This window comes from Vibrio sp. SCP2 (assembly GCF_059295395.1).
In genome coordinates this window covers 1-49,677 of sequence record NZ_JCAFVV010000017.1, presented here as the reverse complement: position 1 = coordinate 49,677, position 49,677 = coordinate 1, and the positions used below count along the sequence as shown (strand labels likewise).

Here is a 49,677-nt window from a genome sequence, read left to right as displayed (position 1 = left end):
AGTTGGAGTGTCGTACTCAACGTGAGAAGTTGCGATTGTGATACCGCGCTCACGCTCTTCTGGAGCGTTATCGATAGATGCGAAGTCTTTCGCTTCACCGCCGTACACTTTAGCTAGAGTAGTACAGATTGCAGCAGTTAGAGTTGTTTTACCGTGGTCAACGTGGCCGATAGTACCAACGTTAACGTGCGGTTTAGTACGTTCAAATTTTTCTTTAGACACGATCGTGTTCCTTCCTAGTTATGATTCGCCACGATCCGAATTGATCGAGACGCGCCAGAATTTGCTATTTTATGCGCCAACGCATGTCAGCGCAATATTTGGACGCATTGATCTTTAAAAAAAGCTAGACTTTTTTTCAGTTCAAGGCGTTTATACGTAACCACGGTCCGCCATGATTTTATCTGCAAAGTTTTTCGGTACTTCAGCGTACTCGTTAAACTCCATAGAGTAAGACGCACGGCCCTGAGTTGCAGAGCGAAGATCAGTTGCGTAACCAAACATCTCAGATAGTGGTACTTGAGCGCGGATGATCTTAATACCAGCCACACCATCGTCCATACCTTCGATCATACCGCGACGGCGGTTAAGGTCACCAACAACATCACCCATCCAATCTTCAGGAGTGGTTACTTCAACATTCATCATTGGCTCAAGAAGAACAGGCTGTGCTTCTAATGAACCCTTCTTGAATGCCATCGAGCCAGCGATCTTAAACGCCATCTCGTTAGAGTCAACATCGTGGTAAGAACCATCAAACAGAGTGGCTTTAATATCTAGTACAGGATAACCCGCTAGAACACCGCTGTTCATTTGCTCTTCGATACCTTTCGCTACCGAGCTGATGTATTCCTTAGGAACAACACCACCCACAATTTCGTCAACAAAGACAAAACCTTCGCCAGGTTCAGATGGCTCCAGTTTGATCCATACGTGACCATACTGACCACGACCACCAGATTGACGTACAAATTTACCTTCCACTTCCGCGTTGCCACGGATTGTTTCACGGTACGCAACCTGAGGTTTACCAACATTACAGTCAACGCTGAATTCACGTTTCATACGATCAACGATGATATCTAGGTGAAGCTCACCCATACCAGAGATCAGTGTCTGACCTGTTTCGTCGTCCGTTTCTACGCGGAATGATGGGTCTTCTGCCGCTAGTTTACCTAGAGCAATACCCATCTTCTCTTGATCGGCAACAGAGCGAGGCTCTACCGCGATCTGAATTACCGGATCAGGGAACTCCATGCGTTCCAGAATCACTTTGTGGTTCTGGTCACATAGCGTATCGCCTGTTGTCACGTCTTTAAGGCCGATTGCTGCTGCAATATCGCCCGCGCGAACTTCTTTAATTTCGTCACGCTTGTTTGAGTGCATCTGTACGATACGACCAAAGCGTTCTTTCTTCTGCTTCACAGAGTTGTAGACTGCGTCACCAGAGTTCACCACACCAGAGTAAACACGCATAAAGGTCAGCGTACCTACGAATGGGTCAGTTGCGATCTTGAATGCTAATGCTGAGAACGGTTCGTTGTCGTCTGCATGACGTTCAACTTCTTTCTCGTTGTCATCCACACCTTTAATCGCTGGAACGTCGATTGGCGATGGCAAGAATTCAACCACTGCATCGAGTACCGCTTGAACACCTTTGTTCTTGAACGCACTACCACAAGTGGCCAGTACGATTTCGTTATTTAGTGTGCGTGTACGCAGTGCTTGCTTGATTTCAGCTTCCGTTAGTTCGCCTTCTTCAAGATACTTGTCCATTAGCTCTTCGCTAGCTTCTGCCGCTGACTCAACTAGGTTGTTGTGCCACTCTTCAGCAAGCTCTTGCATGTCTGCTGGAATCTCTTCGTAAGTGAAGGTTGTACCTTGGTCAGCTTCACTCCAGTTGATCATTTTCATCTTGATTAGGTCAATAACACCCTTGAAGTCATCTTCCGCACCAACGTTAAGTTGGATAGGAACAGGGTTCGCACCAAGACGGTTTTTGATTTGATCAACAACGCGTAGGAAGTCAGCACCTGCACGGTCCATTTTGTTAACAAATACCATACGAGGAACGTGGTACTTGTCAGCTTGACGCCATACAGTTTCAGATTGAGGTTCAACACCCGATGAACCACAGAACACAACAACGGCACCATCAAGTACGCGCAGTGAACGCTCTACTTCGATCGTGAAATCAACGTGTCCAGGAGTATCGATAATGTTGATGCGGTGGTCTTGGAATTGTGCATCCATACCACGCCAGAAAGTTGTGGTTGCCGCAGAGGTGATTGTGATACCACGCTCTTGCTCTTGCTCCATCCAGTCCATGGTAGCAGCGCCATCGTGAACTTCACCGATTTTATGAGAAAGACCAGTATAGAACAGAATACGTTCACTTGTGGTTGTTTTACCTGCGTCTACGTGAGCGACGATACCAATATTACGGTAGCGCTCAATAGGTGTTTTACGAGCCACGATTGAATCCTCTTGAATTAGGGACTATTGCTATTTCTAGGCAGTTTTTATCCATAATAGACCAATTTTCACAGGCCCTAGATATAGCAATAGTTCCTAGGCTTGCGCATAGGAACTAGAGTAGCGCCGCGAGGGTTCCCGCGGCACTGAAAGGTATTACCAACGGTAATGTGCGAACGCTTTGTTTGCGTCAGCCATGCGGTGAACGTCTTCACGTTTCTTAACCGCAGTACCTTTGTTCTCAGACGCGTCTAGCATTTCAGCAGCTAGGCGTTGAGCCATAGATTTTTCACCACGCTTGCGCGCAGCTTCAACCAACCAACGCATAGCAAGTGCGTTACGGCGAACCGGACGTACTTCTACAGGTACTTGGTAAGTTGAACCACCTACACGGCGAGATTTAACCTCTACCGCTGGGCGAACATTTTCAAGAGCTTCTTCAAATACAGCTAAGTGATCTTTACCAGATTTCTCAGCCATTGCATCTAGTGCAGTGTAAACAATTTTCTCTGCAGTAGATTTCTTACCGTCAACCATTAGGATGTTAACGAATTTTGCCAGCAGTTCAGATTTGAACTTTGGATCTGGAAGGATCTTACGCTGACCGATGACGCGACGACGTGGCATGGATTTTCTCCGTTGTCTTCTTCAGGTTATCCAAAACTTTTCAGTTTCTTCAAAAATTAAAAATAATTTAGTGTTTGGCCTTACTTAACGGATACCATTAAGATTTTGGACGCTTAACACCGTACTTAGAACGACCTTGCTTACGGTCGTTAACGCCAGCACAGTCTAGTGCGCCGCGAACTGTGTGGTAACGTACACCCGGAAGGTCTTTTACACGACCGCCACGGATTAGAACAACTGAGTGCTCTTGAAGGTTGTGACCTTCACCACCGATGTACGAAGTCACTTCGAAGCCGTTCGTTAGACGAACACGACATACTTTACGAAGTGCTGAGTTAGGTTTTTTAGGTGTAGTAGTGTAAACACGAGTACATACACCACGTTTTTGTGGACACGCTTCTAGTGCAGGCACGTTGCTTTTAACAACTTGCTTTGCACGAGGCTTACGTACCAACTGGTTAATAGTTGCCATTAACTAGCTCCTGATTTACTTGAAAGTAAGCTTTGTGAAAAATCTATCCCTAACTGCCAGTGGCACTTAGGGACGCAAAATTCTATTCAGAGGTGAGAGGTGTGTCAAGAAATATACGGATCTTTTTTGCTCAATTTTGGCGAAATAAGTGTAAAAGGAAAACGACACGGGATAGTGGGGAAATGAAACTATTCCCACGTAACAGAATTGGGCTGCTCAGCGGTCAGTTCAACAAAGCCTTCAAAGTCCACTCGCTCAAGCGAAGGGCTGATTCGATTGGCGATACCACGTGCCTCAATATCTGCCTCTAGCACAGATGTATTGAGTCCTTTCACACGAGGGAAAGCAGCGTGCTGCGGGTTTGCGGCATAGACGGCTTGCTCCACCAGCAGTACTTTGTCTGTTTCAGTAGCCACTCGGCTCACATCTTCTAGTGCTTGAACCGTTTTAACGATATGTAACATAGAACACCTAAAAGGTAAGGACTTTATCTGCTTGATGAAGTTGAGCACTCAACGCTAATGGATCAAGTGGCTGAGCCGCAATGACTAAGTCAGCTTGCGCTAGCCCTCTTTCTAATAGCGAGGTCTCACATACATAGACTTGCTCGATGTCGTAAAGGTCAAAGAGCTTCAGCATTGGTGAGTAGTCTTTACTAAGAATCTCCGCGGTTTGCTGGCCAAGCAGCAGTTGATATACCCCATCGCCCATAAATACGACACTAATGTCTTCACAGTACGCTGAAGCAGCAAGCAGTGCATCAACCCCTTCACGTCCTGCTGACGAGCTATGGGGTGCACTACGGAATAGATAAGTTAGCTGACTCAAAACTGTACCACTCGATCTTGAACTAACATCGCCTCAGCCAAACTGCCAAGCCCTGCTTGATGAAACCCTTCTGCTAAGTTGCTTTGCGCCAAACCATGCTGGCTAGCTTCATCTTGACTCACCACACCTCGACGCAGGGCTGCCGCAACACAAGTTTCCAAACGTACATTGTGCTCTGTAGATAAGGTTTGCCATGCCGTGACTAAGTCAAACTCATCATTGGCCGGCACCGTAAGCGCACTGCCATTGGTGACACCATCTTGATAGAAAAACACGCTAACCAATGAATGCCCTTTCGCAATCAGCGCCTTCGCGAACTGATACGCGCTTCTCGCGGACTGACTGCCGTAGACGGGACCATTCACCACCAAGGTGTAAGTCAAACCACTCACTTTTCGTCATCCTCAGTTTTACGCTGACGAATATAGAGGTAAACGGTGTGCTTAGAGATATTAAGACGATCAGCGACACGGTTAATTGCATCTTTAATGTCAAAGATACCTTTGTCGTATAGCTCCATCACAATCTGACGATTCTTAGTATTGTTCGAGACCGATTTGTCAGCATTGATTTCTTCAATGGTGCGTTCAACGGTTTGGTCAACGAGTTCTTCAACATCGCTAGCGAAGTTAACCGATGATGCCGCTTGTTTTGCTTCTTCGGTCGGCATAAATGACTGCAATACTTGCGAGAAAGGTGCGTCAAGATTGACGTTCACACACAACAGACCAATAACTCGATTCTCACCATTACGGATGGCTACCGTAATAGATTTCATCAGTACCCCGCCCTTCGCGCGAGTAAAGTACGAACGAGAGAAGTTTCTTTCCGAGCCTTCGATGTCACGTAGCATTTTCAATGCTAAGTCTGTGATCGGAGAACCGACCTGACGACCCGTGTTTTCACCATTGGCAATTTTAATCGCCGACGTATTAAGATCTTCAAGTGAGTGCAGAACGATTTCACAAAACGGGCCAATTAGGCTCGCAATGCCATCAACGACTGCTTCATAAGATCTCAGAATGATTTTGTCATGCTCACTAAATGGCATCACATTGACAGATTCCATTTCGAGCAACATATCCGTGTTTACTGTTTCTGTAGTTGTCACTTCTTTAAGCCTTAGCGCGAAAAATCAACAAATTGGTGTAAGTTTATCAGAAATTTTGATAAGCACACCTAGCTAACCCACTATCTAGTGATTTAGAACAAAAAATTGCTTTATTACATTGTGCAATTTCTCGCAATAAAAAAGGCCTGGCAAAAACCAGACCTTTTAAAATCAGTGATTAAGGCTTACTGAACCGCTTCTTCACCGTTATCGATTTTTAGCAGCTCAACTTCAAATACTAGTGTTGAGTTAGCTGGAATCGTTGGCGTATCTTGTTCACCGTACGCAAGCTCTGGTGGGATAACAAACTTGAACTTAGAACCCACAGGCATTAGTTGAACGCCTTCTGTCCAACCTGGGATAACGCGGTTTAGTGGGAAAGTCGCTGGTTCACCACGATCGTATGAGCTATCAAACTGAGTACCGTCGATCAACGTACCTTTGTAATGAACTTGAACTGTATCGGTATCTTTTGGTTGCTCACCTTCAGCAGGGGTCATTACTTGGTAAAGTAGACCAGTGTCAGTCTTCTTAACACCTTCTTGCTTTTCAAACTCAGCGCGGAAATCAGCACCTTCTTGCTTAGCCGCCGCTGCTTTTTCAGCCGCTTGCTTTTGCATAGTTTCAGCAACACGCTTGTCTAGTGCTTCTAGTGCCGCGCGAGTTTCTTCTTCGTTAAGCTCTGGGTTACCGGCAAATACGTGCTCGATACCTTTAAGAACAAGATCTTTGTTTAGCGTGATGCCAATTTCGTTTGGCTTGTCTAGGCTAGTGCTTAGGTAGTTAGCAAAAGAGACACCAATCGCGTATGCCGCTTTGTCATCTTCTGTTGCAAAAGAAACCGTCTTAGCTGTTTCTGCTTGCACTTGCTCTGCCGCTGGTGCTGTTTCTGCTTTTGGTTCTTCTTCTTTTTGACAGCCAACAGCGAGTGCAACAGTTGCAGCAAGCAGTGACACTTTAAAAATCGATTTCATTTAACTCTCCAATTGAGACTTTTGTCTTTGTGCACAAATCTTTAAGAAACACTGGTACACATTTGAATGTTGTACCAATATAACCAATATGCGTCTTAATTAAACGTAAACAAGCGGATATTTGGACTTAATGCGTATAATTTTTAACTCAATAATCATCACGATTGTCATTACAGCGTTAAATGGGTGTTTTTTCTCCGCTCAAGACAGCCAGCGATGGACTATCGAACCTAAAGGCACCACCAGCTTTGCATTAAGCCGCGATGCTCGTTTCGCCCTTCTTTACTCTAAAGAACACCAACTTGTTTTATGGGATCTGGATGAAAGCCAAGAGCTCGCTTCATTGGGCGCTCAAGATCCCCAATCCAGTACTGTTTCACGTATCCGAATTTCAGATAATGGCCGCTTTGCGGTTACCGCGACACAGATCAACTTCGCAGTCTGGGACCTGGCTTGGACACAAGCTGAAGGACTTTGGTCAATTTCCGACGGCTTAATCCGCGATGTTGATATTGCCAGTAATGGCGGTCAAGTGCTGCTTGGTCTATCCAATGGCAAAGCAATCTACGTCAACTTAGTCACCGGTCGCCGCTTAGAGTTCCTTGCCCACAATGAAAAAGTCAATTCGGTTGCCCTTTCTCCCAACGGGCGGTTTGCTCTCTCAGGCGGTAATGACTACAAAGCACACCTGTGGGATACCAATACCGGACAGATATTAAAAACCTTTGAACATGAACAGAGAGTGAACCGAGTCGCCCTGCATCGCGATGGTAAATATGCTTTCACGTCTGACGGAGGTAACCAAGCGATTGTCTGGGATCTCACCACTGGAGAAGAAATGTCTCGACTACGCAGCTTCTCTCGCCAACTGATTTTCTCAACTGCTCGCTTTTCAGATGATGGTCAATACCTTGTTACCGGAACTCCATCGAGCCGTATCATGGTCTGGGATACTCACACGGGTAAGCGAGTTGATGGATTTGAAGCTGAACCACTAAAAGATACTCGCCCTCCACGCGCAGTGGTGTATGATGCTGCCTTTGATAGCCAAAACCGAGTGATCTCGGGGACATCGGCTGGTATCGCCCAAGCTTGGGATGTGGATTATTAACAGCAAAGATCAGTGAGCCATGACAGAAAAGCGAGTTGAACAATTAGAAAGCCGCGTGAATGACCTAGAGTGTCAATTGGCTTTCCAAGAGCAGACCATTGAAGAGTTGAACGATGCGCTTAGTCAGCAGCAATTGTTGATCTCAAAAATGCAGGACCAAATGAAATACGTGGTGGGTAAAGTGAAAAACATGGACACCTCAAACGTGGAAAACCCTGCCAATGAGCCGCCACCACCTCATTACTAAGCTCTACAAACTAGCCAAACACATAGGCAATGACGGCTCCAGCAACCACTAAACAGCCACCAATTCGACGTAACTGATTGTCCGGCTGTTGACTGAGTTGCGCGACCATATTGCGCCAACCGTTGGGAGCGATCAGTGGGCCAAGTCCTTCAACAATAAGTACTAGGCCAAAGGCAAGCCATAAAGAGTTCGACATAGATTTCCTACCATAAAAAAATAAAGGCTCCATTAAGGAGCCTTTATACTATCAGAGTTTATTTACTTCGCTTCTGCGCCAGTCGCGTTATTCATGTACTGGAAGAAGTCACTCTTCGGATCCAATACTAGGATATCGCTCTTATCGCTGAATGATTTCTCGTAAGCTTTAAGAGAACGCATAAAGCTAAAGAATTCTGGGTCTTTGTTGTAAGCATCCGAGTAGATTTTCGCAGATTTCGCATCCGCTTCACCTCGTGTTACACGTGCAGTCTTGTCTGCTTCTGCTAGAACTGTTGCCACTTCTAGATCAGCTTGTGCACGAATAACTTCTGCCTTCTCACGACCTTGAGAACGGTGCTTACGCGCAACAGATTCACGCTCAGCTCTCATACGGCGGTAGATAGACTCACTGATTTCGTCAGGTAGGTTGATTTTCTTCATACGGAAATCAACGATCTCTACACCCAAGTCTTTCATTGCACTATCTGTAGTGCCGACAAGAACGTTCTCCATAATTTGGTCACGCTCACCGTCCACTTCTAGCGCTTCTAAAGCTGCTTCAGTTGTCACTTCTTCGCTGTCTGCACTGTCAGGAAGTACATCTTTGTTACGCGGGCCAGAAACAATCTGCTTGATCTCACGAGCACCAATTTCAGAACGTAGTACGTCGGTGACTTTACGTTCAAGTAGCGCTTCCGCTGTCAACGTATTACCACCACCAGTGGTTAGGTAGTAACGACCGAAGTCTGAAATACGCCACTTAACGTAAGTATCGATCAGCACGTCTTTTTTCTCAGACGTAACGAAACGGTCAGAACGGCTATCCATTGTTTGGATACGCGCATCTAGCGTTTTCACACGATCGAATAGCGGCATCTTAAAATGCAAGCCTGGCTCGTAGATTCTTGATACGCCGTTATCATCAAGAACACGACCAAATCGAATCACCAATCCACGCTCACCCTCTTGAATCACGAATACTGACATTAGCAGTAGAACAATGGTAACGACTAATACAGGGATCATTAACTTACGCATTCTTAATATCTCCCTTGACGTGAACCAGTTGAACGAGATTGCGAGTCTGAAGTTGTCTCATTTGTCTGAGTTTCTAGCTCAATTTGATCGTATGCAGAAGAAGACTTCGTGCTACGTTTGGTTTGAGTCTTACCTTCACCAGCTAACTTATCGATTGGTAAGTAAAGCAGGTTGCCACTTGATTCAGAATCAATCAGAACCTTAGAAGTGCTACTGTAGACTTCTTCCATCGTGTCTAGGTATAGACGATTACGAGTAACTTCAGGTGCTGCTTGGTATTCAGGAAGTAGCTTCTCAAACTGCGCTACTTGACCAAGTGCTTCATTCACTACGCGCTCAGAGTAACCCAGTGCCTCTTTCTTCAAACGCTCAGCTCGACCCGTCGCTTTTGGAAGAATATCGTTACGGTAAGCTTCCGCTTCACGCTCAAAACGCTCTTCATCCTCACGCGCTGCGATAGCATCATCGAATGCGTCTTTAACTTGCTCAGGTGGACGTGCAGACTGGAAGTTGACGTCAACAATGACGACACCCATATCGTAGCTGTCTACGATTTCATTTAACGTTTCCTGAGTGCTTTGACGAATTTGCTGACGACCCGTCGTCAGGATGCTATCCATCAGAGAGTCACCAATCACTGCACGAAGCGCAGAGTCGGTCGCTTGGCGTAAGCTGTCGTCTGCGTTGGTTACGCGGAATAGATATTTGTACGGGTCAGCAACACGGTACTGAACATCCATCGCAACCGTAACTACGTTTTCATCTTTAGTCAGCATTAGACCTGATGAACGCAGTGAGCGAATCGCCTGTACGTTAACCGGTGACACTTCATCAATGAAGCGCGGACGCCAGTTTAGACCAGGATCGACAACGCGATCGTATTTACCGAGACGTAGCACTACGCCACGCTCTGCTTCACCGATAGTGTAAAAGCCAGCGAAGAACCAAATTGCTATTGCGATTGCTGCGATAACACCAAAACCTAGTGCTCCGCCACCGCCAATAGACGATCCTTTACCGCCTTTACCACCACCAAACTTTCCACCCAGTTTCTGACTCAGTTTATTAAACACTTCGTCTAAGTCTGGCGGTCCTTGATCACGGCCACCTTTGTTACCACGATTGTTATTACCCCAAGGGTCATTATCGCGGCCATTGTTGCCGTTGTTATTACCAGGCTCATTCCACGCCATTAGAAAGCTCCATCATTTGATATGACGTTATACTGTAGCAGTCATTTAAGTAACTATAAAGTCACGTAAAACTGCCCCTTCTCTTTTTTCAAGTCTAGACCAATCCACTTGTTGCATGCGAACATTAATCAACAAGTTACCTTCCTGGTCATATTCTTCTCGTTGAATACATTTCATCTGGAAGAATGTACTACGAATTCGCCCTTGATGTTGTGGCGGGATTCGCAATTGATACTGAACCATTTGACTCGCGAGACGCTCCGTCAACGCATCAAACAACAGTTCAATACCTATGCCTTCCATAGCAGAAACCCAAACAGCGCGAGGAATTCCTTCCTCATCACGTTCTATACGAGGTTTCTGGTCTTCTAGATTATCAATCTTGTTCATGACAACCAGAGTCGGTACCTCATGGGCATCGATCTCTTCTAGCACTTCATGAACAGCTTGAATATTCTCACGAAAACGGTCGTCGCTGGCATCTACAACATGTAACAAAATGTCAGCTTCTTGAGTTTCTTGCAGTGTTGCTTTAAATGCAGCAACAAGATCGTGCGGAAGGTGACGAATAAACCCTACCGTATCGGCTAAGATTGCCGGGCCAACATCCGCTAGCTCTATTTTACGTAACGTGGGGTCTAGTGTGGCAAACAATTGGTCTGCGGCATAAACGCCCGCTTCTGTAATACGGTTAAATAGGGTCGACTTACCTGCGTTGGTATAACCCACTAAGGAAACAGTCGGGATTTCCGCTCGATTTCGAGCACGGCGACCTTGTTCACGCTGTTTAGCCACTTTCTCTAAACGGCGCAGTATCGCTTTAATACGATCACGCAATAGACGTCGGTCAGTTTCTAACTGAGTTTCACCTGGACCACGTAAACCGATACCACCTTTCTGTCTTTCAAGGTGCGTCCAGCCACGGATCAATCGGGTTGAGATATGGCGAAGCTGAGCAAGCTCAACCTGCAATTTACCTTCATGAGTTCGGGCGCGTTGAGCAAAGATATCGAGGATCAAACCAGTACGGTCAACCACACGGCACTTACACAACTGTTCGAGGTTACGTTCTTGGGCAGGAGAGAGGGCGTGATTAAAAATCACAATATCAGCGCCAGATAACTGCACAGCCTGCGCAATTTCTTGAGCCTTACCCTCTCCGACATAGTATTTAGGGTGCGGAGACTGGCGACTTCCAGTTACAACTTGTAACGCAGAAACGCCAGCTGAAGAGACCAACATCTCAAACTCGCTGAGATCTTCCCACTCCCCTTCTTGCGTGAAGTTGATATGAACAAGTACGGCTCGCTCACCGGCTTCATAACGGTCAAACAAGCAATCAACTCCTTACAAACAAATATGGTAATTCAGAGAATTAATCTTCTGATTTCTCTTGCTGACGATCACCTTGAGGACGATCACCGCTGTGGTGGCTCACTGGACGAGCAGGAACTACCGTAGAAATAGCGTGCTTGTACACCATTTGGTTAACAGTGTTTTTCAGCAAGATAACAAACTGATCAAATGATTCGATCTGACCTTGTAGTTTAATTCCGTTTACAAGGTAGATAGATACTGGAATACGTTCGCGACGTAATGCATTTAAGAATGGGTCTTGTAGAGATTGCCCCTTAGCCATTTTTATTTTCCTTATTTTGTAATTTTGTTTTAGTTATTTAGCTAGTGGTGCGCTGCATTAAAAGATGCGGCCTTTGCTCTGAGCTAAACGAATAAAATAACACCCTGTCGCTACTTGTTATGACGGCTTTGAAGCGAAATTTCAAGTAACAGATCCTTTACAGGGCACATTCACGCAAAAGCGATCACATTATACACAGCTAAAACCTTCAGATGCTATGGCATTTGAGACAGTTTCTAGCGCGTGTTCAATGTTTTCACTATCTAACCAAGTTAAATCATCCCAGCTGCGTAACCAGGTGATTTGTCGCTTGGCCAATTGACGGGTTGCACAGACGCCCTTAAAAATGGCTTCATCTAACGTGCAGTTCCCATCCAAATAGTCCCACATCTGCCTATAACCGACACAACGAATTGAAGGTAGATCTGGGTGAAGATCATCGCGAGCATATAGCACACGCATTTCATCTTCAAAACCCGCTTCGATCATCTTCTCGTAGCGCAGCTCAATTCGGCGATGGAGCTCTGCCCTTTCCTTGGGAGCTATTGCAAACTGTTTAACTCGATACGGCAGGCTTTCGCCCTTAGTTTGAGTTAACTCAGTAAGAGTTTTACCTGAAATTCGATGAACTTCCAATGCCCTAGACAATCTTTGTGGATCATTCGGGTGGATTCGCTCTGCTGAGACAGGATCAATCTCTTTTAACTGATCGTGTAATTTATCCCAACCTAAAGCTAAAGCTTCTTGCTCTATCTGTTGGCGAATTTCAGTATCTGCGGCTGGTAGTGGCGATAACCCTTCCAGTAACGCTTTGTAGTAAAGCATGGTGCCACCGACGAGGAGTGGGATCTTGCCTTGCTCTACAATTTTATTCATTTCATTCAGCGCATCACGACGAAAATCAGCAGCAGAATAGGCTTCACTAGGATCAAGAATGTCGATCAAGCGATGTGGCGCTTGGGCTTGTTCCTCGGCATCAGGTTTTGCCGTACCAATATCCATTCCTTTGTAGATCAGTGCCGAATCAACTGAAATGATCTCTACTGGAAATTTCTGGCGTAAACGAATCGCAAGATCCGTTTTTCCTGACGCTGTTGGCCCCATTAAAAATAGAGCTAAAGGTAATTCTGTGTTGTTCATAATTCTAACGCTGCAATCGTTGCAGAAAAATCTACTGGCTTGACAAAGGTTTGGTCACTAAGTGGAAGTCTTCCTTGCCACAATTGCTCTACATCAGCAATGATCTGGATGGCTTCCGACAAAGTGTAGTCACTTTTTACCTGAGTAATATGATCACTAAGCCATTTTGCTAACTGGGTATGTGACAACGGCTGTGAAGCGGCTTGACACGAGACCGCGTAAGATAGCAGATCTGGCACCAGTTGTTGCAAGTTTTGTTGCCTCAAAGGTTGGGGCACGCCCATAACCATCAGCGCCTTATTACCGCGTGCTTTTAGCTCAATGCCGAATGTATCGAGCGTTGGCTGAAGCGCTTGTGCAACTTCCAGCAAAGCGTCATCTAACTTAACCGACAAAGGAACCAATAACGGTTGGCTTTTTAAATTGCCTTCGCGCGTCGACAATTGACCATTAACCCTCAGCCACTCTGCTTTAGCAAGGTTAACTAAACGCGTTCCTTGCTTATCTGCCATCACAAGATATCGACCTTGTACGACATGGATTGCTTTTCCTAACGATTCGACAACCTGAGTGTCAACTTGTTCATTTGAAATTATTTTTGCCGTTGGGATTTGCGCTTTTTCCGCTTCTGCGATCTCCGGAGTTTGGAGTAATTCCTGATAGGCTTTCACTTCCTGCTTACTCGGTGCAGGTTCGCTATAGCGCTCAGTGACTCTTGGCTTGTTTAGCGGGCGAGATTCTTGCCATTCATTTCTTGGCTGCGCTTCACGCACACTCTCTCGACTCTCGGCATAATCGGCTTTACCAGGATAAGAGGGCACTGACTCAATTGCGCGATATTCTTGTTGAGACGTACGACTTTCCACTTCACGAGGTGCAGAAATGGGCTCTGGCTCATCCGTTGGAATTGATGGCTGTTCTACATGGAATGCAGACGCAGTTTGCTCTGGCTTATCAATATGGGCACTTTGAGCCAAGGCATCACTCAGCGCTTGGTAGATGAAGTCATGCACAAGACGCGCTTGATGGAAGCGAACTTCATGCTTGGCAGGATGCACATTGACATCGACTTGATGTGGATCGAGTTCGATAAAGAGCACATATGTCGCAAACTGATCGGGGCGAAGGCTAGTCTCATAGCTTTGGCGAATCGCGTGATTGATCAGTTTGTCACGCATCATGCGACCATTAACGTAACAGTATTGCAGATCGCTTTGCTGACGAGCGCCCTCTGGCGTGGTGATCCAACCATGCAGTTTGAGCCCTTGATGCTCTAGCTCTATTTTAAGCATATTACGCACAAAGGCGTTGCCACACACAGCTGCAATCCGCTTTTCTGCCTGTGCCTCAGTTTTCGCCGCGCGATACTGTTTAATGAGTTTACCGTTGTGTCTAAGATTGATCGTAACGTCGAAGCGGCTCAGCGCAATCCGTTTCAATAACTCATCTATATGGGTAAATTCGGTTTTTTCTGTACGTAGAAACTTGCGCCTCGCTGGCGTATTGAAGAACAGATCAAGCACTTCAACCGTGGTACCAATAGGATGGGCAGCAGGCTGAAGCTTAACCAGCATCTCACGACCTTCACTGTACGCTGACCATGCTTGCTCTTGCGTCGCGGGTCTTGAGGTCATGGTTAAACGAGCAACAGAACTGATACTCGCTAAGGCTTCACCACGAAAGCCTAAGCTAATGATCGCTTCCAGATCGTCAAGGGTGTGAATCTTCGACGTGGCATGTCGACTTAACGCCAGACCTAACTCATCTTTGACGATCCCTTTGCCATTGTCGCGCACACGGATCAGCTTGGCGCCGCCCTTCTCGATATCAATATCAATGCGTGTTGCGCCAGAGTCTAAGCTATTTTCCACCAACTCTTTGACTACAGAAGCGGGTCTTTCTACCACTTCACCCGCCGCGATTTGGTTGGCAAGGCGCGCAGGAAGGATCTTAATCGTCACGTCTGGCACTCACTTTAGTTGTGGGGAATGATCAACACCTGACCAACCGCCAACTGATCAGAACGTAAGTTATTAGCTTTGCGAATGTTGTTCACACTGACCTGATACTTGCTGGCAATTTTGCCCAAGAACTCACCACGCTTCACTGTGTGCTTACGCAGTGGTTGATCTTTCATACTCACAGTAATCTTTAACTTTTGCCCAAGTTTTAGTGTATCGGACTTGAGCTTATTTTCTTTCTTAATAGCAGCAACCGAAACTTTGTACTTCTCTGCGATCTTTCCTAGATACTCGCCACGCTGTACTACGTGAGTCAGAGTCTTAGTTTCAACTGGATTTTTAATTTGTGGCACCGAGATAGACTTACTTGAGCCCGGAATCGTCAGGATCTGACCAATGGCTAAACTGGTACTCTTGAGCTTATTGGTCTGCATAATCGCTTTTGTCGATGTGCCATACTTGCTGGCTATCAACGACAGCGACTCACCGCGTGCCACTTTGTGCTTGATGGTTTTACCGCGATTAGCAAACAGAGTGCCTTCCGGAGGGTTTGCCTCAAAATACTGGACAATTGCCTTAGCAAGCGAGCGCGCCAGTTTGTCTTGGTGACTACGCTGGAACAACAACCTTTCTTCAGTCGGGTTAGTAATAAAGCCTGTCTCAACGAGTACAGAAGGAATATCTGGTGACTTCAATACTGCCAAGCTTGCGTTAACCGGATCTTTCTTGTGCAGCTTGATACCCGCTCGTGTCATTTCTCGCAGGATCTTCGTTGCCAGTTTATAACCTTCTTTTTGTGAGTGGCTAAACTGTAGATCGAGCAGAGTTTGACTGACATTCCTATCGTTATTGTTCTTTGAAAGGACTTCTCCAGCCCCTCCTAGTAGTTGAGATTGTTCCTCATGATTCTCTACCCAACGCGCTATCTCCGAGTTTGCTCGACGAGTATTCAAGACAAATACTGAACCACCACGCGGTTGAGGCGTATGGAAACCATCGGCGTGAATCGAAACCAGCAAGTGTGCTTTGTTACGGCGAGCTATCTCGGAACGTTTGTTTAAATTGACAAAGTAGTCACCGCCACGGGTCAGTACGGCTTTCATCCCCGGCACAGCATTGATTTGGGCAACGATCTTCTTGGAAATAGCTAAAGTCGCATGCTTTTCATATTTTTTGCTCGGACCAATAGAACCAGGGTCTTCGCCACCATGGCCAGGGTCAATCGCCACCACGATATCTGCCGTTCCGGCCAATTGAGAAGCATCACGGCTCACTGTTGTTGAGCTGCTTGATTTCGCAGGAGTTGAGGTTGCTTTCTTCTGACTACCATGAGGCATATCGATCACAAGACGGTGACCATACTGCCCACCTGGAGTGGGTGCGAGCTTAAACAGTTGAGGAGTTACTTTCCGTTTTAGCTCAAACACCAAACGATAAGTGCCTTTATTGGGCGGCGAGCTTTTACGGATCTTTTTCAAGACTGGACTATCTGTGATGTTGATAGGCAGCTTAGTGCTCAGAGACGTTTTCTTTAAATCAACGACTAAACGCTCTGGACTAGAGAGCGTAAAATAGCTGTAGTCAGCTTCTGATGAAAGATCGATGACAACACGTGTCTCATCAGGAGAAGGCCAAACACGAATCCCTTCTAGCGCGTTTGCGAATGCAAAACCGGGCGCAAGAGTAAGAGCAAGAAGAAATGGAAAGAAAACAGCTCTTATAAAAGTACTCTTCAACATAACTCCAACTGTTCTAATAATTGACATCCGTACTGATTATTTGCCGTCAGTACAACAACACGTGCCTCTCCGTCATAACGAAGATCAATATCCAGATCGGCTTCTGGCAGCAGACCTTGTCCTTTCTCAGGCCACTCCACCAGACAGATAGCATCTGAAGTGAAGTAATCACGGATCCCCATAAACTCAAGTTCTTCAGGATCCGCTAAACGGTAAAGATCAAAATGGTAAACCTGCCACTGATCCAGTTGATAAGGTTCAACAAGAGTGTAAGTTGGGCTTTTCACATTGCCTTCATGACCAAGCGCGCGAACAAAACCACGACTAAATGTCGTTTTACCTGCACCCAAATCACCGTGTAAGTAGATGGTGGTTTGCTGAGAGCACAAGTGTGCCAATGCTGTCCCTAATTGAATCGTTGCTTGGTCATCTTTAAGGGCAAATTGTTTGGTGGTCATGAAGATCAATCTCTACGCTGTGACTATATAAAAATCAAAAGAACAGGAATAGTAAACTGGGTTGGAATTGAGAGACAAGAGATCTTGTGTAAGTAAAACGAAAAATCAGCGATTTCTTGCCATTTTTCGCTTTTCCTTGGCTAGATCCTGCATATAAGATCCGTTAAGATCCTGCCCCCTTTACCCGGAGCAATCAGAATGAACTACCAAGAGCTCGCAGACAAGATCAAAATTTGGGGCCAAGAACTTGGCTTCCAAAAAGTTGGCATCTGCGATGTAGATCTCTCTGAGCATGAAGCTGAACTACAAAAATGGCTTGATGCAGGCTATCACGGGGAAATGGACTGGATGGCTCGTCACGGGATGATGAGAGCGCGTCCTGCTGAACTACTACCAGGTACTGTCCGTGTCATTAGCGTACGTATGAACTACCTGCCTCCTGAAGCGCAATTTGCTGCCAATCTATCAGATCCGACTCAAGCCTATATAAGTCGTTACTCTCTTGGGCGTGATTATCACAAGTTAATCCGCAACCAGCTAAAAAAGCTCGGGCAAAAAATAGAACAAGAAGTTGGCAGTTTTGGCCACCGACCTTTTGTTGATTCCGCACCGATACTTGAAAGGCCTTTGGCGCAGAAAGCCGGATTGGGCTGGACTGGAAAACATTCACTTATTCTAGATAAAGAGTGTGGTTCATGGTTTTTCCTTGGTGAGTTACTGATAGACCTTCCTCTTCCAGTCGACGAACCCAGTGTTGATGCATGTGGCAAATGCAAAGCTTGTATTACCTCATGCCCGACGCAAGCCATCGTAGATAATGGTATTGTCGACGCAAGGCGCTGTATCTCCTACTTAACCATTGAATTCGACGGCGTCATCCCAGAAGAGTTTCGCAAAGCCATGGGCAACAGAATCTATGGCTGTGACGACTGCCAACTTGTTTGTCCTTGGAACCGCTTCTCAGATTTAACCGATCAGCCAGACTTTCACCGTAGAGAGGCATTGACCAATGCGAATCTCGTTGAGCTATTTAAATGGGATGAAGCGACTTTCTTAAAAAATATGGAAGGTTCAGCTATTCGCCGTATCGGACATTTACAATGGTTAAGAAATCTGTCGGTCGCAATGGGAAATGCTCCCTACTCCATCAACATCATTGAAGCGCTAGAAAGTCGCCTCGGCCTGAGTGAGACTTTAGATGTACATATTCAATGGGCTCTAGAACAACAACACGCTCAAACCCCAACACAATCAACTAAGCTAAATAGGTTGATTAGAATTGTCGAAAAAGGCTTACCACGCGATGCATAATGCTTGCCGAACTTAGCCACTCAGAGTTTGACCTAGCTCCAAAAACCAAAATGTGGAAAAAAGAAAGAACGATTACTCATTTTCTTACAGATAGAGAAGTTAATCACAGTGGCAAGAAATGACTAGGATCAAAAAACAGTGACTTAATGATCGTAAATACCTACTAACCCAAGCTAGGTAAAACATAAAAACAACTTAAAAATCAACAAGTTAAATTAAATCTAGAGTTAGGTAGGAAAGTTTCAAAAACAAAAAGATCGTTTTAGTCAAGCGTTATACATGAATAAAAATCAGGTTACCCACCAAGTTATCCACAACTAGATATCTGTGGATAAGTCTGTTGACTAACATGCCAAACCCTAGCTCACATAATGCTTGCTATTGATTCTGACTGAGCACATCTCGTGCTGAGATTTAATATTGAGACATAAAAATGCCCACCTAAAAACTAGGAGGACTTTTTACTGATTTGGGGTTCATGCTTCGCAGCATTAGCTAAAGAGCGGTGACCGTGAGGTCTATTCAAATGAAATTCAAATGAAATTCATTTGAAGGAGATTTGGAGCGTCTCGGCTGGATTCAGTCACGAGGTTCCTCGTGTACGCCAAGCTTCCTAAAATTTGGAGCGACACACGAGGTTCGAACTCGTGACCTCAACCTTGGCAAGGTTGCGCTCTACCAACTGAGCTAGTGTCGCATCTTTGTCACCGTTAAGCACGATGAAGGCTATCAAATTGGAGCGACACACGAGGTTCCCTATTCATAAACAGAAAGGCGTGACCTCAACCTTGGTAAGGCTGCGCTCGATAAACTGAGCTAGTGCCGCATTCTTCACCGTTAAGTACGATGATAACTATAAATTTGGAGCGACACACGAGGTTCGAACTCGTGACCTCAACCTTGGCAAGGTTGCGCTCTACCAACTGAGCTAGTGTCGCTTTGGTTGCGAGGCCGGATATAAACCGATGACCTTCGCGAGGTTTTATGAATAGCTGAGCCCGACGAGCTAGCGAATCACAACACCTAAAAATTTGGTTGCGGGGGCCGGATTTGAACCGACGACCTTCGGGTTATGAGCCCGACGAGCTACCAAGCTGCTCCACCCCGCGTCCGTATTCACCATTTAAGGCATGATGAAAGCCTTTAAATTTGGAGCGACACACGAGGTTCGAACTCGTGACCTCAACCTTGGCAAGGTTGCGCTCTACCAACTGAGCTAGTGTCGCATATTCTCATAAGAGAATTGGTTGCGGGAGCCGGATTTGAACCGACGACCTTCGGGTTATGAGCCCGACGAGCTACCAGGCTGCTCCATCCCGCGTCCATAATCATTGTTAAGCACAATGAAAGCTTTAAATTTGGAGCGACACACGAGGTTCGAACTCGTGACCTCAACCTTGGCAAGGTTGCGCTCTACCAACTGAGCTAGTGTCGCATATTCTCATAAGAGAATTGGTTGCGGGGGCCGGATTTGAACCGACGACCTTCGGGTTATGAGCCCGACGAGCTACCAAGCTGCTCCACCCCGCGTCCGTATTCACCATTTAAGGCATGATGAAGGCCTTCAAATTTGGAGCGACACACGAGGTTCGAACTCGTGACCTCAACCTTGGCAAGGTTGCGCTCTACCAACTGAGCTAGTGTCGCATATTCTCATAAGAGAATTGGTTGCGAGGCCGGATATAAATCGATGACCTTCGCGAAGTTTTATGAATAGCTGAGCCCGACGAGCTAGCGAATCACAACACCTAAAAATTTGGTTGCGGGGGCCGGATTTGAACCGACGACCTTCGGGTTATGAGCCCGACGAGCTACCAAGCTGCTCCACCCCGCGTCCGTATTGTGTCACCGTTAAGTACGATGAAGACTTTTTAACTGGAGCGACACACGAGGTTCGAACTCGTGACCTCAACCTTGGCAAGGTTGCGCTCTACCAACTGAGCTAGTGTCGCATCAACAACGTTTCCGTCGTTCAGGGCTGCGAATTATAAGAGCATTTTTTTGTGATGCAAGTCCTTCATGCAAAAAAAATCCATTTTTTTCCTGTTTGGATGAAAAGCGCACATCAATCATCAAAACAGCTTGAAATTTAAACGAAATGCATTTCGTTAAATAACACAAAAGTAACCTCACCTACGCTCAAATTGGGATATTGACCTGCATTTTGGTGACTTAATGTCGCTGATGAATGCAAATTTTAATATAACTATTGGCTATAAAAGCCTCTTTCCAATGGTTACAAGATTTCTCCTAGTTAAGGTTCAGTGTCCATGTCGTTGCAAAGGATTGTTTTTCGAACGCTCATACCCTTATTTGTCGCTACGCTAATTGTTGGTTGTGGCTCTATGCCTAAACCCATGCGTAATCTCGGCAAAAGTGACGTTGATTTTGTTATGGATGTCCATGCGAGACAGCTAAAGATACAGATGGTGGAGCTGACACGAAAACTCTACGTCCGCAATCCAATTCAACTGCATAAGAACCCGCAAGCAACCATAGAAAGTCGCATTACCCAGATTTTTGGTTCTGAAGAGAGTATCGAACTTCCCTCTTTAGTTTTTGATGAGCTTAATGGCGTCACTGGAATTGATGCAATCTTGCTAAGTTTTGATGAGAATTTTCAGGGAGACCGAGTATTTGCCGCTATCGTCGGCCTATCAGAGATGCTGCGCCGTTCATACAACCACCAGCAAGAGTTTTTTATCATCGATTCATTAGATGAGCAGTCTTTATATAACAGTGCGCGAAACATAGAGATCTTCGTGTGGCGACTCTATCATCGCAAAGACCAGTATGGGAACCCGCTGATTTACAGTAATGATACCGATGAAGATGGCGGTGATATCAGCTTTGACCGCCGATTCACTAAGATGGTCATGATTCAAGATATGATGGCACTCATCGTTGCAGACAAAACAAATCGAGGGATTACCAAGGTAGTCCATGGTGTAGCTCAGTTTGCTTTCCTCCCCGTGCCATAAACAAAAACGCCAGCGAATGCGCTGGCGTTATTAAAGTCGATTAAATTGAGATAATCGTTTCACGGTAGTACTGAAGTTCGGCTATCGACTCTCGAATATCGTCTAACGCAAGGTGACTGCCTGTTTTCGAAAAGCCATCGAGTACTTCAGGCTTCCAACGACGAGTAAGTTCTTTCAACGTACTCACATCAATGTAGCGGTAGTGGAAATACTGCTCAAGCTCGGCCATGTGCTTGTACAAAAAACGTCTGTCTTGACCAACACTGTTACCACAAATTGGCGATTTACCTTTAGGTACCCATTTTTCTAAAAACTCAATCGTTTGGCGGATAGCTTCTTGCTCATCGATGTTACTTTCGCGTACACGCTTAACCAAACCACTACCTGCATGCGTGGTTGTGCACCACTCATCCATTTTAGCCAGTTCTTCTTCTGGCTGATGAATGGCAAGTACAGGTCCTTCAGCTAAAATATTCAATTCACTATCAGTCACTATGGTGGCGATTTCGATAACTTTGTGGGTTTCTGGGTCCAGTCCTGTCATCTCAAGATCAATCCAAATTAAATTTTGATCGCTAAAGGACATAAATCGTTGCCTATTGGTTTTGTGCTAAAAGAGGTACTATACCCAAATTCCGATACCCAAGATAGATTGAAATACTCGCTGTCAGACAGGTATCACCCGATAAATTAATCAACTGAAGTAGAGAAACGTGGCTAAAAAGAAAAAGCTAACCAAAGGTCAGGTGAGGCGTGTACGCCATAACCAAAAACGCAAACTTAAGCAGGAAGAGACCATCCAGTGGGATGAATCTATGCTTGGAGGGAGTAAATCTGGCCTGGTTATCACTCGTTTTGGACAACACGCAGATATAGAAGATCTCGAAAGCGGAGAAGTCCAGCGCTGTAATCTTCGTCGCGGTATCGAATCTCTGGTTTCTGGGGACAAAGTCATATGGCGCCCTGGCCTAGAGTCGATGGAAGGCATCAATGGCGTGGTTGAAGCCGTCGAGCCAAGAACTTCTGTATTAACACGTCCTGACTACTACGACGGTTTAAAACCTGTCGCTGCGAACGTAGACCAAATGGTCATCGTTTCTTCAGTACTACCTGAGCTGTCGCTCAACATCATTGATCGCTACTTGGTCGCCTCTGAAACCTTAAGCATTGCGCCACTGCTGGTACTGAACAAAATCGATCTTCTTGAACAAGAGCAACTGGCTGAATACAAATCTTGGCTAAACGAATACGAGCGCATTGGCTACAAGGTGCTGTTTGTCAGTAAACAAACCGGGGAAGGTATTACTGAGCTCGAAGCTGAGCTGAAAGATCGCATCAATATTTTCGTCGGTCAGTCTGGTGTCGGTAAATCAAGCCTAGTTAATGCGCTTATGCCTCAATTTAATGTTGAGGAAGGCGAGATCTCAGAAAACTCCGGCCTAGGCCAACACACAACCACCGCATCACGCCTTTACCATATTCCGACAGGTGGCGACCTAATTGACTCACCGGGAGTTCGTGAGTTTGGTCTGTGGCACTTGGAAGCCGAAGAAGTGACTAAAGCCTTTGTTGAATTTAGACCTTATCTAGGTGGCTGTAAGTTCCGTGATTGTAAACACAATGACGACCCAGGATGTGTACTGCGTCAGGCCGTTGAAGATGGTGAGATCAACGAAATACGCTTTGAAAACTATCACCGTATCCTCGAAAGCATGGCGGAAAACAAAGCCAATCGACAATACTCTCGTAGCAAAAAAGCGGATTTGTAACCGCAATTTTGTAAGCAAACTCTCGCAACTGCTGACTTTTGGGCGCATTTTGAGTAACATCTCGCGCCCAGAATATAGTCAATCATCAAAATAGCATTGGAATTGAACACAATGGATAAGATTAAAGTTGGACTGCAATATTGGATCCCTCAGCACGGCTTAACGCGCTTAGTGGGTAAGCTAGCTTCAGCGAAAGCTGGCGGTCTAACAACAGCAATCATCAAGTGGTTTATTAAGCAATACAACGTCAACATGGATGAAGCACTTCATTCTGATCCTAAACACTTTAAGACGTTTAACGAATTTTTTGTTCGTGAGCTAAAAGATGGCGCACGCCCAATCACCGAAGAAGCCACTGTTATCACGCACCCAGCAGACGCTTGTGTAAGCCAGTTTGGTCCTATCACTGATGGCAAACTGATTCAGGCAAAAGGCCATGACTTTACAGCACAAGAGCTACTAGGCGGAGATGCAGAGTTGGCTCAAGAGTTTGCCGACGGCGAATTCGCGACACTGTACCTTTCACCGCGTGATTACCACCGAGTACACATGCCATGTGACGGCACACTTCGCCAGATGATTTATGTACCAGGTGATCTATTCTCAGTTAACCCGCTGACTGCTGAGAACGTGCCAAACCTGTTCGCACGTAACGAACGTGTAGTATGTATTTTTGATACTGAGTTTGGACCAATGGCACAGGTGCTTGTTGGTGCGACAATTGTTGGCAGTATCGAGCAAGTTTGGGCTGGCACGGTAACCCCACCACGCGGCAATACCGTTTACAAATGGGACTACCCAGCTGAAGGTGACAAAGCAGTAATCCTTAAGAAGGGTGAAGAAATGGGTCGCTTTAAGCTAGGCTCAACGGTTATCAACCTATTCGCCAAAGATGCGGTGAAATTTGATGACACGATGCAAAATGGTCAACCAACGGTAATGGGTACACCTTACGCTCATACCGTTCAGGCTGAACAAGCAGCGGAATAATCACCAACGTTCGACTCTCAAGCCTCGCAATCGCGGGGCTTTTTTTGACCCAAAGCAAACCTCCCTCAACAATTTCAACTGTTTATCAAAATTCTAGACTTGGTCTAAGACCTTTAATTCATTGTGAACTAATCTGTGGCTTCACTAATACTTTTGAGGTAAAGGATTGTATGCCAAAGGTAGAATCGGGAATTATCATTAAGCTATTGATCAGCTTTGGCCTGCCAATCGGTGTGCTGTTTATGCCCATTGACTGGATCCCTATTGATGATCTGACCCTGATTCAACATCGACTGTTGGCAATCTTTCTTCTCGCAGCACTGCTTTGGGTACTAGAACCCGTTCCGGTGTTTGCAACTTCGATTTTGATCATCGCCTTAGAGCTGGTGATGATTTCCGACAAAGGGCTACATTTATTCCGCAACCCTCCTACAGGACATGATTTGGGGGAGTTGATGAACTACACAGACATCTTCAGCGCCTTCTCTTCGCCGATCATTATTCTGTTTATGGGTGGTTTTGCCCTTGCGATCGCAGCCTCTAAGTATGAACTCGACAACAACTTAGCGCGTGTACTACTCAAGCCTTTTGGCCACCAGCCTAAGTTCATCATGCTTGGCTTAATGTTGATTACCGCCGTGTTCTCAATGTTTATGTCCAATACCGCAACAACGGTAATGATGCTCGCTTTGCTTGGCCCGATTGTCGCTTCGGCACCTAAAGGCGATATTGGTATTAAAGCCTTAGTACTGTGTATCCCGATCGCCGCTAACACAGGCGGTATTGCGACTCCAATCGGTACGCCACCGAACGCCATCGCACTCCAGTACCTCACTGGCGAGAACAGTATCGATTTCTTAAGCTGGATGATGATGGGATTACCTTTCGTGATTGTGCAACTGACTATCGCTTGGTTCCTGCTGCAAAAGCTGTTCCCTTATTCCCAACAAACTATGAAGCTTAAATTAGATGGGCAATTCCAAAAGAACTGGCGCGCGATGGTAGTTTACGCCACGTTTGCCTCAACCATCCTTTTGTGGATGACGACCAAACTGCATGGCATGAACACCTATGTTGTTTCCATTATTCCACTGGCTGTTTTCACGCTCACTGGCATTATGGGCAAAGCTGAACTCAAGCTGATTAACTGGGATGTACTGTGGCTAGTCGCCGGTGGTATTGCGATTGGTATTGGTTTGGATAAAACCGGATTAGCAGCCGCCCTAGCGCATGCGATTGATTACGAATCGCTATCACCAATCGCCGTGGTTCTTACTCTGTCGATCGTCTGCTGGCTAATGGCAAACTTCATGTCCAACACCGCGACTGCTAACCTGCTGATGCCGATTGCGGCTGCCATTGGGGCTTCCATGGAGAGTTTAGCTAGCGTCGGTGGACTGCAAGGACTGTTAGTCGTTGTCGCCTTCTCCGCATCACTTGGCATGATTTTACCCGTATCAACACCACCAAACTCTCTGGCTTACTCTACTGGTCTTATCGAGAGCAAAGATATGGCTAAAACCGGGCTAATTATCGGTGTGATTGGCTTAGCAATTGTTTATGCCGGAGCACTGCTACTTACCTAATTACCGTATGGCATTTATTATTTATTGACTGAAGGTCACAGTTCAATCAATATTCGCCCTAAATAGGTAAGTTAGTCGGTGTTCCTGTACATAGATCAAGCAAATTGGTCGCTTGGGATTATAAAATCAGTTCAATAATAACAAGAACATCCATTTCACTTTCAATGTGAGATTTCTATCCGGCGGTAGTGCCCACGAGGTTCGGTTGATGCTCTCCACATGGCAAACACCTTCTCCCAGTGTCTCTCCACTCCGCTTTTCTCAATCTATTGTCTCGTAAATGAAGGAAAGGCAATGAGAAATACAATAAAACTAAAAATGCAGATTGCGATTGCAATCGTTATCGCAGTGGTCAGCGGGGTTCAAGCTTGGATCTCGGTAAGCCAATTAAAACAAGAAACCACCTCAGCCCTAAATAGTGAAATGGCCAATGTCAGCCACGCCACTACTCGCTACATTAGTGATTGGTTAGCCATACGCAGCGATATGATGCTTGCTAACGAGAAAACCATCGTCCAGTCAGATAACTCTGACCGTGAAATGCTGATTACCAAGCGAGCGGGGGATTTTCTTTCCGTTTATGCTGGCTTCGATGACGGCTCCATTGCCTACGGCGATAAAACTGAAGACTGGCCTGCCGATTACGATCCAAGAACTCGACCGTGGTATCAAGATGCCATGAAGGCCTCTGGGCTAATCCTGACCGAACCTTATCAGGATTTTGATGGCAGCATTGTTGTCAGTTTTGCTAAAGCCTTTTCCGGTGAAAGAAAAGGGGTGCTTGCCGCCGATTTAACCGTCACTAACATCATCAGTGAAGTCCTCAATGTCACGCTAGATAACGATGGCTTTACTTTCTTAGTGGATGGTAACAACAACATCGTTGCCTATCAGGATGAAAAGCTAAGCCAACAGCCTTTAACCGTTCTTAACCCAGTACTGAGCCATAACATGGTTAATGAACTTGTCAGTAAATCAGCCCTATCAACCATTAGTTGGCCGGATCAAGGTGACAAACTTATCTATGTTACCAATGTTCCGACAACGGACTGGTCTCTAGGTATAGTGGTCGATAAGGATCTCGCCTTCGCTTCCGTTACCGAACAAATCCAGTTTACGGCACTCGCTTCTATCATCCTGTATTTAGTAATTGCCACATTCAGTACCTATACGATTACTAAACTGCTTAAACCGCTACAAGACTTGTCAGCATCCCTTTCACAACTGTCTAAAGGTGAAGGCGATTTAACCCAGCGCGTCGAGATTAAGCGCCGAGACGAAATCGGTGAAGTCGCGGAGCATGTGAATCAGTTCTTGAGTCAAATGCAGGCAATGATCAGCGGCATCATCAACCACAGTGAAAAGCTCGCCAACCAAGCTGTTCAGGCAAATGAACTATCACAACAAGCTTCTCATCAAGTTGAGGCGCAACAAAATGATGTTAACCAGATAGCGACAGCCATCCATGAGATGTCGGCTACCGCGGCAGAAGTCGCAAGCCATGCAGAGCTCACAGCTGCCGCTTCTCAAACTTCATCAACCGCTTGTCAGGACGGCCAACAAGTGATTCAGAAAAACCGCCAAGCGATCGTTGACCTAGCAGATCAGGTCATGGCTGCCGCGGGCGTAATCTCTGAGTTAGAAAGTAATACTCAAAGCATTAATCAGATCCTTTCTACCATTCAAGAGATTGCCGAGCAGACCAATCTACTGGCGCTTAACGCAGCGATTGAAGCGGCACGCGCTGGTGAGCAAGGGCGCGGTTTTGCGGTCGTTGCGGATGAGGTTCGCGTGCTGAGCCAGCGTACTCATGGCTCAACCGAAGAGATCCGCAATATGATCGAGACGCTGCAAAACAATACTCAGTTAGCGGTTAACAGCATGCAGAGCAGCACGTCGCTTGCCGATACAAGTGTCGACTATGCTCAGCAAGCGGCCGATAGCTTGGGTCATATCACTGACGCGATTACTGAAATCAATGATATGGCACTACAGATTGCGAGTGCAGCCGAAGAGCAACGAGCTGTGAGTGAAGATATCAGCCGCAATACGCAAGGGATTAAAGATGCTTCTGATGTCCTTGCTTCACAAGCGCTTCAAAGCAGCGAAAGTGCCGATAACATGCGTGACTCTGCAGAAACCATGCGCCGCGAGGTGGGACGCTTTAAGGTTTAACCTATGATTTAAACTTTTTTTAATGCATATTGTCAGCCATTACTCTTCCAAATTCACAAGGATTTCGTGTCAATGGGATATGAATGGCTGGCATTGGCAGCGGCATTTCTTTGGGCGGTAGCCAGTCTACTTTCTGTTGTTCCCGCACAACATCTAGGAACCTTTGCCTATAGTCGTTGGCGTATGGGCTGCACCTCTGTGATTTTAGGGGGTATGGCACTGATTACAGGCGGTTGGGCCAGCGTAGAAACCAGCGCCATTTCTGCCATGATGCTATCTGGCGTGATCGGTATCTTCATCGGAGATACTGCCCTATTCGCCTGCCTCAATCGTATGGGGCCAAGACAAGCTGGTCTACTCTTTTCTTGCCACGCCGTCTTCTCCGCTGTACTAGGTTACTTCCTGTTTAGCGAAACCATGACATCTCTCGAATTGTTGGGGTCGGCTTTGGTTTTTTCTGGCGTGTTAACCGCGATATTTTTTGGTCGTAAAGGGCAAGCCAATAATCAACTTGAGTCAATCAAAGGCAGTATTTGGGTCGGGGTCGGTTTAGGTTTACTAGCAGCTCTTTGCCAAGCACTCGGTGGCATTATTGCTAAACCTGTTATGCAAACAGCAATCGATCCTGTTGCTGCATCTGCCATGCGTATGATGACAGCGTTTGCTGCTCACTGTCTGTTTTTCCTCACTGGCGCCAAACTTGCGCGAGCGACACAACCCATGAACCTGCGAATTTTCTCCATTACTGCAATCAATGGTTTCCTCGCCATGGCAGTCGGAATGACGTTGATCCTATATGCCCTTCAGGAAGGAAATGTCGGTATGGTGGCACTATTGTCTTCTACAACTCCTATTATGCTGTTGCCTATACTTTGGATTTACTCAGGTAGGCGACCTAACCGCTTTGCATGGATTGGGGCAATCGTTGCCGTTGTAGGAACAGGAATTTTGGTCGCATAGGCTATTAGAGTAATAGGTATTTCCCACTGTCAATTTCCGCCTTACGCGAGAAAATAACGGCAACAAAATGATTATTATAAGTGGCAGGGAAAAATACCTACTGGAAGTAAGGTGAAAGATAACAACAATATTTCACAAACAATATTTGATCTTAACCTACAGTTTTGGTTAAAAAGTGTAGTAAAATTACGCTAATTTAGTTTCCAAAGTTACTTTGAAATTTGACGAGGTCATCACTATGACAGCTAAGAAGCCTATGGCTCTAGTTATTCTTGACGGTTACGGACACCGTGAAGATACAGCAAGCAACGCGATCGCGAACGCAAAAACTCCATTCCTTGATAGCCTGTTTGCTAACAAACCAAACACTCTAATCTCTGCTTCTGGCATGGATGTTGGCCTACCTGACGGTCAAATGGGTAACTCTGAAGTAGGTCACACAAACATCGGTGCTGGCCGCGTTGTATACCAAGACCTAACTCGCATCACTAAATCTATCGCTGACGGTGAGTTTGCACAGACTCCAGCTCTAGTAGAAGCAATCGACTCTGCTGTAAAAGCAGAAAAAGCAGTACACATCATGGGCCTAATGTCTCCAGGTGGCGTACACTCTCACGAAGATCACATCTATGCAGCCGTTGAAATGGCAGCAGCACGTGGCGCTGAGAAGATTTACCTACACTGCTTCCTAGACGGTCGTGACACGCCACCTCGCAGCGCAGAGAACTCTCTAAAACGTTTTGACGAGCTATTCGCTAAACTAGGTAAAGGCCGCGTGGCATCGCTAGTTGGTCGCTACTACGCAATGGATCGTGATAACAACTGGGATCGCGTACAAGTTGCTTACGATCTTCTTACTCAAGCGAAAGCAGAATTTACTTTTGACTCAGCAGTCGCTGGTCTTGAAGCAGCTTACGCGCGTGAAGAGAACGATGAGTTCGTTAAAGCGACAGCGATCAAAGCTGAAGGTCAAGAAGACGCAGTTATCGAAGATGGCGATGCAGTAATCTTTATGAACTACCGTGCTGACCGTGCTCGTCAAATCACACGTACTTTCGTACCTGCATTCGACGGCTTCGAGCGCGCTGTATTCCCTGCAATCAACTTCGTAATGCTAACGCAGTACGCAGCTGACATCCCACTAGCAATCGCATTCCCGCCAGCATCTCTAGAAAACACTTACGGTGAGTGGCTATCTAAGCAAGGTCAAACTCAGCTACGTATCTCTGAAACAGAGAAATACGCACACGTAACTTTCTTCTTCAACGGTGGTGTTGAGAGCGAATTCGACGGCGAAGAGCGTCAACTTGTTGCTTCTCCAAAAGTAGCAACTTACGACCTACAACCAGAAATGAGCTCAGAAGAACTCACAGAGAAGATGGTTGCGGCGATCAAATCTGGTAAGTACGACACTATCATCTGTAACTACCCTAACCCAGATATGGTTGGTCACACTGGCGTTTACGAAGCAGCAGAGCAAGCGATCGAAGCAATTGATGCATGTGTTGCTAAAGTAACGGCTGCTATCGAAGAAGTTGGTGGCCAAATGCTGATCACAGCAGACCACGGTAACGCGGAAATGATGGTAGACCCAGAGACAGGTGGCACGCACACTGCTCACACTAACCTACCAGTTCCTCTAATCTACGTTGGTGACAAAGAGGTTGAGTTCAAAGAAGGCGGTAAACTGTCTGACCTAGCTCCAACAATGCTTTCTCTAGTCGGTCTGGAAATTCCAGCAGAGATGACAGGTGAAGTTCTAGTTAAGTAATTAACTTTTACTCCCGCATTTCAAAGCCCGAGTCATTGCTCGGGCTTTTTGTTTTCAGAGGCTCAGTAACAAGTTTTGACATTGCGCTTTCTTCTAATCAAAAGGTTTGGGTATACTGGAAGCTTCTCAAATAGTTAGGGCAAATTTGTAACATGGCTAGCACCCCACTAAAGACTCTGTTTACCAACAAGGTTTGGCTTACGCTCGGGTTAATGCTTTGTTCTTACTCAATCACTCCTAGCTATGCAGCAAACAACTCTGAGCTAAAAGGCGTCAGCGGTGAGATTTCTCGCCAAAAGCAGTCACTGTCTTCCCAACAAAAGAAACTCGACTCACTGCAAAAATCGCTCAAATCCCAAGAAATCACCATCACTCGTTTAGAAAAAGAGATCAAAGAATCCAAGGCCTCTTTAGCCAATACGAATAAAAATATCCGTAATCTTGAGTCTAAAGTCGAGCAGCTCGAACAGCAAAAGAAAGCTCAAAGCGATAAGTTGGCTGAGCTCATCCAAACTTACTACGTCACTCAACGTGCTAAAACCTCCTCTAACATTCTTAACCAAGGTGTCGAAGAAGATAGAATTAGCCAGTATTTCCAACACCTTGCTAAAGAACGAGCAACTACCATTGCCGAACTAGAGAAAACGGTTGGTGAGCTAGATGATAGCCGCGAACAGCTCAAGCTTGAGAAACAGCAAATCACCAACCTGCTTAAACAGCAGACCAACAAACGCGATCAACTGGCAAGTACTCAGTCTAAACGTAAAGGGACTGTCTCTCAGATACGTAAGAGCATTTCCAATGACAAGGTTTACCTCTCTGAGCTGCAACGCAATGAAACTCGACTGAAAGCAGAAATAGCTAAAGCCGCTAAGCGCAACGCCGTCCCTATGGATGGTTTAGCTCGTCAAAAGGGCAAACTGCCATGGCCGGTCAAAGGTAAGATTCTGCACAACTATGGCTCTCGCCAAACTGGGCAGATCAATTGGAAGGGTATGGTAATTAATGCCAACTACGGCCAATCAGTGAAAGCGGTTTATTCAGGAACGGTTGTCTTTGCTGACTATCTACGCGGATATGGCTTGGTGGTGTTACTCGACCACGGTAAGGGTGACATGACTTTGTATGGCTTCAACCAAAGCCTACTTAAGAAGGAAGGTGATAAAGTCATTGCAGGAGAGAGTATTGCTTTAGCTGGCGATACCGGAGGCCAACCACGCCCATCGCTCTACTTTGAGATTCGCCGTAACAGTAAAACTCAGAACCCTAAGAGCTGGCTAACTCGCTAGTAGCAACCAATGTGGCGTTCAATTAGCGATGAACGCCCAATCCAAGCGATTTTACCCGCGATAGTATTGCTCAACCGCCTCAATAAATGCACTTAACTGCTCTTTAGGTAATGCATTAATCCCCGCAGCGGCGGCTCGTCCACCGCCACTAGGAAACTGAGTACAAATATCCCCTGCCCCTTGTTTATTGTTCAGCGGCGCACGTAGCGAAACAGTATAAGTTCCATCACTGTTTTCAGTTAATACCGCATGCGCAGAATTTGGCGCTTGATTTGCCAAGTGATTACCATAAACACCACTAATCCTGCGAGATGACGCCTGATTGGGTAATTCAAAGACAGATAACTTAGCGCTGCGATATTTAGCTTTTATCGCCAGCGCCCCATCCATATCTGCCTGATAAGCCGCCTGCAAAACTAAAAATGGAGAGTTGTGATCAGCTATAACAGCAAAAGGATCATCGTAGGCCAAAAGCTCTTGGAACAGTGCTGCAGGATGGAAATGCAGATCTTCTAACTCTGCACCGTAACCATTGTAGTTGATGAGTGTCCCTAGCTCTTTGAGTTGTTGTTTTTGCTCATCACTCAAACCCGCTTTGTCAGCCAGAGCATCCGCTTTAGCAATCAGATTGTCACCGTAGGCCGCCGTAATCGCCCAAGCGTGATATCGTCCATCCAGTAACTCATCAATGATTAAAGCGGTACAGGTATTTGCATCTAGGTCGATATGTGCGTCCAAGTTGGCATTACGCGGAATATCTCCAGACTTATGGTGATCGGCATAGAACACGTCTAGACCCATAGCTAACAGTCTTTCTAGGCCGGACTTGTTCTTTTCCATCGAGATATCCAAAACCGTAACTGAATCACCAAGGCTCGCCTCTAGCTTATCTAGCAATTGAATATCGCGCTTAACACCTGTCACTAAAGCAGCGACCTTTGGTTCAGCTAAGCGGAGTTGAAGCAGAGCGATGATCCCGTCGGCATCACCATTGAATACATCGAAGTGCATAGAGGGTTTGTTGACCTTTCGTGGTTAAATTTTGTTCGAGCAAAAAGCGTTTTAGACGCGAAGAGAGCTTTGAAGCCTAGTGGGTCTAAGTAAAAAGTTCTCGACAAAGTATAAAACGCCTTTGGCCGAACCCTTCGGGCAGCGTTTGTGGACTCTTTCTGCTGCGTTATCGACTTATTAAGTAGGGCAACTACATCTCAAAGCCTCTGCCTTGCATAAAAAGCCCACAAACCGCTGCAAAAATCATCACGTAAGGTCAACAGACCCTAGCAACCCATTAAAATATCTCTCGATACTCTAATGGGTTCTCACTGATTGAACAATTTCAATTAGTTATGACTAAGCATGAATTGCTTTAACGCCATCTTCCAATAATTGAAGCTGCTCCAAGCCTTGTGCTGTGGCTTTCGGTTTTACCACAGAAATCATTTGTAGCATGCCCTGATGGATAACCTGCTCGGTGATCTTTGTTTTCGGTGACATTGCCGCTTGGTAGCCCAACCAACTCGAAGCAATCATATGTAGAGTCGTCACCAGTGACTTCATCTCGCTATCTTCCACAGACACAAGATCAAGGTCGACAAACGCGCGCATGATATTGATGAGGTTGGTTTGCAGCTTTTCTTGAACCTGGATGTATTCTTCATGTAGTTGCTCATCGCGCTGAAGAATCTCCGGCAAGTTGGCGTAGAAGAAGCGATACTTCCACATCAAAGTAAATATCGAATCCAGATAGTGCTTGAGTAGAACTAAGCTCTCTTGCTGACCTTGAATCGGCGTGAAACGCTCAAGAAGCTCATTAGAGTATAAAGCGAAGATCTCGCGCACGATTTCTTGCTTGTTACGGAAGTGGTAATACAGGTTACCCGGACTAATATCGATATGTGCGGCAATATGATTGGTTGTGATATTACGCTCACCATGCTGGTTAAATTGTTCCAGTGCAGCTAGCACTATCTTGTCACGAGTTTTCATGAATTATCCGTATTCCTTTCTATATGTCTAACGGCAGTATAGCGGCTAGTGTAACCTATAACAAAAAAGCGCCTGGTCGTATCAGGCGCTTTTCATAAATTACTCAGTTATTTGTGGTACGGCTTGGATAACTCATGCACCGCTTCAACAAATACACCCGCATTTTCTGGCGGCACATCTAGGTGGATACCGTGACCAAGGTTAAACACGTGACCTGTGCCTGCATCGCCGAAGCCTTCAAGGATAGTTGAGACCTCTTCGCGGATACGCTCTGGTGATGCGTAAAGCATAGATGGATCCATGTTACCTTGCAGAGCAACCTTATCGCCCACACGTTTCACCGCATCTTGGATATTGATTGTCCAGTCAAGACCTACTGCATCACAACCTGTTGCTGCGATTTGCTCTAGCCACATACCACCGTTCTTAGTGAATAGAGTCACAGGTACACGGCGACCATCGTTTTCACGGATTAAACCGTCTACAATTTTGTGCATGTATTGCAGTGAGAATAGGTTGTAGTCACGTGGAGTTAGTACACCACCCCAAGTATCAAATACCATGACAGACTGAGCACCCGCTTTAATCTGCGCATTTAAGTACTCGATAACACTGTCTGCTAGTTTATCTAGTAGCAGGTGTAGCGTTTGTGGTTCTGCGTACATCATCTTCTTGATCTTAGTGAAAGCTTTAGAGCTACCACCTTCAACCATGTAAGTAGCCAGCGTCCATGGGCTGCCAGAGAAACCGATTAGCGGTACATCACCATTAAGATCTTTACGGATCTGACGTACTGCGTTCATTACGTATTTAAGCTCACCTTCTGGATCTGGGATACCGATCTTTTCGACGTCCGCTTTGCAGGTAATTGGCTTGTCAAATACAGGACCTTCACCTGCTGCAAAACGTAGCTCAAGGCCCATTGCGTCAGGAATAGTTAGGATATCAGAGAACAGAATCGCGGCATCAAGAGGAAAACGGCGCAAAGGTTGAAGCGTTACTTCTGATGCTAGCTCTGCATTCTTGCACAAAGACATGAAGTCACCCGCTTCTGCGCGAGTTGCTTTGTACTCTGGAAGGTATCGACCTGCCTGACGCATCATCCATACTGGAGTGTAATCTACTGGCTCTTTTAGTAGCGCACGAAGATAGCGGTCATTCTTTAATTCAGTCATTCCGTTTTTCCAATTTTTAGGCTCATTTTTGTTGCGGCTATTCTAACACTGTTTGACTCGCAAAAGCTGTGTGCTTTGCAACCTAGATCAAGTTATTAACTTTTAAATCAGTGCTTAATTTGCACCCACTAAGTATCAGTGTTAAAAATTTGTTTGCTAGCGAAAACTACAATTATAAACCGAGCACACAGTGCTTGGCATCTCATAACGACATCTTACTTACCCCCTCCTTCTGGAGGGTTTTTTTTATCTATATTTCAGCTAGATAGCTTAATCTCATCCAGCGTATATTCAATCAATTGTCGAGCAATCGTTCCGACTGGGGCAACGGGCGGTAACTCTTCGATCCCAAACCAACGCGCGTCACTAAGCTCACTGTAGTCGGGCTTCAACTCCCCCGATTGATAGTCGGCGACAAAGCCCATCATCATGCTCGACGGAAATGCCCAAGGCTGACTGCCAAAGTAACGAATGTTAGTCGCCTCTATTCCAGTTTCTTCCTTGACCTCTCGCGCAACGCACTGCTCTAAAGTCTCACCGACTTCGAGAAAACCCGCGATGACGGTATACATACCATTACGATGTCTCGGGTGTTGCGCAAGTAAAATTTGTTGCTTGTTACGCACAGCAACAATGATACAAGGGAAGATACGCGGATAATGTAAGGTTCGGCAATCACCACACTGCATGGCTAATTGATTGTGATTAAGGTGGTTTCGACCACCACATTGAGGGCAAAAGCGTAGACTTTGACTCATATGTCCGTACTGAATTGCCTTACTCATCAGCAGAAATAGCGGCTCTGGAAAATGCAAACAATCACGCAAAGAGGTTAGCTCAAGCTCCTCAGACACATCCGCTTCATTAAGCCACATCAGCGGGCAATTCTCCCACCTTCCGACTTCAATTGCCTGCTCATAGGGTAAGTTCAAACTCTCAGCACTTCCCTTAGGCAACTGGCCGTTTTGCAGCCAAATATCGCTTCCTGATACAACACACCAATAAGCATTCTTCGTACGGTTTGTGTCACTTTTATTCAACATTGACTCACCTCTTCGCTTGCAGTTCGTCTATTTTACTGGCAATCTAAATTCATACCAGAGTTTGTAGTCAGTCAATTTTGAGACTATAAATTCTAGTAAGGACAAGAGGTTGTACTCTGTACGTGCTTTGGGAGTCAAAGCGTAATGATCACCGGAGAAGTGATCCGATCATGAGGATATGGTCATGCTGAATAAATTCAAACAAACACAAGAACAATGGGGTGGCTCAAGCGAAGTCATCGACCACTGGCTCGAATCAAGACAATCACTGATTGTCGAATATTGTCAGCTGGGCTCCCTTCAACCTGCAAACGGCCACTCTAACGTCGTCGAACTTCCTTCCCCAAAACAGATCAGCTCATTCTGCGATCATGTGGTTGATTACATTTCTGAAGGCCACTTCAAGATCTACGATATGGTGATGAAGAAATGGCAAGCAACGGGCTTTAAGACTAACAACGAAATCGACGCGACCTATGCCAAGATCGTTTTAACTACAGAACCTTTGCTTGAGTTCAACGATAAGTATGTCAGCGTCAGTGCTGATGATGAGCTACCTAGCTTTGAAGCAGATATGTCAAAAGTGGGCGAACTGCTCGAAGTACGCTTTGAAGTGGAAGATCAGTTGATTCAACTTATCGCAGATAGCTTGGCGATTCCGCCTGGAGCCTAAAGAGCTAGAGAGCTAGAGAGCTAGAGAGCTAGAGAGCTAGAGAGCTAGAGAGCTAGAGAATCTTGAAGGGTTGGCGTTTTGCGTCAACCCTTTTGCGTTTTGGATAACTGGATAACTGGATAACTGGATAACTGGATAACTAACGTTGCTCTGTAGTGAATGAGGAGTCAACTCTCTTTCCACAAGGGCGAAGCCCGATCCAGTTATCTAGCAGCGAAGCGATCCATAGGACGAAGTCCGTTCTAAAATCTCGTAGGACGAAGTCCGTTCCCGCTTCCCGCTCTCCAAAAACAAAAAAGGCACCCGAAGGTGCCTTTTGTCATTTCTTAGCTAACGATTACTCGTCTGCAGAGAAACCTGCGTTTAGTAGTGCTGCAAGGTTGTCAGTCGCTTGTTCAGCTGAAGGACCTTCTTGCTCTTCTACACGCTTAGCTTGACGATCTTGGTGGTAAGCGAAACCTGTACCTGCTGGGATTAGACGACCAACAATTACGTTTTCTTTCAGACCACGTAGCTCATCACGCTTACCAGAAACCGCAGCTTCTGTTAGTACGCGAGTTGTTTCCTGGAACGATGCCGCAGAGATGAACGATTCAGTCGCTAGAGATGCCTTAGTAATACCAAGTAGCTCACGCTCGAAACGAACTAGCTCTTTGCCTTCAGCTTCTAGCTGACGGTTAGCAATCTTAACGTTCGCATATTCAACCTGCTCACCCACTAGGAACTCCGTAGAATCACCAGCGTGCGTGATTGTACACTTACGTAGCATCTGACGAACGATAGTTTCGATGTGCTTATCGTTAATCTTAACGCCTTGTAGACGGTATACTTCTTGAACTTCGTTCGCGATGTATTGAGTCACAGCGTGGATACCACGTAGACGTAGAATGTCATGTGGAGACTCTGGACCATCTGCGATCACGTCACCACGTTCAACTTTCTCGCCTTCGAATACGTTAAGCTGACGATGCTTAGGAATCATCTCTTCGTAAGCGTCACCGCCTTCACGAGTGATTACTAGACGACGCTTACCTTTCGTTTCTTTACCGAAGCTTACAGTACCTGTGTGCTCAGCAAGAATCGCAGGCTCTTTCGGCTTACGAGCTTCGAATAGGTCAGCTACGCGTGGTAGACCACCGGTGATATCTTTGTTACCGCCAGATTTCTGAGGGATACGAGATAGAGTGTCACCCACGCCTACTTCAGCGCCGTCTTCGATGTTTACAATCGCTTTACCAGGTAGGAAGTAGTGAGCTGGCATTTCAGTACCAGGGATCATTACGTCGTTACCTTGCTCATCAACAAGTTTGATAGCTGGACGCATATCTTTACCTGCTGCTGGGCGAGCTGCTGCTTCAGTTACTTCGCTTGAAGATAGACCTGTTAGGTCATCTGTTTGACGAGAAACTGTCACGCCATCGATCATGTCCACAAACTGGATGCGACCTGCCACTTCAGTGATGATTGGCATAGTATGCGCTTCCCAGTTCGCTACTGTTTCACCAGCTTCAACCGCGTCGTTGTCGCCTTTAGATAGTAGAGAACCGTAAGGTAGTTTGTGTTTCTCTTTAGTACGACCAAATTCGTCGATGATAGTCAGCTCTGAAGCACGAGAAGTGATTACAAGCTTCTTATCTTTGTTGATAACGAATTTAGCGTTGTGTAGCTTAACTGTACCAGTCGTCTTAGCTTGGATGCTGTTCTCTGCTGCTGCAGTAGATGCCGCACCACCGATGTGGAACGTACGCATCGTAAGCTGTGTACCCGGCTCACCGATAGACTGAGCAGCGATAACGCCCACTGCTTCACCTTGGTTCACTAGGTGACCACGTGCTAGGTCACGACCGTAACACTGAGCACAACAACCGAAGTCTGCATCACAGGTAACTACAGAGCGCACTTTCATGCGGTCAACTGAGTTCTCTTCCATGATCTGACACCACTTCTCATCAATTAGAGTGTTACGTGGGATCAGTACATCTTCAGTACCTGGCTTCAGTACGTCTTCTGCAACTACACGACCAAGAGCCAGCTCAGAAAGTGCAACTTTAACGTCACCACCTTCGATGTGCGGCATCATGTCAACACCTTCATGGGTGCCACAGTCATGCTCGTGTACAACAACGTCTTGAGCAACGTCTACTAGACGACGAGTTAGGTAACCCGAGTTCGCTGTTTTCAGTGCTGTATCCGCAAGACCCTTACGAGCACCGTGCGTTGAGATAAAGTACTGAAGTACGTTTAGACCTTCTTTAAAGTTCGCAGTGATCGGCGTTTCGATGATTGAACCATCTGGACGCGCCATCAGACCACGCATACCTGCAAGCTGACGAATCTGAGCTGCAGAACCACGTGCGCCCGAGTCGGCCATCATGTAGATGCTGTTGAATGATTCTTGCTGCTCTTCTTCACCGTCGCGGTTAACAACAGTTTCAGAAGATAGGTTTTCCATCATCAACTTAGCTACGCGATCGTTGGTCGATGCCCAAATATCGATCACTTTGTTGTAGCGCTCACCCGCAGTTACAAGACCAGATTGGTACTGCTCTTGGATTTCGCGAACTTCTGCTTCCGCTTCTTCGATCTCAGTGTACTTAGCTGCTGGAACAACCATGTCGTCGATACCAACAGATACACCAGAAAGTGCCGCGTAAGCGAAACCTGTGTACATGATTTGGTCAGCGAAGATTACAGTGTCTTTTAGACCTAGCTTACGGTAAGCCTCGTTAAGTAGGTGAGAGATCTGCTTCTTACCTAGCTTTTGGTTAACGATGCTGTACGGAAGACCTGCTGGCACGATTTGCCATAGCATTGCACGACCGATAGTTGTATCAACCATCTTAGTCTCAGTTGTGCTGTTGCCATCTTCGTCTTTAACAGTCTCAGTGATACGAACTTTAACGCGAGCGTGTAGCTCAGCAGTCTTAGTACGGTATGCCTTCTCAGCCTCAGCTGGGCTAGCAAGGTACATACCTTCGCCTTTCACGTTGATCTTGTCACGAGTCATGTAGTAAAGACCCAATACAACGTCCTGTGAAGGTACGATGATCGGATCACCTGACGCTGGCGACAGAATGTTGTTTGTCGACATCATCAGAGTACGAGCTTCAAGCTGTGCTTCTAGAGTTAGAGGCACGTGTACCGCCATTTGGTCACCATCGAAGTCCGCGTTGTACGCCGCACACACAAGTGGGTGTAGCTGGATCGCTTTACCTTCGATTAGTACTGGTTCGAACGCCTGGATACCTAGACGGTGAAGTGTAGGTGCACGGTTCAATAGTACTGGGTGTTCGCGGATTACTTCGTCTAGGATATCCCAAACGATCGCTTCTTCGCGCTCTACCATCTTCTTAGCAGCTTTGATTGTCGTTGCAAGACCACGAGTCTCTAGCTTGCTGTAGATGAATGGTTTGAATAGCTCAAGTGCCATCTTCTTAGGAAGACCACACTGGTGTAGACGAAGGTATGGACCTACTGTGATTACAGAACGGCCAGAGTAGTCTACACGCTTACCAAGAAGGTTCTGACGGAAACGACCTTGCTTACCCTTGATCATATCAGCAAGAGATTTCAGAGGACGCTTGTTCGAACCCGTGATCGCGCGACCGCGACGACCGTTATCTAGAAGTGCATCAACAGACTCTTGTAGCATACGTTTTTCGTTACGTACGATGATGTCCGGAGCAGCAAGCTCTAGTAGACGCTTCAAACGGTTGTTACGGTTGATTACGCGACGGTATAGGTCGTTCAGATCAGAAGTCGCGAAGCGACCGCCATCTAGTGGTACTAGAGGACGTAGATCTGGCGGAAGTACCGGAAGCACTGTTAGGATCATCCACTCTGGGTTGTTACCAGATTGAACGAACGCTTCAACTAGCTTCAGACGCTTAGTGATCTTCTTACGCTTAGTCTCTGAGTTAGTAGACTGAAGCTCTTCACGCATTTCTTCGATTTCAGCAGGCAGATCCATAGACGCAAGTAGGTCTTTGATCGCTTCTGCACCCATCTTAGCCGTGAACTCATCACCCCACTCTTCTAGACGATCTAGATACTCTTCTTCAGTCAGCATCTGAGATTTTTCTAGGTCAGTCATACCCGGTTCAGTTACTACGTACATTTCGAAGTAAAGAACACGTTCGATATCACGTAGAGGGATATCCATAAGTAGACCGATACGAGACGGCAGTGATTTTAGGAACCAGATGTGAGCAACTGGTGAAGCAAGCTCAATGTGGCCCATACGGTCACGACGAACTTTAGTTTGTGTAACTTCAACGCCACACTTCTCACAGATAACACCACGGTGTTTCAGACGCTTATATTTACCACAAAGACATTCGTAGTCTTTTACTGGACCAAAAATACGCGCACAGAACAGACCATCACGCTCAGGCTTGAACGTACGATAGTTGATCGTTTCAGGTTTTTTAACTTCACCGAAAGACCATGAACGGATCATGTCTGGTGAAGATAGACCGATTTTGATTGCATCAAATTCTTCGGTCTTATGCTGCGCTTTTAGAAAGTTTAATAAGTCTTTCACAATCAGCTCCTGTAAGGAGTTAAAAGGGGCTCACCCGCAAAAGTGAGCACCTTCTACCAAATAATCGCTTTTCTCAATTAAGAAAGAAGGGATTACTCTTCGTCTTCTAGCTCGATGTTGATACCTAGCGAGCGAATCTCTTTCAACAGTACGTTGAACGATTCTGGCATGCCAGGTTCCATGCTGTGGTTGCCATCTACGATGTTCTTGTACATCTTAGTACGGCCGTTAACGTCATCCGACTTAACTGTTAGCATTTCTTGAAGCGTGTAAGCAGCACCGTATGCTTCTAGTGCCCATACTTCCATCTCACCGAAACGCTGACCACCGAACTGAGCTTTACCACCAAGTGGTTGCTGAGTTACTAGGCTGTACGAACCAGTTGAACGAGCGTGCATCTTGTCATCAACAAGGTGGTTCAGTTTCAGCATGTACATGTAACCAACAGTTACAGGACGCTCAAACGCATCACCTGTGCGACCATCAAACAGCGTTAGCTGACCAGATTCTGGTAGGTCACCTAGTTTCAATAGCTCTTTGATTGACTGCTCAGAAGCACCGTCAAATACTGGAGTAGCGATCGGTAGACCACCACGTAGGTTCTTGATCAGCGTACGAACTTCGTCATCAGATAGAGACGCAACGTCTACTTTCTGACGAGTATCACCAAGATCGTAAACTTTCTGTAGGAAGTCACGGAACTTAGCGAGCTCTTGCTGCTCTTTCACCATCTGGTTGATCTTGTCACCGATACCTTTCGCTGCCAGACCTAAGTGTACTTCTAGGATCTGACCGATGTTCATACGCGAAGGTACACCCAGTGGGTTAAGTACGATGTCAACCGGCTGACCTTTCTCATCGTAAGGCATGTCTTCAACAGGGTTGATCTTAGAGATTACACCCTTGTTACCGTGACGACCCGCCATCTTATCACCAGGCTGGATACGACGTTTAACCGCTAGGTAAACCTTAACGATCTTCAGTACGCCAGGTGCTAGATCATCACCTTGTGTGATCTTACGACGCTTAGTTTCAAACTTCTTATCGAAGTCAGCACGTAGCTCGTCGTACTGCTCTGCTAGCTGTTCAAGCTGAGTCTGTTGAGCATCATCTTCAAGCGTTAGCTCTAGCCACTTCTTACGATCGATAGCGTCTAGTTTCGCTTCAGTGTAACCACCGTCTAGAAGTACAGCTTTAACACGGTTTAGAAGGCCACCCTCAAGAATCTGGAATTCTTCAGTAAGGTCTTTCTTCGCTTCTTTAAGCTGCATCTGTTCAATTTCAAGTGCACGTTTGTCTTTTTCAACACCGTCACGAGTAAATACTTGAACGTCGATGATTGTACCTGAAACAGAGTTTGGTACGCGTAGAGACGTGTCTTTAACGTCTGACGCTTTCTCACCGAAGATAGCACGTAGTAGCTTCTCTTCAGGAGTTAGCTGAGTTTCACCTTTAGGCGTTACTTTACCTACAAGGATGTCACCGCCCTTCACTTCCGCACCGATGTAAACGATACCTGACTCGTCTAGTTTAGACAGAGCAGACTCACCTACGTTTGGAATGTCAGCTGTGATTTCTTCAGCACCAAGCTTAGTATCACGCGCCACACAAGAAAGCTCTTGAATGTGGATCGTAGTGAAACGGTCTTCTTGAACTACGCGCTCAGATACTAAGATCGAGTCTTCGAAGTTGTAGCCGTTCCAAGGCATGAATGCGATACGCATGTTCTGACCAAGTGCTAGCTCACCAAGGTCTGTTGAAGGACCATCAGCAAGAACGTCACCACGTGCAACTGGTTCACCCGGCATCACACATGGACGCTGGTTGATACACGTATTTTGGTTAGAACGAGTGTATTTAGTTAGGTTGTAGATATCGATACCTGCTTCACCAGGGATCAGCTCATCTTCGTTTACTTTAACAACGATACGAGAAGCATCTACAGACTGGATTACACCACCACGTTTCGCTACCGCTGTAACACCAGAGTCAACTGCGATGTTACGCTCGATACCAGTACCAACTAGAGGCTTGTCAGCTTTAAGTGTTGGAACTGCCTGACGTTGCATGTTCGCACCCATCAATGCACGGTTCGCATCATCGTGTTCTAGGAACGGGATAAGCGATGCAGCGATAGATACAACCTGGTTAGTTGCAACGTCCATGTAATCAACATGTTCGCGTGGGTGTAGGCCAGATTCACCTTTCTGACGAGCAGTGATTAGCTCTTCAGAGAATGTGCCTTGTTCAGTAAGAACAGTGTTCGCCTGAGCGATAACGTACTGACCTTCCTGAATAGCAGATAGGTAATCTACTTCGTCTGTTACTACGCCATCTACTACGCGACGGTATGGAGTCTCTAGGAAACCGTACTCGTTACAACGCGCAAACGCAGATAGAGAGTTGATCAGACCGATGTTTGGACCTTCAGGCGTTTCGATTGGACATAGACGACCGTAGTGAGTTACGTGTACGTCACGTACTTCGAAGCCAGCACGTTCACGAGTTAGACCGCCAGGACCCAATGCAGAGATACGACGCTTGTGCGTAACTTCTGATAGAGGGTTGTTTTGGTCCATGAACTGTGACAGCTGTGAAGAGCCAAAGAATTCTTTAACCGCAGCAGAGATAGGCTTAGCGTTGATTAGGTCTTGAGGCATGATTGCATCAAGATCACCAAGGCTTAGACGCTCTTTAACAGCACGTTCAACACGTACTAGACCAACGCGGAATTGGTTTTCTGCCATTTCGCCAACAGAACGGATACGACGGTTACCTAGGTGGTCGATATCGTCCACTTCACCGATGCCGTTACGGATAGCGATAAGCTTCTTCATCACTTCAACGATATCAGTTTCGTCAAGTGTGCCTTGCTCTTGAGCATCTTCACGTTCGATAGAGCTGTTGAACTTCATACGACCAACAGTCGATAGATCGTAACGCTCTTCTGAGAAGAATAGGCTTTCGAATAGTGCTTCAGCAGCTTCTTTCGTTGGCGGCTCACCAGGGCGCATCATGCGGTAGATTTCTACCAATGCAGAAATACGATCAACAGTGCTGTCGATGCGTAGAGTTTCTGACATGAACGGACCGTGGTCTAGATCGTTAGTAAATAACGTCTGTAGCGCTTTGTGGCCTGCTTGAGAAAGGTTAGCTAGAGCTTCTAGGCTGATCTCTTGGTTTGCACCAACAATGATCTCGCCAGTCGCTTCGTTGATGTAATCTTTCGATGCAACTTTGCCTACGATGTACTCTACAGGTACTTCGATGTGCTCAACGCCATCTTTTTCAAGCTGACGGATGTGGCGTGCAGTTACACGACGACCGGTTTCAACGTAAGTTTTGCCGTTTGCTTCGATATCGAATGACGCAGTTTCACCACGTAGACGATCAGGAACAAGCTCCATTAATAGAGTTTGATCTTTCACTTCGAAGTTCACCTTCTCAAAGAAGATGTCCAGGATCTCTTCTGTCGTCTTACCTAGTGCGCGAAGAATGATAGATGCTGGTAGCTTACGACGGCGGTCAATACGTACGTATAGGTTATCCTTAGGATCAAACTCGAAATCAAGCCATGAACCACGGTAAGGAATTACGCGTGCATTATATAGAACTTTACCTGAAGAGTGGGTCTTACCCTTATCGCTGTCGAAGAATACACCTGGGCTTCTGTGCAGCTGGGATACGATAACCCTCTCGGTACCATTGATTACGAAGGTACCATTGTCTGTCATAAGCGGAATTTCGCCCATGTAGACTTCTTGTTCTTTAATGTCTTTTACAGTACCTGCTGGCGCGTCTTTATCAAAGATAACTAGGCGTAGTTTAACGCGTAGTGGTTTTGAATAAGTTACGCCGCGGATTTGACATTCTTTAACGTCAAAAACTGGCTCACCAAGACGGTAGCTAACGTATTGCAGCTCGGAATTGCCGTTGTAGCTCTGAATTGGAAATACAGAACGGAAAGCAGCTTCAAGACCGTATTGACCTTCAGGATCCTGTTCGATGAATTTTTCGAACGAATCGAGCTGGATCGATAGCAGGTATGGAATGTCCAACACTTGTGGACGAGTACCAAAGTCCTTACGGATGCGCTTTTTCTCGGTATAAGAGTAAACCATGGGGTTCCTCAGCTCGCTGATAAGTGACCCAAACTGTCTCCAATAGTTATGAGACAGTGACTAACATCTGTTTGATTGTAGTGACATTTCATTAAGAGCTAATGAAATGTTTTTTGCTAGGAATCTGGGTGCTCAAACAGCGGAAAAATCACCCAACCCCTACAGCGCAAAAAGGCCGGTGGTTATAAAACCACCAGCCATTAGCCGTTAGGCTAAGAAACTAAGCAATAATTACTTAACAGTAACACTTGCACCAGCTTCTTCTAGCTGAGCTTTAAGAGCTTCAGCTTCGTCTTTCTCTACGCCTTCTTTAAGAGGTGCAGGAGCGCCGTCTACTAGAGCTTTAGCTTCTTTAAGACCTAGGCCAGTTGCGCCACGTACTGCTTTGATTACAGCAACTTTGTTGCCGCCAGCAGATTCCAGGATTACGTCGAACTCAGTTTGCTCAGCAGCAGCTTCGCCACCAGCAGCGCCGCCAGCTACAACAGCAGCAGCAGCAGAAACGCCGAATTTCTCTTCCATCGCTTCGATTAGTTCAACAACTTGCATTACAGACATTTCTGCAACTGCGTCTAGGATTTGCTCGTTAGTAATAGACATAACAATTCTCTTTTAAATCAACAATAAGTTTATTAAGCAACCAGAAAAAAGCAAGGCTTATGCCGCAGCTTCTTCTTTTTGATCGCGTAGTGCAGCGATAGTACGTACCAGCTTGCCTGCAGAAGCTTCTTTCATGCACATCATTAGGCGTGCGATTGCTTCGTCGTAAGTTGGTAGTGTCGCTAGTACTTCAGCATCAGTAACTGCGCCTTCGAATGCAGCAGCTTTGATCTCGAACTTGTCGTTCTCTTTAGCGAAGTCTTTGAAAAGACGCGCTGCGGCACCTGGGTGCTCGTTAGAGAATGCGATTAGAGTAGGACCAGTGAAAGTGTCAGTTAGACACTCGTAGTCTGTACCTTCAACCGCACGACGCGCTAGAGTATTACGAACAACTTTCAGGTAAACGCCCGCTTCACGAGCTTGTTTACGTAGAGAAGTCATCGCGCCTACTTCAACGCCACGAGAGTCAGCTACAACTGCAGAAAGTGCACCACTGGCAGCTTCGTTGACTTCAGCAACAATTGCTTTTTTGTCTTGAAGGTTTAAAGCCATCTTGGATTTACTCCTGGTTGTCGTTACACCACTCACTATTATCACAACAGTGAGAGCTATTGAGGTGCTTCCCAGAAGAAAGTTAACTATTTACATAGAGCTTTCTGTCAGTTCGGGCACCATCTACGTAGGATGATTAAGTCTTTATTTGTCAAACAAACTCAGACACCTACGGTCTTGGACGGAGACTGGGTCATAATTCACAGCAAATTCTAGAAGAATTTAATGAACCAAAGTTCAGCCCCAACCACAAATATTAGGCGCAGGATTATACACTAATTCTACGCCTAAGCAAATTTATTAGTTTGCTAGAGTGTTCAGGCTAGCCTGATCAACAGCAACACCAGCACCCATTGTAGTAGAGATGCTAACCTTCTGTAGGAATGTACCCTTAGCAGAAGACGGCTTAGCTTTCTTCAGAGCAACTAGAAGTGCTTCTAGGTTCTCTTTGATCTGCTCAGCAGAGAAGTTTGCTTTACCGATAGTAGTGTGGATGATGCCGTTCTTGTCGTTACGGTAACGAACCTGACCAGCTTTAGCGTTCTTAACCGCTTCAGCAACGTTAGGAGTTACAGTACCAACTTTAGGGTTTGGCATAAGGCCGCGAGGACCTAGGATAGTACCTAGTTGACCTACAACGCGCATTGCATCTGGAGAAGCAACAACTACGTCGAAGTTCATTTCGCCTTTCTTAACTTGCTCAGCAAGATCTTCCATACCAACGATGTCTGCGCCAGCTTCTTTAGCTGCTTCAGCGTTTGCACCTTGAGTGAACACTGCAACGCGGATTTCGCGGCCAGTACCGTGAGGTAGTACAGTTGCACCACGTACGTTCTGGTCAGATTTACGAGCATCGATGCCTAGGTTAACAGCAACGTCTACAGACTCAACGAATTTAGCAGTAGCTAGTTCTTGAAGAAGAGCAACAGCTTCGTTGATTTCGTATTCTTTAGTTACGTCAACTTTTTCGCGGATTACGCGCATGCGCTTAGTTAGTTTAGCCATCTTATTAACCCTCTACCACTAGGCCCATTGAACGAGCAGTACCAGCGATTGAACGCTTCATTGCTTCGATGTCAGCACCAGTCATATCAGCAGCTTTAGTTTCTGCGATTTCTTGGATTTGAGCGTCAGTTACAGTACCCACTTTTTCAGTGTTTGGACGACCAGAACCAGACTTAACGCCAGCAGCTTTCTTAAGAAGAACAGCAGCAGGTGGAGTCTTAGTGATGAACGTGAAAGAACGGTCGTTGTATACTGTGATAACAACTGGAGTTGGTAGACCTTTCTCAATAGATTCTGTTTTCGCGTTGAACGCTTTACAGAATTCCATGATGTTTACACCGTGTTGACCTAGTGCAGGACCAACCGGTGGACTTGGGTTTGCCATACCAGCAGCAACTTGCAGCTTGATGTAAGCTTCAACTTTCTTAGCCATGATAATTCCTAATTTTGGGTACAAACGCTAATCGACTGACCAGCTCCCCGTTGATATAAAAACTTGTTATTTTGGATGGAAACTTTTGCTTCAGCCAAAATAATAAGGCGCGAAATTATAGTCATAATCCGCGCCTTATACAACCCTAAAAAGGTGATTTTTTATACTCTGAAAAACAGAGTCTTAGTCTAGTTTTTCAACCTGACCAAATTCAAGCTCAACTGGTGTTGCACGACCAAAGATCGATACAGACACTTTCACTCGGCTCTTATCGTAATCCACTTCTTCAACAGTACCGTTGAAGTCAGCAAATGGACCGTCAGTAACGCGTACCACTTCACCCGCTTCGTACATAGTACGTGGACGAGGTGCTTCGCTCGCTTTCTCAAGACGGTTCAGAATCGCATCAGCTTCTTTATCAGTGATAGGAGCTGGACGATCAGAGGTACCACCAATGAAGCCCATGACACGCGGCACACTGCGTACTAAGTGCCATGATTCATCGTTCATGATCATCTGAACTAGGACGTAACCAGGGAAGAACTTACGCTCAGACTTACGACGCTGACCTGCACGCATTTCCACTACTTCTTCAGTAGGAACTAGAACTTCACCAAACAGCTCTTCCATGCTGTGCATTTTGATATGCTCACGAAGAGATTGGGCTACACGACCTTCGAATCCAGAGAAGGCTTGAACCACATACCAGCGTTTTTTTGGAGCTTCACTCATGAATTAAAACCCTCTATACCCCAGTTGCTAGAGCAACAAGACGAACCATAATGCCGTCGATGCCCCAAAGCACTAGAGCCATTACAATACTTACAGCTAAAACGATCAAAGTCGTTTGCATTGTTTCTTGGCGTGTAGGCCAAACAACTTTACGTACTTCCATACGCGATTCTTTTGCAAACTCGATCGCAGCTTTACCCTTAGTTGTTGTAGCAGCAACACCAAGTGCCGCAGCGATTAGTACAACAACACCTGCAGCGCGAATCACTACAGACATTTCACCATACAGGTAATTACCCACAACAGCGGCAGCTAGCAGAGCAAAAGTGACAATCCACTTGAAGATATCTGCGCCATTTGAGCTATCAGGAGTTTCAGCATTATTTGCTTTCATAAAACCAACCTGTCTAAGTCTTAATATAGACGACAACAACCCCGCTGTTGCAGGGCAAATCCATGAAACGACAATTTAAATAAATTGACGTACTCTTTTATTGATTGAGACGCAACACCTCAACCAAAAAATCCTGCTCAATGCCATGCTGAATAAGAAAACAACAGACATTTTGTATAGTGCAGAAAAAGGGCATCAAATGATGCCCTTTTTGCTACTGGTTCGTCAAATCTTATTCAAAGATTTTCCGAAGTCTTTAGCTAATTCCGAAGAATTAGTCGAAGATCTTAGCAACAACACCAGCACCAACTGTACGGCCACCTTCGCGGATTGCGAAACGTAGACCTTCGTCCATCGCGATTGGAGCGATTAGTTCA

At 46.0% G+C, this 49,677-nt stretch carries 44 protein-coding genes and 11 tRNA genes; 12 read left to right on the top strand and 43 right to left on the bottom strand.

The genetic code is table 11. The features are described from left to right. The 9 genes from AC5O63_RS22270 to fkpA all read right to left on the bottom strand — a co-directional run. Window positions 1–222 (bottom strand): GTP-binding protein (locus AC5O63_RS22270; RefSeq protein ID WP_232950780.1); only part of this gene is annotated, 222 nt, incomplete at its 3' end. Between the two features lie 150 nt (window positions 223–372). Further along, entirely contained in the window at window positions 373–2,475 is a 2,103-nt protein-coding gene (gene fusA, locus AC5O63_RS22265; protein WP_171326156.1) for an elongation factor G, read from the bottom strand. Window positions 2,476–2,631: 156 nt separating this feature from the next. Further along, window positions 2,632–3,102 carry a 30S ribosomal protein S7 gene (gene rpsG, locus AC5O63_RS22260; RefSeq protein WP_004415829.1) on the bottom strand — a complete coding sequence of 157 codons (471 nt, stop codon included), beginning with the start codon at window positions 3,100–3,102 and terminating at the stop codon, window positions 2,632–2,634. A gap of 97 nt (window positions 3,103–3,199) precedes the next feature. Next, window positions 3,200–3,574 (bottom strand): 30S ribosomal protein S12, encoded by a 375-nt coding sequence (rpsL, locus tag AC5O63_RS22255; RefSeq protein ID WP_004399892.1) that lies wholly within the window; start codon window positions 3,572–3,574, stop codon window positions 3,200–3,202. A 188-nt stretch (window positions 3,575–3,762) separates the two neighbouring features. Further along, window positions 3,763–4,038, bottom strand: coding sequence for a sulfurtransferase complex subunit TusB (gene tusB, locus AC5O63_RS22250; protein WP_494506272.1), 276 nt, complete (start codon window positions 4,036–4,038; stop codon window positions 3,763–3,765). Between the two features lie 7 nt (window positions 4,039–4,045). Continuing rightward, complete coding sequence (tusC, locus tag AC5O63_RS22245; protein ID WP_004743176.1) at window positions 4,046–4,402, bottom strand: sulfurtransferase complex subunit TusC; 357 nt, start codon at window positions 4,400–4,402, stop codon at window positions 4,046–4,048. Beyond that, window positions 4,399–4,794 (bottom strand): sulfurtransferase complex subunit TusD, encoded by a 396-nt coding sequence (gene tusD / locus AC5O63_RS22240; protein ID WP_494506271.1) that lies wholly within the window; start codon window positions 4,792–4,794, stop codon window positions 4,399–4,401. The genes tusC and tusD overlap by 4 nt, the downstream gene beginning before the upstream one ends. After that, window positions 4,791–5,513, bottom strand: a complete 723-nt coding sequence (locus tag AC5O63_RS22235) for a helix-turn-helix transcriptional regulator (protein ID WP_004743174.1) — start codon at window positions 5,511–5,513, stop codon at window positions 4,791–4,793. Before AC5O63_RS22235 ends, tusD begins: the two co-directional genes overlap by 4 nt. Window positions 5,514–5,698: 185 nt before the next feature. After that, window positions 5,699–6,487, bottom strand: coding sequence for an FKBP-type peptidyl-prolyl cis-trans isomerase (gene fkpA / locus AC5O63_RS22230; RefSeq protein ID WP_004743173.1), 789 nt, complete (start codon window positions 6,485–6,487; stop codon window positions 5,699–5,701). Between the two features lie 130 nt (window positions 6,488–6,617). On the opposite strand from fkpA, the gene AC5O63_RS22225 reads away from it, so the two are divergent. Both AC5O63_RS22225 and AC5O63_RS22220 read left to right on the top strand, forming a co-directional pair. Further along, window positions 6,618–7,598 carry a WD40 repeat domain-containing protein gene (locus AC5O63_RS22225; protein WP_494506270.1) on the top strand — a complete coding sequence of 327 codons (981 nt, stop codon included), beginning with the start codon at window positions 6,618–6,620 and terminating at the stop codon, window positions 7,596–7,598. A gap of 19 nt (window positions 7,599–7,617) precedes the next feature. Next, window positions 7,618–7,845: a SlyX family protein gene (locus AC5O63_RS22220; RefSeq protein ID WP_004743171.1), complete on the top strand. Its 228-nt coding sequence runs from the start codon at window positions 7,618–7,620 to the stop codon at window positions 7,843–7,845. 10 nt (window positions 7,846–7,855) lie between these two features. On the opposite strand, the gene AC5O63_RS22215 is transcribed toward AC5O63_RS22220, so the two are convergent. The 9 genes from AC5O63_RS22215 to tsaE all read right to left on the bottom strand — a co-directional run bounded on the left by AC5O63_RS22215 (window position 7,856) and on the right by tsaE (window position 17,211). After that, on the bottom strand, window positions 7,856–8,041 hold the full coding sequence (locus AC5O63_RS22215; RefSeq protein ID WP_004743170.1) for a DUF2065 domain-containing protein: 186 nt from the start codon (window positions 8,039–8,041) through the stop codon (window positions 7,856–7,858). Between the two features lie 62 nt (window positions 8,042–8,103). Continuing rightward, window positions 8,104–9,081 carry a protease modulator HflC gene (gene hflC / locus AC5O63_RS22210; RefSeq protein ID WP_239854663.1) on the bottom strand — a complete coding sequence of 326 codons (978 nt, stop codon included), beginning with the start codon at window positions 9,079–9,081 and terminating at the stop codon, window positions 8,104–8,106. Window positions 9,082–9,083: 2 nt separating this feature from the next. Next, window positions 9,084–10,274 (bottom strand): FtsH protease activity modulator HflK, encoded by a 1,191-nt coding sequence (gene hflK / locus AC5O63_RS22205; RefSeq protein WP_004749061.1) that lies wholly within the window; start codon window positions 10,272–10,274, stop codon window positions 9,084–9,086. 45 nt (window positions 10,275–10,319) lie between these two features. Beyond that, window positions 10,320–11,609: a ribosome rescue GTPase HflX gene (gene hflX / locus AC5O63_RS22200; protein ID WP_367939123.1), complete on the bottom strand. Its 1,290-nt coding sequence runs from the start codon at window positions 11,607–11,609 to the stop codon at window positions 10,320–10,322. A 40-nt stretch (window positions 11,610–11,649) separates the two neighbouring features. Continuing rightward, window positions 11,650–11,913, bottom strand: coding sequence for an RNA chaperone Hfq (gene hfq, locus AC5O63_RS22195; protein ID WP_004743153.1), 264 nt, complete (start codon window positions 11,911–11,913; stop codon window positions 11,650–11,652). A 189-nt stretch (window positions 11,914–12,102) separates the two neighbouring features. After that, window positions 12,103–13,053: a tRNA (adenosine(37)-N6)-dimethylallyltransferase MiaA gene (gene miaA / locus AC5O63_RS22190; protein ID WP_494506269.1), complete on the bottom strand. Its 951-nt coding sequence runs from the start codon at window positions 13,051–13,053 to the stop codon at window positions 12,103–12,105. After that, window positions 13,050–15,014, bottom strand: a complete 1,965-nt coding sequence (gene mutL / locus AC5O63_RS22185; RefSeq protein ID WP_494506268.1) for a DNA mismatch repair endonuclease MutL — start codon at window positions 15,012–15,014, stop codon at window positions 13,050–13,052. The genes miaA and mutL overlap by 4 nt, the downstream gene beginning before the upstream one ends. Before the next feature lie 14 nt (window positions 15,015–15,028). Further along, entirely contained in the window at window positions 15,029–16,753 is a 1,725-nt protein-coding gene (locus tag AC5O63_RS22180; RefSeq protein ID WP_004743156.1) for a LysM peptidoglycan-binding domain-containing protein, read from the bottom strand. Continuing rightward, entirely contained in the window at window positions 16,747–17,211 is a 465-nt protein-coding gene (tsaE, locus tag AC5O63_RS22175; RefSeq protein ID WP_494506267.1) for a tRNA (adenosine(37)-N6)-threonylcarbamoyltransferase complex ATPase subunit type 1 TsaE, read from the bottom strand. The genes AC5O63_RS22180 and tsaE overlap by 7 nt, the downstream gene beginning before the upstream one ends. A 198-nt stretch (window positions 17,212–17,409) precedes the next feature. Between tsaE and queG the strand changes: the two genes are divergently transcribed. Continuing rightward, window positions 17,410–18,522: a tRNA epoxyqueuosine(34) reductase QueG gene (gene queG / locus AC5O63_RS22170; protein ID WP_494506266.1), complete on the top strand. Its 1,113-nt coding sequence runs from the start codon at window positions 17,410–17,412 to the stop codon at window positions 18,520–18,522. 621 nt (window positions 18,523–19,143) lie between these two features. Here queG and AC5O63_RS22165 read toward each other — a convergent pair. The 11 genes from AC5O63_RS22165 to AC5O63_RS22115 all read right to left on the bottom strand — a co-directional run bounded on the left by AC5O63_RS22165 (window position 19,144) and on the right by AC5O63_RS22115 (window position 20,474). Continuing rightward, a tRNA-Gly gene (locus AC5O63_RS22165) sits at window positions 19,144–19,219 on the bottom strand. 38 nt (window positions 19,220–19,257) lie between these two features. Next, window positions 19,258–19,348: transfer RNA gene (locus AC5O63_RS22160), tRNA-Gly, on the bottom strand. A gap of 36 nt (window positions 19,349–19,384) precedes the next feature. Continuing rightward, a tRNA-Gly gene (locus AC5O63_RS22155) sits at window positions 19,385–19,460 on the bottom strand. A gap of 94 nt (window positions 19,461–19,554) precedes the next feature. Next, window positions 19,555–19,631 (bottom strand) — tRNA-Met (locus AC5O63_RS22150). Between the two features lie 41 nt (window positions 19,632–19,672). Next, window positions 19,673–19,748 (bottom strand) — tRNA-Gly (locus AC5O63_RS22145). Between the two features lie 18 nt (window positions 19,749–19,766). Beyond that, window positions 19,767–19,843, bottom strand: a tRNA-Met gene (locus AC5O63_RS22140). A gap of 38 nt (window positions 19,844–19,881) precedes the next feature. Beyond that, window positions 19,882–19,957 (bottom strand) — tRNA-Gly (locus AC5O63_RS22135). Window positions 19,958–19,975: 18 nt separating this feature from the next. Next, window positions 19,976–20,052 (bottom strand) — tRNA-Met (locus AC5O63_RS22130). A 41-nt stretch (window positions 20,053–20,093) separates the two neighbouring features. Continuing rightward, window positions 20,094–20,169: transfer RNA gene (locus tag AC5O63_RS22125), tRNA-Gly, on the bottom strand. Between the two features lie 110 nt (window positions 20,170–20,279). Further along, a tRNA-Met gene (locus AC5O63_RS22120) sits at window positions 20,280–20,356 on the bottom strand. 42 nt (window positions 20,357–20,398) lie between these two features. After that, window positions 20,399–20,474, bottom strand: a tRNA-Gly gene (locus tag AC5O63_RS22115). A 318-nt stretch (window positions 20,475–20,792) separates the two neighbouring features. On the opposite strand from AC5O63_RS22115, the gene AC5O63_RS22110 reads away from it, so the two are divergent. Further along, a complete protein-coding gene (locus tag AC5O63_RS22110) occupies window positions 20,793–21,503 on the top strand; it encodes a hypothetical protein (protein ID WP_239846360.1) in 711 nt (236 codons plus the stop codon). A 40-nt stretch (window positions 21,504–21,543) separates the two neighbouring features. Here the strand turns inward: AC5O63_RS22110 and orn are convergent, their stop codons facing one another. Further along, entirely contained in the window at window positions 21,544–22,089 is a 546-nt protein-coding gene (gene orn, locus AC5O63_RS22105; RefSeq protein ID WP_494506265.1) for an oligoribonuclease, read from the bottom strand. A gap of 127 nt (window positions 22,090–22,216) precedes the next feature. Here orn and rsgA point away from each other — a divergent pair, with 127 nt between their 5' ends. From rsgA to AC5O63_RS22070, 7 genes are all read left to right on the top strand, one after another. Next, window positions 22,217–23,272, top strand: a complete 1,056-nt coding sequence (gene rsgA / locus AC5O63_RS22100; RefSeq protein WP_494506264.1) for a small ribosomal subunit biogenesis GTPase RsgA — start codon at window positions 22,217–22,219, stop codon at window positions 23,270–23,272. A 111-nt stretch (window positions 23,273–23,383) separates the two neighbouring features. Continuing rightward, window positions 23,384–24,262 carry an archaetidylserine decarboxylase gene (asd, locus tag AC5O63_RS22095; protein WP_494506263.1) on the top strand — a complete coding sequence of 293 codons (879 nt, stop codon included), beginning with the start codon at window positions 23,384–23,386 and terminating at the stop codon, window positions 24,260–24,262. 170 nt (window positions 24,263–24,432) lie between these two features. Then, entirely contained in the window at window positions 24,433–25,848 is a 1,416-nt protein-coding gene (locus AC5O63_RS22090; protein ID WP_494506262.1) for an SLC13 family permease, read from the top strand. Between the two features lie 294 nt (window positions 25,849–26,142). Continuing rightward, entirely contained in the window at window positions 26,143–28,023 is a 1,881-nt protein-coding gene (locus AC5O63_RS22085; protein WP_004747630.1) for a methyl-accepting chemotaxis protein, read from the top strand. A 72-nt stretch (window positions 28,024–28,095) separates the two neighbouring features. After that, window positions 28,096–28,983 carry a DMT family transporter gene (locus AC5O63_RS22080; protein ID WP_494506261.1) on the top strand — a complete coding sequence of 296 codons (888 nt, stop codon included), beginning with the start codon at window positions 28,096–28,098 and terminating at the stop codon, window positions 28,981–28,983. A gap of 238 nt (window positions 28,984–29,221) precedes the next feature. Continuing rightward, on the top strand, window positions 29,222–30,754 hold the full coding sequence (gpmM, locus tag AC5O63_RS22075) for a 2,3-bisphosphoglycerate-independent phosphoglycerate mutase (protein ID WP_494506260.1): 1,533 nt from the start codon (window positions 29,222–29,224) through the stop codon (window positions 30,752–30,754). 152 nt (window positions 30,755–30,906) lie between these two features. Continuing rightward, window positions 30,907–32,043 (top strand): murein hydrolase activator EnvC family protein, encoded by a 1,137-nt coding sequence (locus tag AC5O63_RS22070; RefSeq protein WP_494506259.1) that lies wholly within the window; start codon window positions 30,907–30,909, stop codon window positions 32,041–32,043. A gap of 51 nt (window positions 32,044–32,094) precedes the next feature. Here AC5O63_RS22070 and AC5O63_RS22065 read toward each other — a convergent pair whose 3' ends face one another. From AC5O63_RS22065 to nudC, 4 genes are all read right to left on the bottom strand, one after another. Next, entirely contained in the window at window positions 32,095–33,054 is a 960-nt protein-coding gene (locus tag AC5O63_RS22065) for a DHHA1 domain-containing protein (protein ID WP_494506258.1), read from the bottom strand. A gap of 339 nt (window positions 33,055–33,393) precedes the next feature. Then, a complete protein-coding gene (locus AC5O63_RS22060; RefSeq protein ID WP_069667361.1) occupies window positions 33,394–34,029 on the bottom strand; it encodes a TetR/AcrR family transcriptional regulator in 636 nt (211 codons plus the stop codon). 107 nt (window positions 34,030–34,136) lie between these two features. Continuing rightward, window positions 34,137–35,204, bottom strand: a complete 1,068-nt coding sequence (gene hemE / locus AC5O63_RS22055; protein WP_069667360.1) for a uroporphyrinogen decarboxylase — start codon at window positions 35,202–35,204, stop codon at window positions 34,137–34,139. Between the two features lie 257 nt (window positions 35,205–35,461). Beyond that, window positions 35,462–36,247, bottom strand: coding sequence for an NAD(+) diphosphatase (gene nudC, locus AC5O63_RS22050; protein WP_494506257.1), 786 nt, complete (start codon window positions 36,245–36,247; stop codon window positions 35,462–35,464). A gap of 178 nt (window positions 36,248–36,425) precedes the next feature. Here nudC and rsd point away from each other — a divergent pair, with 178 nt between their 5' ends. Continuing rightward, complete coding sequence (gene rsd, locus AC5O63_RS22045; protein ID WP_494506256.1) at window positions 36,426–36,920, top strand: sigma D regulator; 495 nt, start codon at window positions 36,426–36,428, stop codon at window positions 36,918–36,920. A gap of 337 nt (window positions 36,921–37,257) precedes the next feature. Here the strand turns inward: rsd and rpoC are convergent, their stop codons facing one another. From rpoC to AC5O63_RS22000, 9 genes are all read right to left on the bottom strand, one after another. Continuing rightward, entirely contained in the window at window positions 37,258–41,463 is a 4,206-nt protein-coding gene (gene rpoC / locus AC5O63_RS22040; protein WP_486795183.1) for a DNA-directed RNA polymerase subunit beta', read from the bottom strand. Window positions 41,464–41,555: 92 nt separating this feature from the next. After that, on the bottom strand, window positions 41,556–45,584 hold the full coding sequence (gene rpoB / locus AC5O63_RS22035; RefSeq protein ID WP_004747613.1) for a DNA-directed RNA polymerase subunit beta: 4,029 nt from the start codon (window positions 45,582–45,584) through the stop codon (window positions 41,556–41,558). Window positions 45,585–45,815: 231 nt separating this feature from the next. Then, a complete protein-coding gene (gene rplL / locus AC5O63_RS22030; RefSeq protein WP_004747612.1) occupies window positions 45,816–46,184 on the bottom strand; it encodes a 50S ribosomal protein L7/L12 in 369 nt (122 codons plus the stop codon). Between the two features lie 57 nt (window positions 46,185–46,241). Further along, window positions 46,242–46,736, bottom strand: coding sequence for a 50S ribosomal protein L10 (rplJ, locus tag AC5O63_RS22025; RefSeq protein ID WP_006957114.1), 495 nt, complete (start codon window positions 46,734–46,736; stop codon window positions 46,242–46,244). A gap of 300 nt (window positions 46,737–47,036) precedes the next feature. Continuing rightward, window positions 47,037–47,741, bottom strand: a complete 705-nt coding sequence (gene rplA, locus AC5O63_RS22020) for a 50S ribosomal protein L1 (RefSeq protein WP_004747603.1) — start codon at window positions 47,739–47,741, stop codon at window positions 47,037–47,039. A gap of 4 nt (window positions 47,742–47,745) precedes the next feature. Continuing rightward, window positions 47,746–48,174, bottom strand: coding sequence for a 50S ribosomal protein L11 (gene rplK / locus AC5O63_RS22015; protein WP_006957115.1), 429 nt, complete (start codon window positions 48,172–48,174; stop codon window positions 47,746–47,748). 183 nt (window positions 48,175–48,357) lie between these two features. Continuing rightward, the gene (gene nusG / locus AC5O63_RS22010) at window positions 48,358–48,906 is read right to left on the bottom strand and encodes a transcription termination/antitermination protein NusG (protein ID WP_004415884.1); all 549 of its coding nucleotides are present in this window, start codon (window positions 48,904–48,906) and stop codon (window positions 48,358–48,360) included. Window positions 48,907–48,919: 13 nt separating this feature from the next. Then, the gene (gene secE / locus AC5O63_RS22005) at window positions 48,920–49,300 is read right to left on the bottom strand and encodes a preprotein translocase subunit SecE (RefSeq protein ID WP_004747599.1); all 381 of its coding nucleotides are present in this window, start codon (window positions 49,298–49,300) and stop codon (window positions 48,920–48,922) included. 274 nt (window positions 49,301–49,574) lie between these two features. After that, window positions 49,575–49,677 (bottom strand): EF-Tu C-terminal domain-related protein (locus tag AC5O63_RS22000; protein WP_446697438.1); only part of this gene is annotated, 103 nt, incomplete at its 5' end.

Coding starts and splice junctions, on each gene's coding strand:
- rpsG (WP_004415829.1), bottom strand. CDS start 3,102: ATGCCACGTCGTCGCGTCATCGGTCAGCGTAAGATCCTTCCAGATCCA.
- rpsL (WP_004399892.1), bottom strand. CDS start 3,574: ATGGCAACTATTAACCAGTTGGTACGTAAGCCTCGTGCAAAGCAAGTT.
- tusB (WP_494506272.1), bottom strand. CDS start 4,038: ATGTTACATATCGTTAAAACGGTTCAAGCACTAGAAGATGTGAGCCGA.
- fkpA (WP_004743173.1), bottom strand. CDS start 6,487: ATGAAATCGATTTTTAAAGTGTCACTGCTTGCTGCAACTGTTGCACTC.
- AC5O63_RS22225 (WP_494506270.1), top strand. CDS start 6,618: ATGCGTATAATTTTTAACTCAATAATCATCACGATTGTCATTACAGCG.
- AC5O63_RS22220 (WP_004743171.1), top strand. CDS start 7,618: ATGACAGAAAAGCGAGTTGAACAATTAGAAAGCCGCGTGAATGACCTA.
- AC5O63_RS22215 (WP_004743170.1), bottom strand. CDS start 8,041: ATGTCGAACTCTTTATGGCTTGCCTTTGGCCTAGTACTTATTGTTGAA.
- hflC (WP_239854663.1), bottom strand. CDS start 9,081: ATGCGTAAGTTAATGATCCCTGTATTAGTCGTTACCATTGTTCTACTG.
- hflK (WP_004749061.1), bottom strand. CDS start 10,274: ATGGCGTGGAATGAGCCTGGTAATAACAACGGCAACAATGGCCGCGAT.
- hfq (WP_004743153.1), bottom strand. CDS start 11,913: ATGGCTAAGGGGCAATCTCTACAAGACCCATTCTTAAATGCATTACGT.
- miaA (WP_494506269.1), bottom strand. CDS start 13,053: ATGAACAACACAGAATTACCTTTAGCTCTATTTTTAATGGGGCCAACA.
- AC5O63_RS22180 (WP_004743156.1), bottom strand. CDS start 16,753: ATGTTGAAGAGTACTTTTATAAGAGCTGTTTTCTTTCCATTTCTTCTT.
- tsaE (WP_494506267.1), bottom strand. CDS start 17,211: ATGACCACCAAACAATTTGCCCTTAAAGATGACCAAGCAACGATTCAA.
- queG (WP_494506266.1), top strand. CDS start 17,410: ATGAACTACCAAGAGCTCGCAGACAAGATCAAAATTTGGGGCCAAGAA.
- AC5O63_RS22110 (WP_239846360.1), top strand. CDS start 20,793: ATGTCGTTGCAAAGGATTGTTTTTCGAACGCTCATACCCTTATTTGTC.
- orn (WP_494506265.1), bottom strand. CDS start 22,089: ATGTCCTTTAGCGATCAAAATTTAATTTGGATTGATCTTGAGATGACA.
- asd (WP_494506263.1), top strand. CDS start 23,384: ATGGATAAGATTAAAGTTGGACTGCAATATTGGATCCCTCAGCACGGC.
- AC5O63_RS22090 (WP_494506262.1), top strand. CDS start 24,433: ATGCCAAAGGTAGAATCGGGAATTATCATTAAGCTATTGATCAGCTTT.
- AC5O63_RS22085 (WP_004747630.1), top strand. CDS start 26,143: ATGAGAAATACAATAAAACTAAAAATGCAGATTGCGATTGCAATCGTT.
- AC5O63_RS22080 (WP_494506261.1), top strand. CDS start 28,096: ATGGGATATGAATGGCTGGCATTGGCAGCGGCATTTCTTTGGGCGGTA.
- gpmM (WP_494506260.1), top strand. CDS start 29,222: ATGACAGCTAAGAAGCCTATGGCTCTAGTTATTCTTGACGGTTACGGA.
- AC5O63_RS22070 (WP_494506259.1), top strand. CDS start 30,907: ATGGCTAGCACCCCACTAAAGACTCTGTTTACCAACAAGGTTTGGCTT.
- AC5O63_RS22065 (WP_494506258.1), bottom strand. CDS start 33,054: ATGCACTTCGATGTATTCAATGGTGATGCCGACGGGATCATCGCTCTG.
- AC5O63_RS22060 (WP_069667361.1), bottom strand. CDS start 34,029: ATGAAAACTCGTGACAAGATAGTGCTAGCTGCACTGGAACAATTTAAC.
- hemE (WP_069667360.1), bottom strand. CDS start 35,204: ATGACTGAATTAAAGAATGACCGCTATCTTCGTGCGCTACTAAAAGAG.
- nudC (WP_494506257.1), bottom strand. CDS start 36,247: ATGTTGAATAAAAGTGACACAAACCGTACGAAGAATGCTTATTGGTGT.
- rsd (WP_494506256.1), top strand. CDS start 36,426: ATGGTCATGCTGAATAAATTCAAACAAACACAAGAACAATGGGGTGGC.
- rpoB (WP_004747613.1), bottom strand. CDS start 45,584: ATGGTTTACTCTTATACCGAGAAAAAGCGCATCCGTAAGGACTTTGGT.
- rplL (WP_004747612.1), bottom strand. CDS start 46,184: ATGTCTATTACTAACGAGCAAATCCTAGACGCAGTTGCAGAAATGTCT.
- rplJ (WP_006957114.1), bottom strand. CDS start 46,736: ATGGCTTTAAACCTTCAAGACAAAAAAGCAATTGTTGCTGAAGTCAAC.
- rplA (WP_004747603.1), bottom strand. CDS start 47,741: ATGGCTAAACTAACTAAGCGCATGCGCGTAATCCGCGAAAAAGTTGAC.
- rplK (WP_006957115.1), bottom strand. CDS start 48,174: ATGGCTAAGAAAGTTGAAGCTTACATCAAGCTGCAAGTTGCTGCTGGT.
- nusG (WP_004415884.1), bottom strand. CDS start 48,906: ATGAGTGAAGCTCCAAAAAAACGCTGGTATGTGGTTCAAGCCTTCTCT.
- secE (WP_004747599.1), bottom strand. CDS start 49,300: ATGAAAGCAAATAATGCTGAAACTCCTGATAGCTCAAATGGCGCAGAT.